The sequence below is a fragment of the Streptomyces hygroscopicus subsp. hygroscopicus genome, from assembly GCF_001553455.1.
Classification (GTDB): domain Bacteria; phylum Actinomycetota; class Actinomycetes; order Streptomycetales; family Streptomycetaceae; genus Streptomyces; species Streptomyces hygroscopicus.
Window position 1 is genome coordinate 1 of record NZ_BBOX01000173.1, and the last position, 57,671, is coordinate 57,671.

The window sequence follows — 57,671 nt, forward strand, 5'->3', positions numbered from 1 at the left end:
CCGCTGCCCCCGCGCCGAGGCGCTGGCCGCCCCCATCACCTGCGGAAAGGTCTCGGTACCGCTCGACTACACCCGCCCCCGCGGCAAGCACATCACCCTCACCGTCAGCCGCGTCCGGGCCACCGGACCCACGGCACGGCATCAGGGCGCGCTGATCTACAACCCCGGCGGGCCGGGCGCTTCCGGTATGGCGTTCCCCGAGCACGCGGCCGAGGACGCCTTCCGGCGCGTGGCCGCCGCCTACGACTTCGTCGGCTACGCCCCGCGGGGCGTGGGCCGCTCCGCCCCGCTGTCCTGTCAGCGGCCGTCCGCCTACGCGAAGGCCCCGACCAGCTCCCCGCCGCACCCCACCGCCGCCTTCAAACGGCGGCTGGTGGCGCGGGCACGCGCCTACGTCCGGGGCTGTCAGCGCCGCTCCGGGAGCGCGCTCGCGCACTACACCACGCTGAACAACGCCCGCGATCTGGAGGTGCTGCGCGCGGCGCTGGGCCAGCGGCGGCTCACCTTCGTCGGCGCCTCGTACGGCACGTACTACGGGGCCGTCTACGCCACGCTCTTCCCGGGGCGGGTGCGCCGGATGGTCTTCGACAGCGTGGTCGACCCCAGCCCCTGGAAGATCTGGTACCGCGACAACCTCGACCAGTCCGTCGCCTTCGAGCGGCGCTGGCGGGACTGGCACCGCTGGGTCGCCCGGCACCACGCCGTCTACCACCTGGGCGCCACCGCGGACCGGGTGCTCGCCTCCTACGAGAAGGCGCGGCGGCGGCTGGGGCGGAAACCGGCGGGCGGGGTCGTCGGCACCGCCCAGCTCAAGAACGCGTTCCTGCGGACCGGCTACAACGACGCCTACTGGGACCCGGCCGCCCGGGCGCTGGCCGCCTATCTGCACGGTGACTCCGAGCCGCTGGTCGCGCTCGCCGCGCCCGATCCGGCGCAGGCCGCCGCCGAGGAGAACGGCAACGCCGTCTACACCGCCGTGGAGTGCAACGACGCGCCCTGGCCGCGCGCCTGGGCCACCTGGGACCGCGACAACACCGCGCTCGCCCGCCGCGCGCCCTTCGAGACCTGGGACAACGTGGCGATGAACCTGCCGTGCGCCTTCTGGCCGCTGAAGCAGGACCGCCCCCTCGACGTGGGGGACATGGAGGCCGTGGGGCCCCGGAAGGGACGCGCGGTGGCGCCGCCGGTGCTGCTGCTGTCAGCGGAGCGGGACGCGGCCACGCCGTACGCGGGGGCGAAGGAGCTGTGGCGCCGGCTGCCCGGCTCCTCGCTGGTGACCGAGCGGAAGGCGGGCACCCACGGGCTGTGGGGCGGCCCCAACGACTGCGTCAACCGCCATGTGGACACCTATCTGCTGACCGGGCGGACCCCGGGCCGGTCCGCCTTCTGCGCCCCGCGCCCGGAGCCCGAACCGCTGCCGGAACCGGCCCCGCTGCCCGAGTCCGGCAAACAGCCGGCCGCGCTCCCGGGTACGCCGTAAGAGGGTGAGGCGGGTTTCCGCACGAGTGCGGGGGACGCCCGCGATCCCCCGCCGGGACGGCCGCCGGGCCCCGGGCGCCGCCGTAAGGGCGCACCGGCACCGGTAAGGCACACCCCTCGGCTGGAGTGACCGGCGTTCCCCTCAGCCCTGCGTGCCCCTCGACCCGCCGTGGAGCGTCGCAACCCGTGCGTGCCCCTCGACCCGTGGAGGGTGTCAGGCCAGGCCGGCGACGAGCTCGGAGACCGCCTTGCGCCGACCGGTGAAGAACGGCACCTCCTCGCGCACGTGCCGACGCGCCTCGGAGCCGCGCAGATGGCGCATCAGGTCGACGATCCGGTGCAGCTCGTCCGCCTCGAAGGCCAGGATCCACTCGTAGTCGCCGAGCGAGAAGGAGGCGACGGTGTTGGCGCGTACGTCGGGGTAGCCGCGCGCCATCTTGCCGTGGTCCGCGAGCATCCGGCGGCGGTCCTCGTCGGGCAGCAGGTACCAGTCGTAGGAGCGGACGAACGGGTACACGCTGACGTACTCGCGCGGGTTCTCGTCCGCGAGGAACGCCGGGATGTGGGACTTGTTGAACTCGGCCGGGCGGTGCAGCGCCATGTTGGACCACACCGGCTCCAGGGCCCGCCCCAGCCGGGTGCGGCGGAAGAGGTTGTACGCCTCCTGGAGGGCGTCGGAGGTCTCCGAGTGCCACCAGATCATGACGTCCGCATCGGCGCGCAGCCCGGACACGTCGTAGGTGCCGCGCACGGTGACGTCCTTGGCGGCGAGCTGGGAGAAGAGCTCCTCGACCTCGTCGGCGTAGCCGGTGCGGTCCTCCGGCAGGAGATCGCGCAGTCGGAAAACCGACCACAGGGTGTAGCGAATGACCTCGTTGAGGTCCTTGGCCTTCTTACCGGCGTTGGGGGTCTTCTCAGGAGCAGCAGTCATGTCCCTATTCTCGCTCTCCGGTTCCGGAGCCCGGCTCCAGGGTGGCCGTCTGGGTGCCCAGCAGCTCGTCGGCCGCCTTACGGGCGCTGCCGACACACGCCGGGATGCCCACACCGTCGTAGAGCGCTCCGCACACCCGCAGCCCCGGCACCTTGGCGACCTCGGCGCGGATGCGGGCCACCCGGTCGAGATGGCCCACGGGGTACTGGGGCAGTCCGCCGTCCCAGCGGTCCACCCGGGACGCGACGGGCCGGGCCGTCAGGCCGACGGCCTCGCCGAGGTCGGCGAGCGACACCCTTACCAGGTCGGCGTCGTCCCGCTTCAGATCCGCCTCGTCCTCAAACCGCCCGATCGAGGTACGCAGCATGAAGAGATCCGGGGCGGCATCGCCCAGCCAGCCCCACTTGCGGCTGGAGAACGTCGACGCCTTGATCGTCCGGCCGTCCACCGGCGGCACCAGGAAGCCGCTGCCCTCGGCGAGCGAGGCCACGTCCGTGCGGCGGAAGGCCATGGTGACCAGCGCCATCGAGACGTAGTCGACGGCGGCCAGCTCGGCGGAGGCGGCCGGGGAGCAAGCGGCCAGCAGCCGGGCGGCGGCGGGCGCGGGGACCGCCAGCACCACGGCGTCGGCCGTCACCACCGGCGGGCCGTCCGTCCCGCTCGCGCCACCCGTCCCGTGCGCGCGGTCCACGGCGACGGTCCAGCCGTCGGCGGTGCGCCGCAGTTCCGTCACCGGCGCCCCGGTACGGATCTCGCCGCCCGCGGCCCGTACGGCGTCGGCGACCGCGAGCGGCAGCCGGCCGATCCCGCCGTCGATGCCCATGAACACCGGGCCGTCCTGCCGTCGCGCCGCGCGCTCGGTCAGCTCCCGGACGCCCTCGGTCAGCGGACGGCCCGAGCGGGCCATGTCGAAGAGGGTGGGGACGGCCGCCCGCATCGAGGTGCGGTACACATCGCCCGCGTACACCCCGCCCAGCAGCGGTTCGACCAGCCGGTCCACGACCTCGCGGCCGAGCCGGGCCGCGATGAACCCGCCGAGGGCCACGTCCTCGCCGACCGGTGTGGGCGGCAGCTCCCGGTCGCGGGCGATCCGGGCCAGCCCCTTCTCGGAGATCACCCCGGACGCGGCCAGCGGTGCCAGATCACCGGGAACGCCCATCACATGTCCCTTGGGCATCGGCCGCAGCCCGCCGCGCGTCCAGATGGCGGCGGTCGCGGTCGCGGGCGGCTGCAGCAGGTCGCCGAGGCCCACATCGCGTGCCAGCTCCACCGCCTCCGGGCGGCGGGCGAGCATCGACTCGGCGCCGAGGTCGACCGGTACGCCCTCGATCTCCCCCGCGCGCAGCTTGCCGCCGAGCCGCTCCGACGCCTCCAGGACCGTCACCCGCACCCCACCGCCGAGCAGCCGGTGAGCCGCCGCGAGGCCCGCGATTCCGCCGCCGATGACCACGACATGGCCGGTGCGTTCCGCCCCCGGGGTGTTCACCGCTCTCATGCCCCCACTCTCTCACTCGCCCCCGGGCCCCCCTCTGACGGGCCCGGTTCACACGCTGCGGAAGGCCCCCGGAGGGAGCTGCGCCGAGGCCGTGGCCAGGGCCGCCGCGATCCTGGGCGCGGTGGCGCGCGGAGCCGGGAGCGGCTCCCGGCGGAGGGTCCCGGCGGTGCCGCGGCCGGCGTGGGGTGCCACGTTGAGCGCGGCCACCTCGCGCCAGTGGGCGTCCCCCGGTCGCGTCGGCTCTGAGCCCGGACAGCGCCGCGGCCACCTCGCGCCCGCGGGCGTCCCGTACCGGCACGGCGAGCGACCCCAGCCCCCTCCCGCCGGCTCCTGCTCGGTCAGGGCGTGCCCGCCTGCCGCCGCGCGCTCCTCGGACCGCGGCGGCCGTGGGCGTGGCGCATGGCACGTGGGACGTGGGACAGGGACTGACGGCGCTCTCCCCGCGCCCGGTCGGGGTGCGCGAGCGGACCGGCGCTCAGCGGCACCCCTCTTCGACCCCTTCGGCAGCCGGACGCACGCGGTGTGCGTCAACGGCGCGCCGAATGCTCCTGAGCGCCGTGCGCGACGTGCTGATCCGGGAGTGCGCCGCACCCGCATAGGTTGGTTCCACTACAGCCGGACATCCAGTGGTGGAGGGGCATTCATGGCGGCGGCACGGCGCATGGTGGTCATCGGGGGCGACGCGGCGGGCATGTCCGCCGCGTCACAGGCGCGCAGGCTCAGGAGCCGGAGCGAGCTGGAGATCCTCGCCTTCGAACGGGGCCAGTTCACCTCGTACTCCGCCTGCGGCATCCCGTACTGGGCCGGCGGTGTGGTGAACGGCCCCGAGGATCTGATCGCCCGTACGCCCGAGACCCACCGGGGACGCGGGATCGACGTACGGACGGGTACCGAGGTCGTCGAGATCGACCTCGCCGGGCAGCGGGTCCTGGCGCGGGATCTCGATGCGCGCGGTGCGGGCGAGCGCTGGCACGGCTTCGACGACCTGGTCATCGCCACCGGCGCCCGGCCGCGCCGCCCCGACATGCCGGGTATCGACGCGCCCGGCGTCCACGGGGTGCAGACCCTGGACCACGGGCAGGCGCTGCTGGAGACCCTGGAATCCACCCGGGTCGAGCGGGCGGTCGTGATCGGCGCCGGATACATCGGGGTGGAGATGGCCGAGGCGCTCATGCGGCGCGGCTGCCAGGTCACCGTCCTGGAACGCGGTGATCAGCCCATGTCCACGCTCGACCCCGACATGGGGCGGCTGGTGCGCGACGCGATGTCGGGGCTCGGCATCGACACCGTGACCGGCGCCGAGGTCACCGAGGTGATCACGGGCGAGGACGGCCGGGTGCGGGCGGTGGCCACCAAGGTCAGCGAATACCCGGCCGATCTGGTGATCCTGGGCCTCGGAGTGGCCCCCGAGACCGCGCTCGCCCAGGAGGCGGGGCTGCCGGTGGGCGATTACGGCGGGCTGCTGACCGATCTGGCCATGCGGGTGCGCGGTCACGACAACATCTGGGCGGGCGGCGACTGTGTCGAGGTCCTCGATCTGGTGTCCGGCCGCACCCGGCACATTCCGCTGGGCACCCACGCCAATAAGCACGGCCAGGTCATCGGCTCCAACGTGGGCGGCGACTACGCGACCTTCCCCGGTGTCGTCGGCACGGCGGTCAGCAAGGTCTGCGATCTGGAGATCGCCCGCACCGGGCTGCTGGAGGCCGAAGCGGCCGCCGGGGGGCTGAAGTTCGAGGCGGTCACGGTCGAGTCCACCAGCCGGGCCGGGTACTACCCGGACGCCCGGCCGATGACGGTGAAAATGCTCGCCGAGCGGCGCACGGGACGGCTGCTCGGCACACAGATCGTCGGCCGGGAGGGCGCGGGCAAACGGGTCGACATCGCGGCGGTCGCGCTGACCGCCGGGATGACGGTGGAGCAGATGACGGCACTGGACCTGGGCTACGCCCCGCCGTTCTCCCCGGTGTGGGACCCGGTGCTGGTGGCGGCACGCAAGGCGGCGGCGACGGTACGGGCGGCCGAACGCCACTGAGCCCACCACGCGAACGCCCCCGAGCCGCGCCCGGGTCCGCGCCGGGTCCGGGCGCGGACCCGGGCGCGGACCGTCGGCAAGAGCAGCGCGAACGGCACGGCGGACGGCCCGGCGAGGCGGGCCGCCCCGGGCCAGTCGGCGGGGGCACGTGCGGCTTGGGCAGCTCGGCGGGGCGCACCGACACGGGCCGGGCGGCGGGGCGGATAGCTCGGACACCACGAACCGCACGACGAGGCGCACCCACACCGGCCAGGCGGCGGAGGCGGACAGCTCGAACGCCGCGAACGGCACAGCGAGGGCCGCCGGGCCGCCGCAAACGGCTCGGCGCGGGCCATCGGCGCGGGCGGCTTGGGCAGCTCGGCGAGGCGGACCGACACGGGCCAGGCGGCAGGGGGCGGGCCGCTCGGACGCCGAACGGCACGGCGCGGGCCATCGGCCCGGGCGGCTTGGGCAGCTCGGCGGGGCGCACGAACACGGGCCAGGCGACGGACGGGGGCACGGGCCGCTCGGCACCGCAAACAGCACGACGAGGCGCACCGACACGAGCCAGTCGGCGCGGGCGGACAGCTCGGCGCCGCGAACGGCACAGCGAGGCCGACCCACGCGGGCAAGGCGGCAGGGGCGCGGGCCGCTCGGACGCCGCAAACAGCACGGTGCCGCAAACAGCACGACGAGGCGCGGCACGGTGCCGCGAACGGCACGGTGCCGCGCGGCACGGGCACCCACGGCTCGTGCGAGGGCGCCGATCAGTTCACGCTCTCGATGACCCGGAGCGCGAGCCGGATCCGCTCGGCCAGGTGGCGGGGGCAGCTCCACGCCTCGGGGTCGAAGGGCCGCTCGGGCGTGGCGTACTCCTGGGGCGCGTAGAGGTGGTTGAGATGGGCGCCGTAAGGGTCCTCGTGGAAGCCGAAGTGACGGCCCCTCATCAGCTCGGTCAGCACCTCCCAGGGGTGCGCGTCCCCGTGCGGGCAGGGCCGCGCCGCCGCGGCGGTCTCCACCGCGCCGAGGATCGCCCGCAGGTCCCGGTGGACGGCCTCGGGCGGGGGCTCCTCGTCCGAGGTCACCGACCAGCAGGCGACCAGCAGCAGCACCAGCCGCTCGCGCGGATCGGCCGGGCCCGCCGCGAACCGCCGCGCGGCCCACAGCCCGGCGTCCTCCGCGGCCTGCCCGTCCCGGCAGCGGAAGCGCACGGCGTGGGTGAGCCGTGCGATGTCGAGCCGCCCGTCGGGGCGCAGCAGCACCTCGTCCAGGTGGGCGGTGTCCCGGACGCCGAAGAGCCGCTCCCGCCCGGCCCGCAGGTGGTCCAGCGCCTCGCGGGCGATCGCGGCGAGGAAGGCCGGGCACAGCCACGCCTCCAGCGGCGCGGTCTCCACCTCCTCCCGGTGCCAGTGGCGGTAGACGCCCCGGCCGCCGGGGCTGAGCAGATGGATGCCCACGGTGGCCTGCTCCGCGGTGTCCCGGCCGACCTCGGGGTGGTCCCCCGTGTGGTCCCCCGCTCCGTGGGCGCAGGGCGCGTCGCCGAGGCCGGGCAGCACCGCCTCCAGGGCGTCCACCATGGTGTCCAGGACCCGCCTGTCGCGGATCCGGCCGCCGGCGGCGTAGAAGCAGGCGGCGTGCAGGACGACCACGAGCCCGGCGCGGTGCCGGCCCAGGGGGTCGGCGAGCAGGTCCCTGGCGTAGCCGGACAGCTCCTGGCCGGGGTCGACGCCCGCGCCCGGGTAGTCCCAGACGATCGAGCGCAGGTCCGCGGCGCGGCGCGCGTCGCGGGCCGGGAGCCGGGGCGGGACGCCGCCCACGCTGCCGGGGGCGATGATGTCCACGGCGACCCGCGCGTACCCGGCGACGTCGCGCGGGCACAGCCACTGCGCCTTGGTCGCGTCGTCCTCCCAGTCGGGGTCCTCGTCCTCGGTCAACCCGTTGGTGAGCAGCGGCAGATCGTCCACGAAGTGGTCGATCCGGTCGTCCAGATCGCTCTCGTACGGATGCGTCCGGTGCGCGCAGGGCGCCTCGCGCAGCCGCCGGTCGGTGGTGTGGAGGGCCTCCAGGGCCGCCGCCGTGACGTCCTTGCGGGAGAAGCGGCCGATGTGGGCGGCCATCATGACCAGCCCGAGCGTCCAGGCGTACGCCCCCTGGCCCGCGGGGTCGGCCGCCAGCCGCCCGGCACAGTCCAGGACGGCCCGGTCCGCGTCACCGCCGTAGGTCTCGTGGAGGATGCCGTCCCAGTCGTCGACGAAGTGGACACAGTCCGGCAGCTCCGACGAGTCTGACAGCGCGGTGGCGGGCATGTCGGTCATGCCCCTCACGACGACACGGGAGCCACCCGGGTTCCCGCTTGGTTCAGACCTTCACAGAAGGTGCGCGCGTCGCGCTCCTCGCGTGCACGTACTCGACGAGACGGGTCAGCGCGTCCGGATCGGTGCTGGGCAGGACGCCGTGACCGAGGTTGAAGATGTGTCCCTCCAGCCCCCGGGCCGCCTCCAGCACCTCGTCCGCCTTGGCCTCGACGGCCGTCCGGGGGGCGAAGAGCACGGCGGGGTCGAGATTGCCCTGGAGCGCCTTGCCGGGGCCGACCCGCCGGGCGGCCTCGTCCAGCGGCACCCGCCAGTCGACGCCGACGACGTCCGCGCCCGCCTCGCCGAGCAGCCCGAGCAGTTCACCGGTGCCCACCCCGAAGTGGATGCGCGGCACCCCGTATCCGGCGACGGACGCGAAGACCTTCGCGGAGGCGGGCAGCACGCTGCGGCGGTAGTCGGCGGGGGCCAGGGCGCCCACCCAGGAGTCGAAGAGCTGGACGGCCGAGGCGCCCGCCTCGATCTGCACCTTCAGGAAGGCGGAGGTGATGTCCGCGAGCCGGTCGAGCAGGGCGGCCCACAGCTCGGGGTCGCCGTACATGAGCGCCTTGGTGTGCTCGTGGTTGCGCGAGGGTCCGCCCTCGACCAGATAGCTGGCGAGGGTGAAGGGGGCGCCCGCGAAGCCGATGAGCGGGGTCGCACCGAGCTCGCCGACGAGCGCCCCGACGGCCTCGGTGACGTACTTCACATCGTCCGGGTCGAGCGGGCGCAGCCGCTCCAGATCGGCGCGGCTGCGGATCGGCCGCTCGACGACGGGCCCGACCCCGGGCTTGATGTCGAGGTCGATGCCGATGGCCTTGAGGGGGACGACGATGTCGCTGAAGTAGATGGCCGCGTCCACCCGGTGCCGGCGCACCGGCTGCAGCGTGATCTCGGTGACCAGGTCGGGCCGCATGCAGGACTCGAGCATCGCGGTGCCCTCACGGAGCTTGCGGTACTCCGGGAGCGAGCGCCCCGCCTGCCGCATGAACCACACCGGCGTATGGGGCACCGGCTCCCGGCGACAGGCCCGCAGAAAAGCCGAATCGGCTGTGGCACGGGCCGCGGCGCGGCCGGTCTGCTGCTGGCCCGAGGGCCGCTCGTTGGCGCTCATGTCCCAAATCTTCGCACGGGCCGAACGAGTGACCCGCCAACCCGGGTGTTCCTCCCCGGTTGGGGCCCTCACTGCGCCTAGTCTTCCGGGCATGGCAGCGGTCCAAGGACACCTCTCGAACGGCGCTGACGGCCCTGGCGGCACGGACGCGGGCGGTGCGGACAGCCCTCCCGCCTTCCGGCGCGCCGTCGCCGCGCTGCGCGGTGTGCGGGTGCGGCCCGAGGTGGAGCTCGACCCGACCCCACCTCCGCGTCGGCTGGCACCCTACTCGTACGCGCTGGAGGCGGTGGTCACCGGCGCGTCCGGCGACGACGAGGAACTGGCCGAGGGCCGGCTGATCCTGCTGCACGACCCGGCCGGGCACGACGCCTGGTGCGGCACCTTCCGCCTGGTCACGCTGGTCCACGCCGATCTGGAGCCGGAGATCGCGGCGGATCCGCTGCTGCCCGAGGTGTGCTGGTCCTGGCTCACCGGCGCCCTGGAGGGGCGCGGCCTGTCCTACGGGGAGCCCAGTGGCACGGTCACCCGGGCGAGCTCGCACTACTTCGGCGCGATGGGCGAGCGGGAGCCCTCGACCCGGATCGAGATCCGGGCCTCCTGGACCCCGTCCGACCATCCGGCCCCCGAACCGGCCCACCCCGGCCCGCGCCGCCCGGAGCCGACGGGAGAGGAGGCCGCCGAATCGCCGGGCGCGCCGGACACCGCGGCGCATCTGGCCGCCTGGTGCGACCTGTTGTGCCAGATCGCCGGGCTGCCCCCGGCAGGGGCCACCGAGGCGGGGGTCGTCTCCCTGCCCCAGCGCCGGGGTCCGCAGGCTCGCTGAGATCCCGGCCGCCCGGGTCGCCCGGCCGCGGGCGCCTCCTTACGGCGCCCAGGCGAGCCGCGGGGCGCCTCGTTACGGCGCCCCGGTGAGCGGTGGGACGCCTCGTTACGGCGACCCGGTGAGCCGCGAGCGCTTCTTTACGGCGACCCGGCGACCCGGCGACCCGGTGAGCCGCGGGGTGCCCCGGTGAGCCGCGGGGTCTCCGGTGAGCCGCGGGGTCTCCGGACGCTCGGCCCCACCGGCCCTCCGCGATAACTCGCGCACGCCACGGGCGCCGTGGGGCCTTCGGGCGCGCGGGGCATCCGCCCGGGGCGCCTCCCCGCGGTGGCCGGGGCGGGCCGAGGGGGCGCGCCGCTGCCGTAAGGGAGGGCGCGCGGAGGGCCTTGAGGGCCGCGTTCGATAGGCGGCTGCCGCCGTACGGGGCCCGAGCACGGGAGGGGCGCCTCCCCGCGGCGGCCGGGAAACCGAAGCGCCCCGGCGGCGAACCGAGCCCTAAAAAGATCAGGAAAAAGATCGGGCCCGATCGATCAGTCGTCCTAATTGCCCGAATTGTTACTCACCAAATCGTGATCATTCCCTAAAGCCGGACCGTATCGGTGCCGAAGGACGTGGTGACCCGTCCCACCAATTCCCCAGGAGGCCTGGTGTCTGTTCTCCTCGAGCAACCGTCCAGCCTGGTCGCCTATCGCCCGAACAAGCCGACGGCCATGGTCGTCGTCGCCGACCCCCGCGTTCGTTCCACCGTCACCCGCCACCTCTGGGCCCTCGGGGTGCGCGACGTCATCGAGGCGTCGTCCATCGCGGAGGCCCGTCCCCGCATCAGCAACCCGCGCGACATCTGCGTCGCCGACGTCCACCTCCCCGACGGCTCCGGCCTCACCCTGCTGTCCGAAACCCGTGCCGCGGGCTGGCCCAACGGGCTGGCCCTGTCCGCCGCCGATGACATCGGCGCCGTGCGGAACGCGCTGGCCGGCGGGGTGAAGGGCTACGTCGTCACCGGCACCCGCACCAACCTCGGCATCCCGGGCCGCCCCGGCGCCGCCCCGCTCGGCGCCGCCGCCCGGATGCACCGCCGCCCGCCGGGCGCCCCCGGCCACCCGGGCGGCTACCGGGAGCTGTCGGGCCGCGAGGTCGAGGTGCTGAGGCTGGTTGCGGAGGGCCAGTCCAACAAGGCCATCGGCGTCTCGATGGGCCTGTCCGCGCTCACCGTCAAGAGTCACCTCGCCCGGATCGCCCGCAAGCTCGGCACCGGCGACCGGGCCGGAATGGTCGCGGTCGCGCTGCGCACCGGGATCATTCACTGAGCCGTACCGCCTGGGAGGGGCGGTCCCCGCGCCCGTCGACGGAACGTTCCGTCGACGGGCGCCCTGCGTTGTCGCCGCACACAGCTACCCTTGACAGGTGACCGACGCCCAAGAGACCGCAGCAGAGACGACACTGCGAACCACCGGGGGCGCTCCTCCGGACGACCTCCCCCCGGCGCCGGTCCCCTTGCTGGAGCCGCGTGAGGGCATCCCGCCCGTCACCGCCGACGCGGACGCCCTCGCCGGGGTCATCGCGGCCTTCGCCGCCGGCCACGGCCCGGTGGCCGTCGACGCCGAGCGCGCCTCCGGCTACCGCTACGGGCAGCGGGCCTATCTGGTCCAGCTGCGCCGGGCCGGAGCGGGGACCGCACTGATCGATCCCGTCGGCTGCCCCGACCTGTCGGGTCTGGGCGCCGCGATCGCCGACGCCGAATGGGTGCTGCACGCCGCGACCCAGGACCTGCCCTGTCTGCGGGACATAGGCATGGTCCCGGCCCGGATCTTCGACACCGAACTCGCGGGCCGGCTGGCCGGATTCGCCCGGGTGGGGCTCGGCGCCATGGTCGAGAACATCCTCGGATACGCCCTGGAGAAGGGCCACTCCGCCGTCGACTGGTCCACCCGGCCGCTGCCCGAACCCTGGCTGCACTACGCCGCGCTGGACGTCGAACTGCTGGTCGACCTGCGCGACGCGCTGGAGGAGGAGCTGGAGCGGCAGGGCAAGCTCGATTGGGCGCACCAGGAGTTCGCGGCCATCGCCGCGGCCCCGCCCGCCCCGCCGCGCAAGGACCCCTGGCGGCGGACGTCGGGGATGCACAAGGTCCGGCGGCGCCGGCAGATGGCCGTGGTGCGCGAGCTGTGGACGGCCCGGGACCGGATCGCGCAGCGCCGCGACGTCTCACCGGGCAAGGTGCTGGGCGACGCGGCGATCATCGAGGCCGCGCTGGCCCTGCCCGGGGACGTCCGGGCGCTGGCCGCGCTGAGCGGTTTCGGCCATCGGATGAACCGGCGCCAGCTGGAGCAGTGGCAGGCCGCGGTGGACCGGGCGCGGGCCCTGCCGGAGTCCGAGCTTCCGCAGCCGGGCCAGCCGGTGGCCGGTCCGCCCCCGCCGCGGGCGTGGGCCGACAAGGACCCGGCCGCTGCGGCGCGGCTGGCCGCGGCGCGTGCGGCCGTCACCCAACTGGCCGAACAGCTGAATCTCCCGCAGGAGAACCTGATCGCCCCGGACACCGTCCGGCGGCTGTGCTGGGAGCCCCCGGCGGAGCCGACCACGGAGGTGGTCGCCTCCGTTCTCGCAGGTCACGGCGCCCGTCCCTGGCAGATCGACCAGGTGACCCCGGTGCTCACGGCCGCCTTGCTGACGCCTCCGGCGTGATGTGACGCGCGTGGACCGGCGGCGGAGGCCGCCGGCCCGCGGCTGTGACCTTCGACCCTCCGGGCGCGAGGACTGGGCAGCCTGGTTACTCATAAGTAGCATGATGGTGTGACGGCGCGCCCCGGGCGTGCCCGCAGCAGTGCCATCCCGCACCTGGAGGAGAGCCAACGTGCCTCGTACCGCTAGGGACGTCGTCTTCGTCGACGGCGTCCGGACCCCATTCGGCAAGGCGGGCCCGAAGGGCATCTACCACGAGACCCGCGCCGACGACCTGGTCGTCAAGTGCATCCGGGAGCTGCTGCGCCGCAACCCGGATCTGCCGCCGGAGCGCATCGACGAGGTGGCCATCGCCGCGACGACGCAGATCGGCGACCAGGGCCTGACCATCGGCCGCACCGCGGGCATCCTGGCCGGACTGCCCCAGTCGGTCCCCGGCTACGCCATCGACCGGATGTGTGCCGGTGCGATGACGGCCGTGACCACCACCGCCGGATCCATCGCCTTCGGCGCGTACGACGCCGTGGTCGCGGGCGGTGTGGAACACATGGGCCGCCACCCCATGGGCGAGGCCGTCGACCCCAACCCCCGCTTCGTCTCCGAGAAGCTGGTCGACGAGTCGGCCCTGTTCATGGGCATGACGGCGGAGAACCTCCACGACCGGCTGCCGCACCTCACCAAGGAGCGCGCCGACGAGTTCGCGGTGCGCAGCCAGGAGAAGGCCGCCAAGGCGTACGCCAACGGCAAGATCCAGCAGGACCTGGTGCCGATCTCGGTGCGCCGCACCACCCCCGAGGGCGGGGAGCTGGGCTGGGGCCTGGCGACCGCCGACGAGCCGATGCGCCCGGGGACCACGCTGGAGGGCCTGGCCTCGCTGAAGACCCCGTTCCGCCCGCACGGCCGGGTCACCGCCGGCAACTCCGCGGGGCTCAACGACGGCGCCACCGCCTCGCTGATCGCCGCCGAGGACTTCGCCCGGGAGCTGGAGCTGCCGGTGCGGATGCGCCTGGTCTCCTACGCCTTCGCGGGCGTCGAGCCGGAGGTGATGGGGTACGGCCCGGTCCCGGCCACCAAGAAGGCCCTCGCCAAGGCCGGTCTGTCGATCGAGGACATCGGCCTGTTCGAGATCAACGAGGCGTTCGCCGTCCAGGTCCTGGCGTTCCTGGACCACTACGGCATCGCGGACGACGATCCGCGCGTCAACCAGTACGGCGGCGCGATCGCCTTCGGTCATCCGCTGGCCTCCTCCGGTGTCCGTCTGATGACCCAGCTGGCCCGGCAGTTCGAGGAGCAGCCGCAGGTCCGCTACGGCATCACGACCATGTGCATCGGCTTCGGCATGGGTGGCACCGTGATCTGGGAGAACCCGCACTTCGAGGGGAACAAGTGACCAACACCGCAGAGCTTCTCAAGGGGGCCGCAGAGCTGTTCCCGGGCGAGGTCGTGACGCAGGCGCACGTCCGCCACCTCGATCTCCCCCAGGGGGCGGGCCGGTTCGCGCTCATCACGCTGGACAACGGCCTGGACCACACCAAGCCCACCACCTTCGGCCCGGCCTCGCTCGCCAACCTCAACACCGCGATCGACCAGGTCGAGAAGGAGGCGGCGGACGGCGAGATCACCGGCGTCGGCATCACCGGCAAGCCGTTCATCTTCGCCGTGGGCGCCGACCTCAAGGGCGTGGAACTGCTGAAGCGCCACGAGGACGCGCTGGCCATCGGCAAGGGCGGGCACGACGTCTTCAAGCGCCTGGCCACCCTCGCCGTGCCCACCTTCGCGTACTACAACGGCGCGGCGATGGGCGGCGGCGTCGAGGTCGGGCTGCACTGCTCCTACCGCACCGTCTCCGCGGCGCTGCCCGCCTTCTCGCTGCCCGAGGTGTTCCTGGGCCTGGTGCCCGGCTGGGGCGGCTGCACCCTGCTGCCGAACCTGATCGGTGCCGACCGCGCGGTCTCGGTCATCATCGAGAACTCCCTCAACCAGAACAAGCAGCTCAAGGGCGAGCAGGTCTACGAGCTCGGGATCGCGGACGCGATCTTCGAGGGCGCGGACTTCCTGGAGCAGTCGCTGATCTGGACCGCCTCCGTCCTCAAGGGCGAGATCGAGGTCGTACGGCCCGAGATCGACCGCGGGGATGCCTGGCACGAGGCCATCGTGCGCGGCCGGGCCATCGCCGACGGCAAGGTGCACGGGGCGGCCCCGGCCGCGTACCGCGCGCTGGAGATCATCGACGCCGCCCGCAACGGCGACCTCGCCCGCGGCTACGAGGCCGAGGAGAAGGCGCTCGCCGACCTGATCATGGGTGGTGAGCTGCGCAGCGGCATCTACGCCTTCAACCTGGTGCAGAAGCGCGGGAAGCGCCCGGCCGGCGCCCCGGACAAGTCGCTGGCGCGCCCGGTGTCCAAGGTGGGCGTGGTCGGCGCGGGTCTGATGGCCTCGCAGCTGGCACTGCTGTTCGCGCGGCGGCTGGAGGTGCCGGTCGTGCTGACCGACATCGACCAGGAGCGCGTCGACAAGGGCGTGGGCTACGTCCACGGCGAGATCGACAAGCTGCTGCTCAAGGGCCGCATCAACCAGGACAAGGCCAACCGCCTGAAGGCCGCGGTCACCGGGTCGCTGGACAAGGCCGCCGCCTTCGGTGACGCCGACTTCGTCATCGAGGCCGTCTTCGAGGAGATGGGCGTCAAGCAGCAGGTGTTCGCCGAGGTCGAGGCGGTCGTGCCGGAGCACGCCATCCTCGCCACCAACACCTCCTCGCTGTCGGTGTCCGAGATGGCGTCCCAGCTCAAGCACCCCGAGCGGGTCGTGGGCTTCCACTTCTTCAACCCGGTCGCGGTCCTCCCGCTGCTGGAGATCGTCCGCGGCGAGAAGACCGACGACGCGGCGCTCGCCACCGCCTTCGGCGTGGCCAAGAAGCTGAAGAAGACCGCCGTCCTGGTCAAGGACGCCCCGGCGTTCGTGGTCAACCGGATCCTGACCCGCTTCATGGGCGAGATCCAGAACGTCATCGACGAGGGCACCCCGGTCGAGGTCGCCGAGCGCGCGGTGGAGCCGCTGGGCCTGCCGATGTCCCCGCTGGTGCTGCTGGAACTGGTCGGCCCGGCGATCGGTCTGCACGTCTCGGAGACCCTGCACGGCGCGTTCCCGGACCGCTTCACGGTCTCGGAGAACCTCAAGCGCGTCGTCGAGGCGGGCAAGCGCGGCTTCTACGTCCACGACTCCGGGGAACCGAAGCTGGACCCGGAGGTCGCCGCGCTGCTCCAGCAGGGCGACACCGTCCTGACCGAGGAGCAGGTGCGCGCCCGGGTGCTGGACGCCGTGGCGCAGGAGATCGGCCTGATGCTCGAGGAGGGCGTCGTCGCCGAGGCCCAGGACATCGACCTGTGCCTGATCACCGGTGCGGGCTGGCCCTTCCACCTGGGCGGCATCACGCCGTACCTGGACCGCGAGGGCGTCTCGGAGCGGGTGAACGGCAAGACCTTCCTGGCCCCGGGCGTGGCGAGCGTTCCGGCGTAACCGGGCGGTGGTCCGGATGGGGCGCCGGGCGGGACCGAGCGATCGGCCCCGCCCGGCGCCCCTGCGTTCCGCGCTCGCACCGTACGCACCCGACGCACCGCTCGGGCGGCCCTCCCTCCAGCGGACCGCCCCCGTACGAGGGCGTTGATGCCGGGTGCCGGGCCGGGCGCTCGCCGCCGGGAGCTGGGCCGGTGGGAGCGAGCGCCGGTGGCGGCTTCCATGTCCGGGGGCCGAGGCCACTGCCGGACAGCAGGGGGTAGGGCACCCCTCTGGAAACTGATTGACAAATTAGTTGCGTCAGATCAAGCGTTATTTAGGGGGGGTACCCGGAAGAGGGCGGCCTGCCCGCAGTCCGGCGGAGCCCCGGCCACCGAGCACGGAAGCCGCCCCCGGCGCCCACCCCAACGAGCCCGGCACCCGGCGGCGCCGCGCCCCCACCCCCGCCGCCGCTGCTCAATTGCGCCGAAGGCGCGAGACGGCGCCGCAGACGAACGAGCCGAGCAGCTCCTTCCGGCATGGCGCACTGCTAGCTGGCGAAACGCGCCGCCTCGGACGGCATCCACGAACGCCTGCCAGGCGGAGAGCTCGAAGAGCAGGGCGCCGCGCGAACGGACCACGCAGTATGCCCCGTCAGACCGACATGCCGGGGGCGCACAGACGAACGGGCAGAAGCTCAAGAGCCTCGGTCGTGATCGCGTTCACCGAGCGCTCGATGTCGCCACCGAGTGGGCACCGCCGCGTGATCTGCCTGCGGAGCGCCAGAGCGGGTTCTACATCGAGGTGGCTCGGGCCCAACTGTGGTCGGGCCTACCGCGCGATACGTTCGAGTCGCTGAAGGTCGCCCGTCACATCGCACCTCAGCACACACGCGATCACCCGTGGGTGCGCGAGGACGCCGCCACCCTCCGGCGACTGCGGCGCGCCGATGCGGAGAGCCTCAGCAACTTCGCGGAGTGGTGCCACGCGGGCGAATGACCCTGGCTGACCCTCGCTGGGTCACTTGTGGCCCCACCGCAACCCGGAGGGTTCCGCGTTGGTACCGCCCGCCGCCCGTACGGAGTTCCCAGCCGGGGCCTCTGCCGCTCGTGCGACGCGCCGCCGCGCCCGCTCAGCCGCTTCCCACGCGGGTCCAGGCCCGGAGTGCCAAACCGGCCTCGTCGGTCTTCTGCCGGGCCACCAGGAGCCGCCCGTCCAGCCCGAGCGCGGCCACCACCACCTGGCCCCGTCCGTCGAGCGCCAGTGCCGGGGTGTGGGCCCCCTGCTCGCCCGAGGGGGTCCACCACACCCCCGCCGCCTCGTCCTCCGACGGATGCGCGGCGACCGCCACCCGGCCGCTCGCGGTGTCCCGGTGGGCCAGGACGGCGCAGTCGTGGCCGTCCACCACGGCGCGCACCACGGCGACCGGGCCCGAGCCCGTCGCCCCGCCCAGCGGCGCGGCGGCCGGGGCGTCGGGCCGCCAGGCCAGGACCTCACCGCTGCCGGCGTCGCGCCAGTAGTGGGTGAGGGTGCCGGGGCTGCTCTCCACCGCGGACGCCGACCCCGGCCGGACGTCGGCGGGGACGTCCTCGCCCCGCTGCGGGGCGGCGCCGGGCTCGGGCTGGTACCAGCGCAGCGCGGCGCCCTTCCCGGCCGGTGCGAACAGTTCGAGACGGCCGTCGGCGGTCGCCGCCGCCGACAGGCCGTCCTGCACATGTGTGCCCTTCCAGTCGGTCCAGCGGTCCCACGTGCCCTTGGGGTCCTGCCGCCGCGCGCTCACCCCGCCCCCGGCGTTGCGGACGAAGACGCGCAGGGCGCCGGTGGAGTCCACGGCCGCGGCCGGCGCGCCGATCCGCTGGGCCTTGGCGCGGTCCTTGGGGTGCGGACTGCCCAGGGAATGCCATGCGGTCAGGGGACGGCCGGTCTGGAACTGGGTGGCGTGGACGATGTCGATCCGCGGCCCGTCCTTGCCCTCCGTGCGCCGCTTCCCCACCAAGTGGGCGTAACCGTCGGCCCCCTGAGCGACGGTCAGCTGTGACAGCCCGGGAGCCTCGATCAGCCACGGGCCGGTCCAGGACGAGCCACCCGGACGGTCCTCGGTCCAGCGGGCGACACCGCCCGTCGCCGATGCGTAGGCCGTGAGCCTGCCGTCCTTGCCGCGGAGCAACCGCAACGCCATGGCTCGCTGCCAACCTTCCCCGAGCCGGTCCACCCGATTGAACGATCCCCATAGTAATTTGCCTGCACTATGGATGGTCTTGTGGTCGTCGACGCCGCCAATGTGATCGGCTCGGTCCCCGACGGCTGGTGGCGCGACCGCCGCGGCGCCGCCGAGCGGCTCCGTGACCGGCTGACCGTCCTCACCGGGACCGGTCTCCCGGACCGTCCGGGCGTGCCCGGCTGGGCCACCCGCCCTCCACTGGACCTCGTGATGGTCGTCGAGGGCGCGGCACGCGGTGTCGAACCGGTGGCGGGCGTAGCGGTGGAGGACGCGCCGGGCAGCGGCGACGACCACATCGTGGCGGTGGCGGCGGCCGCCCGCGAAGAGGGGCGTCCCTGCCTGGTGGTGACGGCGGACCGGGGGTTGCGGGCGCGGGTCGAGGCACTGGGCGCGCAGACGACGGGCCCCCGGACGGTCCGCCCCAACGGGCCCTCTGCGGACGACTCCTGGACAGACGACTCCTCGGCAAGCGGCTGATCCCCGGATGACACCTGGGGAGACGGCTCCTCGGCAGACGGCTGATCCCCGGACGACTCCTGAGCAGACGGCTCCTCGGCAGACGGCTGATCTGCGGGCGGTCGGTCCCCAACGGCCCCTCCGCGGACGGCTGATCCCCGGATGACACCTGGGCAGACGGCCCCTCGGCAGACGGCTGATCCCCGGACGACTCCTGAGCAGACGGCTCCTCGGCAGACGGCTGATCTGCGGGCGGTCGGTCCCCAACGGCCCCTCCGCGGACGGCTGATCCCCGGATGACACCTGGGCAGACGGCCCCTCCGCGGACGGCCCCTTCCCGGACGCCCCCGGGGAACAGCCGCTCCCCCAACGGACTCCGCCGCGGATCGCCGGTCCCAGGGCCCGGCCGACCTCTCGCGCGGGCCCTACTCCGTACGCGTTCCCGCCCCGGTCACCCTGCTGTGGCGGCGCCCGTACAGGAAGTAGACGAACAGGCCGATGGCCAGCCACACCCCGAACCGCAGCCAGGTCTCGGCGGGCAGGTTGAGCATCAGCCACACCGAGGCGGCCACCGACACGATCGGCAGCACCGGCACCCAGGGCGCGCGGAAGGCGCGGGGCAGATCGGGACGGGTGCGGCGGAGGATCAGCACGCCGAGCGCGACCACGACGAAGGCGAAGAGCGTGCCGATGTTCACCAGGGCGGCCAGCTGGGAGATGCTGGTGAACCCCGCGACGACCGCGATGACCGTGCCGAGCAGGATCGTCGAGCGGTACGGCGTGCCGAAGCGCGGATGCACCCGGGAGAAGACCCTGGGCAGCAGCCCGTCCCGGCTCATCGCGAAGAACACCCGGCTCTGGCCGAGCAGCAGGATCATGCACACCGTGGTGAGCCCGATCGCCGCGCCGAAGCTGATGAGACCCGCGTAGAAGGGGTGCCCGGTGGCCTTGAAGGCGTCGGCGAGCGGGGCGTCCACCGACAGCCGGGTGTACTTCTCCATCCCGGTGACCACGATGGACACGGCGACGTAGAGCGCGGTGCAGATGAAGAGCGAGCCGAGGATGCCCCGGGGCACGTCCCGCTGGGGGTTCCTGGTCTCCTCGGCCGCGGTCGCCACGACGTCGAAACCGATGAAGGCGAAGAAGACCACGGCGGCGGCGGTGAAGATGCCCTCGACGCCGAAGGTCGTCGGCCGGTAGCCGGACATCAGCTGGATCAGCGGCGCGCTCAGTCCCGAACCCGAGAGGGTGCCCTTGGCCTCGGGGATGAAGGGGTGGTAGTTCCCCGGATCGACGAAGAAGGCCCCCGCGATGATGACGAGCAGCACCACGGCCACCTTCACCGCGACCACCACCGAGGTGACGCGTGCCGAGAGCTTCATCCCGAGGACCAGGATCACGGTGAGCAGCATCACCAGCGCGGCGGCGAGCACGTCGAAGGAGAAGCCGTGTGCCACGTCGGGGCCGGACAGGGCGCGGGGCAACGCCCAGTCGGCGTTGGCCAGCAGCGCGCGGATGTAGCCGGCCCAGCCGACCGCGACCACGGCGGTGCCGAGCGCGAACTCCAGCACCAGGTCCCAGCCGATGATCCAGGCGGGCAGCTCGCCCAGTGAGGCGTACGAGAAGGTGTAGGCGGACCCGGCCACCGGCAGGGTCGAGGCGAACTCGGCGTAACAGAGGGCGGCCAGCGCGCAGACGACGCCCGCGACGACGAAGGCGAGGGCGGTCGCGGGGCCCGCCTGCTCCTTGGCCACGGCCCCGGTGAGGACGAAGATGCCGGTGCCGATGATCACGCCGACCCCGAAGACCGTGAGGTCCAGGGCGGACAGGGAGCGGGTCAGGGCGTGCTCGGGCTCCTCGGTGTCCCTGATGGACTGTTCGATCGACTTCGTCCGCAGGTAGTCCCGCCGGACCGTACGGCCCGAGCCGCCGCCAGAGCCGCCGCCAGAGCCGCCGCCGGAGCGGCCGTCGGGTCTCTGCTCGCTCACCGGTGCCACCTCCACGCCTGCCCGTGCCCCGTGGGCGCCCATGGTTCTGCCAACCGGGCGGGAGCGGGGTGCGCACACCCGGGGCCCGCGCCGATTCACCCGATGGGGGCGGGCCCGCGGGACGCACGCTGGGCCGGTCGGAGCAGGAGGAGCTCCGGCCGGCCCAGTGGGGAAGGCGGTGAGACGGCGGCGGCCGGATCTCCGGCCGCCCGGTGCGGGTCCTGTGGCTGTCAGGTGCTCCGGTCGTTCGGGCCAGGTCTTCCGGCCGCCGGACCTCACGGTCGTTCGGGTCAGGCCAGCCCGCCGCCAGACCTCACGGTTTCGGGCCAGGCCCGCCCGCCGCGCGACGCGGCGAGACACGACGTGACCACGCGACGCGGCGAGACACGACCTGGCCGCGCGACGCGGCGTGACCGCGCGACACGACCTGGTCACACGACACGACCTGGCCGCGCGCCGCCCGGTCACCCAGTCACCCGGTCACCCAGTCGCTCAGTCGCTCAGTCGCGCACCGGCTCGGCCGTCGTCGACCGGGTCACATCGGTACCCCGGGAGCCCCCGTCCGCGGACTCGTTCCCGTAGCGCCCGCCGATCCTGGAAACCAGCCCGGTGACCTGCCGGGCGATATCCGGCGCGGTCAGCCCGATCTCCGCCATGACCTCCTTACGGGAGGCGTGGTCGAGGAAGCGCGGCGGGATGCCGAAGTCGCGCACCGGCATGTCGACGCCCGAGTCGCGCAGCGCCTGGGCGATGGCGGAGCCCACACCGCCGACCCGGCTGTTGTCCTCGACGGTGACGACGACGCGGTGGCGCTCGGCGAGGGCGGGCAGTTCCTCGTCGACCGGCTTGACCCAGCGCGGGTCGACCACCGTAGTGGAAATGCCCTGTTTGTCGAGAAGGTCGGCGATCTCCAGACACATCGGGGCCAGCGCGCCCACAGAGACCAGCAGCACATCGGGCCGGTCGCGGTCGGCCGCCGCGGGCTCCCGCAGCACGTCCATGCCGCCGATCCTGCCGACGGCCGCGACCGCCGGGCCCACCGCACCCTTGGAGTAGCGCACCACGGTCGGCGCGTCCTCCACCTCCACGGCCTCGCGCAGCTGGGCGCGGACCTGGTCGGCGTCGCGCGGGGCGGCGATCCGCAGGCCCGGGACGACCTGCAGGATCGACATGTCCCACATGCCGTTGTGCGAGGCCCCGTCGGTACCGGTGATTCCGGCCCGGTCCAGGACGAAGGTCACCCCGCACTTGTGCAGGGCCACATCCATCAGGACCTGGTCGAAAGCGCGGTTGAGGAAGGTGGCGTAGACGGCGAAGACCGGGTGCAGACCGCCGGTGGCGAGCCCGGCCGCCGAGACGGCCCCGTGCTGCTCGGCGATGCCCACGTCGTAGACCCGGTCCGGGAAGCGCTTGGCGAACTCGGTGAGCCCCACCGGGTGCAGCATGGCCGCCGTGATCGCGACGATGTCCTCGCGCTCCTCGCCGAGCTTGACCATCTCGTCGCCGAAGACCGAGGTCCAGTCGGCGCCGCCGGCCGAGATCGGCAGTCCGGTGTCCGGGTGGATCTTGCCGACGGCGTGGAAGCGGTCCGCCTCGTCCTGCAGGGCGGGCTGGTAGCCGCGGCCCTTCTCGGTGAGGCAGTGCACGATGACCGGGCCGCCGAAACGCTTCGCGCGGTGCAGCGCCGACTCCAGCGCCTCGATGTCGTGGCCGTCGATCGGTCCGACGTACTTCAGCCCGAGGTCCTCGAACATGCCCTGGGGGGTGATGAAGTCCTTCAGCCCCTTCTTGGCGCCGTGCAGGGTCTCGTACAGCGGCCTGCCGACCACCGGGGTGCGCTCCAGCAGGTCCTTGCCGCGGGCCAGGAAGCGCTCGTAGCCGTCGGTGGTGCGGAGGGTGGCGAGGTGGTTGGCGAGGCCGCCGATGGTCGGGCCGTAGGAGCGCTCGTTGTCGTTGACGACGATGACCAGCGGACGGTTCTTGGCGGCGGCGATGTTGTTGAGCGCCTCCCAGGCCATACCGCCGGTCAGCGCGCCGTCACCGATCACCGCGACCACATGGTCCTGCTTGCCCAGCAGCTCATTGGCCTTGGCGATGCCCTCGGCCCAGCCGAGGACGGTCGAGGCGTGGCTGTTCTCGATGATGTCGTGCTCGGACTCGGCCCGCGAGGGATAACCGGACAGACCGCCCTTGCTCTTGAGCTTGGAGAAGTCCTGGCGGCCGGTGAGCAGCTTGTGCACATAGCTCTGGTGCCCGGTGTCCAGCAGCACCTTGTCCCGGGGGGAGTCGAAGACCCGGTGCAGGGCGATGGTCAGTTCCACCACGCCGAGATTGGGGCCGAGATGGCCACCGGTCTTGGAGACGGCGTCGACGAGGAAGGAGCGGATCTCCGCGGCCAGCTGGTTCAGCTCCTCCGGAGCGAGCCGGTCCAGATCGCGCGGTCCCGTGATGCGGGTCAGCAGCACCCGTGCCTCCTTGCTTCGAGCGTCTCCATGGAACCTTGCCGTCCGCCCGAGTCTAATGTTCCGCTCCCCCGCCCAGACCTCCGCCCATGCGATCCCGGTCACCCCTTTTGGCGGCGCGGTGCGCCACCACGGCATTTCCGGCCGTAAAGGCGACTGCCCGGTGCCTCCATGGCGGCACCGGGCAGTCGGGACACGGCGTACGGGCTAGCCGCGGCCCGCGGAACGCTGTGTTCTGCGCGACACCGAGTCGATGACGACGGCGGCCAGCAGCACACCACCGGTGATCATGTACTGGACGGAGTTCGCGACGCCGAGCAGGTTCATCCCGGACGAGATCGAACCGATGACCAGCATGCCGAGCAGCGCCGACCAGACCGAGCCCCGGCCGCCGAAGAGGCTGGTGCCGCCGATGACCGCGGCTGCGATGGCCTCCATCAGCAGGTTTCCGGTGCCGGCCTGCTGGCTGGCGGAGCCGACCCGGGAGGCGATCATGAGTCCGCCGAACGCGGCCATCAGCCCGGCCAGCGAGTACACCGAGATCCGGATGGCGACCACGTTGATGCCCGCCCGGCGGGCGGCCTCGACGCTGCCGCCCAGGGCGATCACCTTGCGCCCGTAGGAGGTGCGGCGGACCACGAAGTCCAGGATCACCAGGACCGCCACGAAGATCACCAGGCCGAGGGGCAGCCCCTTGTACTCGTTGAGCCGCCACGCCGCGGCGAAGACGATCACGGCGAGCACGGCCGTCCGCACCAGGATCTCGCTCAGCGGCCGCGCGGGGACGCCGACCGCCTTACGGCGCCTGGCGTCCAGGAACTGGGCGAGGAAGAAGCCCGCCGTCGCCACCGTGGCCGCCCCGTACGCGGCGATGAGCTGGCTGAAGTAGTGGGCGGTGAGCGTGCGCACGAAGCTGTCGTCGTCGATGCTGATGGTGCCGGTGGTGCCGAGCACTTGGAGCATCAGACCGTTCCAGGCCAGCAGACCGGCCAGGGTCACCACGAAGGCCGGAACGCCGATCTTGGCGAAGAAGAAGCCGTGCACCGCTCCGAGGACCGCGCCGCTGGCGAGCGCGGCGACCACCGCGATCCCCTCGGGCACCCCGTGGTTGACGTTGAGCACCGCGAGGGTGGCCGCGGCCAGACCGCTGAGCGAGCCGACGGACAGGTCGATCTCGCCGAGCAGCAGCACGAAGACGATCCCGACCGAGATCATGCCGGTGCCACCGAGCAGGATGGAGAGGTCGGAGAGGTTCTTGGGCGAGAGGAAGGCGCTGTCCTTCCACTGGAAGACCGCCCAGATGATGGCGATGCCGACGATGACCGGGACCGCGCCCAGGTCGCCGCTGCGCATCTTGCGGCCGAACTCCGTCAGATAGCCCTTGAACCCCTCCTGGCGGACCAGCAGCCGGGGATCGACGACGGTGACCGCGTCCTTGGCCACGGGATTGGCGTCGGCCGGGGCGCTCGCCTTGTTGCCGCCCTCGCCGCCGCCGTTCGACGGACCGCCGTTGGCCTTGTCGACGTTCGTGGTCACTTGGCGACCTCCCCGGTACGCGCCTTGCGGCGGGTCACGGCGTTGTCCGTGGCGCCGGTGATGGCGGAAATGATCTCTTCCTGAGAGGTGGTCTTCACATCGAAGGTGCCGTTGTTCCGGCCGAGCCGCAGCACCGCCACCCGGTCCGCGACGGCCTTGACGTCGGCCATGTTGTGGCTGATGAGGACGACGGCCAGGCCGCGGTCGCGCAGCCGCTCGACCAGGTCGAGGACCTGCGCGGTCTGCTCGACGCCGAGGGCGGCGGTCGGCTCGTCCAGGATCACCAGCTTGGGCTCGCCGAGCATCGAACGGGCGATGGCGACGGTCTGCCGCTGGCCGCCCGAGAGCGAGGCGATCGGGATCCGCACGCTGGGGATGCGGATCGACAGGGTCTGCAGCAACTCACGGGAGCGCCGTTCCATTTCGACCTCGTCGAGCACCCCGGCGCGCAGGATCTCGCGGCCGAGGAAGAGGTTGCCGACGACGTCGATGTTGTCGCAGAGGGCGAGGTCCTGGTACACGGTCGCGATGCCCAGCTCCTGGGCGTCGTGTGGCCGGTTGACCTGGACGGGTTTGCCCTGCCACTCGAGGACGCCCTCGTCGGCGGGGCCGACTCCGGCGATGGTCTTGACGAGGGTCGACTTGCCGGCGCCGTTGTCGCCCACCAGGGCGACGACTTCACCGGCGTGGACCTCCAGATGGATGTCGGTGAGCGCCTGAACGGCGCCGAACCGCTTGGAGATCCCGCGCAACGCCAACACGGGTCCGTTCGGCACGATGGCCATCTCCGTTCCGGGCAGGGAGATCCCTGCTGTGTGACGGAGGGGAGAGCGCGCTCTCCCCTCGGATGGGGGGTGTCGGGGGACGGCGGGCCGTCCGCGGGGTACGGACGGCCCCGCGCCGTTACTTCAGGAGACCGGCCTCTTCGCACGCCGCCTTGTACTTGGCGGTGCAGATCTGGTCGACCTTGTAGATCCCGTCCTTGATGACGGTGTCCTTGACGTTCTCCTTGGTCAGCGAGACCGGGCTGATCAGCGTCGCCGGAATGTGCTTGGTGGTCGGGCTGTCGACCGTGTTGGACTCGTTGACCTTCTCCCCGCGGCCGAGCGCGACGGCCATCTCCGCGGCGGCGGTGGCCTCGTCCAGGTAGGACTTGTAGACGCTCATGTACTGCTCACCGGCCACCACCCGGCGCACACCCTCGAGTTCGGCGTCCTGCCCGGTCACCGGGGGCAGCGGGTCGATGCCGCCGCTCTTGAGCGCGGTGATCGCGCCGCCCGCCATGCTGTCGTTGGCCGAGTAGACGCCGATGATGTTGTCCTTGCCGAGCGAGGAAATGGCGCCCGTCATGGCCTCGTTGGCCTTGTCCGCCAGCCAGCGGTCGATGTCGTAGGACTTGCCGATGTTCACCTTGCCCTTGAGGACGGACAGCGCGCCCTTCTTGAACATGGCGGCGTTGGGGTCGGCCTCCCAGCCGTTGAGCATGACGATCTTGCCGCTCTTGGCCTTGTCGCCCAGCGCCTTCAGCAGCGCCTGGCCCTGGACCTTGCCGACCGTCTCGTTGTCGAACGAGGTGTAGGCGGAGACCGGGCCCTCGGCGAGCCGGTCATAGGCGACCACCGGGATACCGGCCTCGTCGGCCTTCCTGACCGAGCTGGCGATGGACTTGGAGTCCACCGAGTCGAGGATGATCGCGTCGACCTTCTTGGTGATCATCGAGTCGACCTGCTGCTGCTGAACGGAGGGGTCCGACTTGGCGTTGACGTAAAGGACCTTGCAGTCCGCGCAGAGAGCCTTGATCTTCTTTGTGACGAACGGCCTGTCGAAGTTCTCGTATCTCGCCGTCTGATCCTCGGGCAGCAGCAGCCCGATGGTGAGCGGACCGGTCTTCTTCTTCTCATCGGACTTGTTGCTGTCGGCCTCCTTCGCCGAACCGCATGCGGCGAGGGCAACAGTCATCGACACGACAGAAGCGGCGAGGGCGACGCGACGCATCGTTGCGTTCATTTGGGGGTGACCTCCCTGACGAGGCCGCGTCATTGCGGCCGAGGTGGCTGGAAGTCAACTCGGCCGCCCGCATGGCGTCAAGAAGTAAATACTTAACGAGATGGCAACGGTGCCATTCGTTATCTGAATGAACGCAGCCGGACAGGCGGGAAGAGACGGAGCGTGACCGGACAAAGGCGCTCGGGCAAGGCCGGTGGCCAAAAACCGCGCCCCGGCGGTCAGGTGAGCGCCGGACTTCCCGCCGAGAGCGCCCCGTCCAGCAGCGTCGAATCGCCCATCTCGCTGAGCACCAGCGCCAGCGCGCCCAGCACTTCGGCCCGGCCGCCCAGCGCCCCGGGCATCACCGACAGCTGATGGGCCGCGCTGGGGATCGCGTACCGCGCGACCGACTCCCGGATCGGGCCCAGCACCAGCTCGCCCGCCTCGGCGAGCTGACCGCCCAGCACCATCCGGCTCGGATTGAGCAGATTGCACAGATTGGCCACCCCGCTGCCGATGTGCCGGCCGACGTCCGCGATCACCCGCCGGCAGCCGGGGTCGCCCTCCCGGGCGAGTTGCACCATCCGCTCCACGGTGAGGTCCGCGCCATGGCTGGAACGCAGCAGCGGCAGCACATAGCGGGCCGCGGTGAAGGTCTCCAGACAGCCGCGGTTGCCGCAGCGGCACACCGGGCCCGACTCGTCGAGGGTGATGTGGCCGATCTCGCCCGCCGTACCGCCGGGGCCGCGGTAGATCTTCCCGCTGATCACCAGCCCCGCGCCGACACCGTCGGCGACCTTGATGTACGCGAGGTCCCCGACCCCGCGCCCGGAGCCCCAGACCAGCTCGCCGAGCGCGCCGAGGTTGGCGTCGTTGTCCACGTGGACCGGCACTCCGAGCCGCTGGGCCAGGTCGTCGCGCGGATTGGTGCCCGCCCAGCCCGGCAGGATCGCGGTCGAGCCCAGCGTGCCGGTCTCCACATCGATCGGGGCGGGCACGCCCAGACCGACGCCGACCACCTTGTCCTGGCTGAGGCCGCTGGCCGTGATCAGCCTGCTCACCAGCTGCTCCGCCCGGTCCAGCCCCTGTGCGGAGGAGGCGTCCACATCCAGCGGCTCGGCCTCCTCGGCCAGCACCTGATGGGCGAGGTTGCCGATGGCGACGCGCAGGTGCGTATGGCCGAAGTCCACGCCGACGACGATGCCCGCGTCCCCGCTGAGCGAGACGCTGCGCGCCCGGCGGCCGCCCGCCGAGGTGGGGGTGACCTCGACCGTTCCGCCGTCCTTGAGCTCACGCACGATGTTGGAGACGGTGGCGGCGGACAGCCCGGTGGACCGGGCGATCTCCGCCTGGGTCAGCGAGCCCGCCATGCGCACCGCGCGGACCACCCGCTCGAGATTGGCCCGGTGCAGCGACGACTGCGATCCCGGAGTCTCCACGCCCATCCACTCCCGCCTTCGCGGGCGGCACGACGGCCGCTCCGCAGGCCGGGCCGCAGCAGTGAGGCCCGGCTGTGTCTCCAACATGTGAACTCTAAGCTGAGCCGCCACGGTTGTTCCACGTCAAGTCCCCGAACGCCGCGGAACGGCTCGCACGACCTCCTGATATCCGCGCCCGCTGGTATCACCGGACCGGCCGGTGGTTTCCCCGCCGGCGTACGGCCGGCCCGGCGCGGCGGAATCCCCGGGGAGCCGGCAAGCGGAACGGCCCGGCCCTTTCCCGTCGCACGGAACGGCCCGGTCCTTTCCCGTCGCACGGAAAGGGCCGGGCCGCGGGAATGTACGGTGCGCTATTTGAGCGCGCCCGCGGTCAGACCCGCCTGGACCTGCCGCTGGAAGAGGATGTAGACGGCGAGCACCGGAAGCATCGCCAGTACCAGACCGGCGAAAAGCGCCGACCAGTCGCCCTTGTACTGCTGGCTGGCCGCGAGCTGTACCAGCCCCTGGGTGAGCACACGCTTGTCCTCATCCGTATTGAGGACCGTGGGCAGCATGTACTGATTCCACTGGCCGAGGAAGTTGAAGATCCCGACGCTGATCAGTCCGGGCTTCGCCATCGGCAGCATGACCTGGAAGAACGTACGGGTGTGGGACGCCCCGTCGATCAGGGCCGCCTCCGCCACCGAGGACGGCAGGGTCTTGAAGAAGGAGGTGAGGAAGAAGACCGTGAACGGCAGCGAATAAGCGATATAGACCAGAATGAGCCCATGGAAGGTGTTGAGCAGGCTCATGTTCTTCATCACGAAGAACAGCGGCACCAGCGCCAGGATGATCGGAAAACTCATCCCGCCGACGAACATGAAATAGATGAATCGCTTTCCCGGGAATTCGAACCGGGCCAGGACGTATGCCGCCATCGAGCCCAGCAGCATCGTGCCGAGCAGGGAGCAGCCGACCACCAGGATCGTATTGAGGAAGAAGTCGCCGATGTTCGACTTGCTCCAGGCCCGCGACCAGTTGTCGAAGTGCAGGGCGGAGGGCAGCCCCCAGGGCGAGGTGAAGATCTGCTTGTCGGTCTTGAGGGAGCTCATCACCGCCCACAGCAGCGGCAGCGTGACGAGCAGCCCCCAGATCACCAGGATGCCGTGCGAGAAGACGTTGAGGACCCTGCCCTCACTGCCGATCCGGCCCTCGGGGGTGAAGCCCGGCGGCAGCTTGCGGACCGGCCCGGTGGGCGGCGCCGCGTCCTCCGTGGTGACGCCCGGGAGCTCCGAGGGCTGCGCATGCGAGGTCACTGTGATACCCCCAGGTCGGCGGACGGGTGGCGGTGGGCGGGTGCGGTCGGTGTGAGCGGCATCAGTACTCCAGCCGTTCGCGCCGGCCGAGCCTGGTCACCACGACCGCGAAGATCAGGGTGACGATGAGCATCGCGACGCCGATCGTGGTGGCCCGTCCGGCCTGTCCGTCGTGGAAGGTCTTGGTGTAGACGTAGTAGCCCATGACCTGGGTGGAGTCGGCGGGACCGCCCGGCCCCACGGTCATGATCTGCACCACGGCGAACGCGTCGAGCGCGATGATGCCCATGTAGATCCAGCCGGTCTGGACCGTGTCCCACAGCAGCGGCAGGGTGATCTGGAAGAAGGTCTTGATCCGGTTGGCCCCGTCGAGCAGCGCCGCCTCGTAGAAGTCCTTGGGGATCGAGCTCATCCCGGCGGAGAAGAGCACGACGTAGAAGCCGACGTTGCTCCAGACCATGACCGCCATCAGGCACCACAGCGCGAGCTTGGGATCGGCCAGCCACTCCTGCTGGAGCGAATCCAGGCCGACTCCGTCGAGGAAAGAGTTGATCGCGCCGTTGCGCGGGTTGTAGGTGAACTGGAACAGCAGCGCGACGATCGCGATCGACAGCACCTGCGGAAAGAAATAGATCACCTTGTACAGGCCCGACCCGCGCACTCCGGAGATCGCCGCGTTCTTCCTGCCCCGGCCGCCCACATTCAGCATGAAGGCGAAGAAGAGCCCGAGGCCGAGCGTCACCAGCGGCACGACCAGCAGCAGCAGGACATTGTGTCCGACCGCTTTCCAGAAGAGGTCGTCATGCAGCAGCCAGTCGTAGTTCTTGAACCCGACCATCGAGAAGTCGGAGCTCAGACCGGTCCAGTCCGTGAAGGAGTAGTAGATGGCCTGGACGAACGGTGAGATCACGAAGACCGCGTAAAGGATCACCGGCAGGGCCAGGAACCCCGCGATGAACCGGTACTTCCCATGCTGCATTGCTACCGACCTCGGCCTTCCCCTGCGGATACTGCCGCCGGCGACGCGTGGCGCCTCATCAGACGTGCTTGTACTTCTTGACGGCGTCGTCCTTGGCCGTGTCATCGGCGAACTTCTGACACTTCTTGACCGTCTCGGCAGGGGTCATCCGGCCCGCCATCATCTCGCCGAGCGCGCCGACGCCGATCTGCTGCTTCTGCAGCGTCACGTACCAGTCCTGGAGCCTGGGGTTGACCACGTTCTTGCCCGCCTTGGTCAGCGCCTGCTGCGCGGACGCCAGGCCCGGCGGCAGGTCGAGGCCGTCGGTGCCGCCGTTGAGGGAGGAGAGCGAGGAGACCTGCTTGATGAAGTTCTTGGTGGACTTCTCCCCGAGCATGATCCGCAGCAGCTCCATGCCGCCCTCGGGGTTCTTGGCCGCCTTCGGGACGATGAAGGGCTCACCGCCGGAGGCCCACAGGGTGCCGAACGGCATCTTGTCGCTCTTGTCAAGGCCGGAGGGGGCGCTCACCGCCATCTGGAAGTCGTCCGGCGTGGTCTTCTTCGCCTCGTTCTCCACCCAGGAGCCGTTGGGGATGAACAGCGCCTTGCCCTGGTTCCACGCGGTCTGGGACTCGATGTGGGTGAGGCCCGGGGTGCCCTTGAGGATGTAGCCCTTCCTGTAGAGCTCGTAGTACGCCTCGAAGGCGGCCTTGACGGCCGGGTGCTTCCAGGCGTTCGGCTCCAGGTTGTCGATCGCGTCCAGGACCTCCCGGCCACCGATCTTGGCGATGAAGGGGTAGAGGCTGAACGGCAGGTAGTACGGGAACTTGCCGGGGTAGGTCCAGCCCGCGATCCCCTTCTTCTTCGCCTTCTCGCAGACCTTGAGCATGTCGTCCCAGGTCTCGGGGTACTCCACGTCCAGCTTGGCGAGGTTGGTCTTGGAGTACCAGACGCCGTAGACGGTGTAGGCGTAGTAGAGGATCCACACCGGCTTGCCGTCGAACTGGCCCATCTCCACGACGCCGGGGCGCAGGGTCTCGCGCACCGTCTTGTTCGGGTCGTCGAGGGAGGGGGCGTCCAGCAGCGGGGTGAGGTCGGTCAGCTGGTTCTTGCCGACCAGGGTGCCCATGTCCATCTGCTCGGCGCCGGAGTTGTCGACGAGGTCGGGCGGGGTGCCGCCGTTGAAGCGCGGCTGGAGCACGGTCTGGATCTTCTGGGTGGCGGCGTGCTTGACCTTGCCCTTGGTCTTCGGGAAGGCCGCGGCGTACTCCGCCTCGGCGTCCTTGGCGTACTGCTGACCGAAGCCGCCGTCGAAGATGACGACGTCGAGCGCGGCGCTCTCATTGACGGCGAGGGGGTTCTTGGCGCTCTTCTTGCCCTTGTCGACCTTCTTGGTGTCGTCGTCACCGCCACTGGCGCAGGCGGACAGCACACTCATCGCCGGCACGGTGATCAGTCCGAGCGCCGCCGAGCGCTTGATCAGGTCGCGGCGCCCGACATCTGAAGTGAATCCCATGCTCAAGTCCTCGCCTTCGTCAGGACTCAGGCGGTGTAACGGTCTCCCGTACATACTCGCCTCCGGCGAGGGGCCCCGACACCGCGGGTCAGTTGAAGCGTCAAGCGGAGTATTGCTGGGTGTGCGCCGGGGAGTCGGGAGGACCCGCCGAGGCCCTCCGATATGGGCCGCAGTGCGGCCTTCCCCCTGGGGCGACAGGTATAGTCCACTCGGCCTCATATGGGCAAGATCGAAAGGTCTTCGGGTTTCAGTCTTTCCCGAGTTGAGACCTGTCCGACATACCGTGGGGGAGACAGTCCGTGCGGCACGCCGCCGTGCGCGCTCCCCGAAAGGCGGTCCCCGTGTCCCGGAAGCAGCTCACCCTTGCCACCAGCGTTGTCGTGACCGCGACACTCGCGCTCACCGCGGGGTGCGGCTCCGGCTCGGGGGGCTCGTCCGCCGGGGACGGCAAGGGCGGCGCGGCGATAGGGAAGGGCATGGCCCAACTGCCCGTGGAGCCCACCCAGGCGCCGACCGAGGACCCCACCGACAATCCGTATGACGACCCGTCGGACTCCCCCAGCGGCGGCTCCGGACTGGTCACCCCGGACGCCAAGATGGGCACCTGCGGATGGGGTTCGGACGGCAAGCCCTACGCCAACGTGAAGATCAGCAACTCCGGCTCCGACACCGCCTACTACTCGCTGCTGGTCGGCTTCGTCGACAGCTCGGAGGGGGTCGTGACCACCGGCGTGGAGTCCGACGCGCCCGTGGCGGGCGGCGCCGACAAGACCATCAAGGTCACCGGGCTGAAGGCGGACAGCTCGCACACCGCCAAGAAGTGCCGGCTGTCGCTCGCCACCAAATCCGACAACGCGGGCTGACGGCCTCCCTGACACCCCCTCAAGGGCGCGGTGCGGACGCCCCTGTGGAGCCGGGCCGTACCACCGGGCGTGGTACGGCCCGCGTCCTGCCGTCCGGCGGACGGACCCGTACCGGCGTGCGTCCGCATCCTTGACACCACCCTCCCCCTGCCGCCCTACTTATCTCTGCCCGACCCAGTGGACAACGTTGTCAGCTCGTCTGAGAGGCTGCGTATGCGACAGAGACGACCCCAGAGACGATGGCGTGGGATCGGACGGCCGGCCGCCCTGGTGGCGGCCGTCGTGCTGGCGGTGACGGCCCAGGGCGGCGCGGTCGCCGCCCCCGCCCGGCCGTCCGCGCCCCACGCCGACCGCACGTTCGCCTCCTCCTTCGAACCGGGCGATCCCCAGCCCGACTGGCGCAACACCGTCGAGACCGGGCCCGACGGCGAGAAGAAGGCGTCCGGGGTGGACGGGGGCTACTCGGCCGGCATCCCCGGCAATGTCACCGACAAGGTCACCGAGGTCCGGGCCAGCGGGGAGAACGCCTCGGCCGGGGAGATCAAGGAGAACCTGGTCGACGGCGAGGTCACCAGCAAGTGGCTGACCTTCGACACCACCGCCTGGCTCGAGTTCGACCTGAGCGAGCCGGTCGAGGCCGTCCGCTACGCCCTCACCTCCGCCAATGACGCCCCCGGCCGGGACCCGAAGGACTGGACCCTCAAGGGCTCCGCGAACGGCTCCGACTGGACGACGCTGGATTCCCGTGCGGACCAGAAGTTCTCCTCGCGCCAGCAGACGCGGGAGTTCACCTTCGACAACGGCACGGCCTACCGGCACTTCCGGCTGGAGATCACCCGCAACGCCGGGGACGACCTCCTCCAGCTCGCCGAGGTGCAGTTCGCGGACGGCGACACCAGTCCGCCCGCCCCCTCCGACATGCGCACCCAGATAGACCGCGGCCCGGCCGGCTCCCCCACCGCCAAGGCAGGCGCGGGCTTCACCGGCACCCACGCCCTGGCGTACGCGGGCACCCACAAGGCGGACGCCCGGGCGTACTCGTACAACAAGGTCTTCGACGTCAACACGGCCGTCACCCGGGACACCGTGCTGTCCTACCGGATCTTCCCGTCGATGCCCGAGACCGATCTGGACTACCCGGCCACCCACGTCTCCGTGGATCTGGCCTTCACCGACGGCACCTACCTCAGCGAGCTGCCGGGCGCGGTCGACCAGCAGGGCGCCCGGATGACCCCGCAGGGCCAGGCCGCCGCCAAGACGCTCTACGTCAACCAGTGGAACGACAAGGCGTCGCGGATCGGGGCGGTCGCCGCGGGCAAGACGGTCGACCGGATACTCGTGGCCTACGACTCCCCCAAGGGCCCGGCGCAGTTCCGCGGCTGGGTGGACGACGTCTCGATCGCTCCCAAGGCCCCCGAGAAGCCGCTGGGGCACCTGTCGGACTACGCCCTGACCACCCGCGGCACCAACTCCAGCGGCAGCTTCTCGCGCGGCAACACCTTCCCGGCCACCGCCGTCCCGGGCGGCTTCAACTTCTGGACGCCGGTGACCAACGCGGGCTCCACCGACTGGCTCTACCAGTACGCCCGCGCCAACAACGCCGACAACCTCCCCACCATCCAGGCGTTCAGCGCCAGCCACGAGCCCAGCCCCTGGATGGGCGACCGGCAGACCTTCCAGGTGATGCCGTCCGCCGCGGCCGGTACCCCGGACGCCTCGCGGACCGCCCGCGCCCTCCCCTTCCGCCATGAGAAGGAGACCGCCCGGCCCTACTACTACGGGGTGACCTTCGAGAACGGCCTCACGGCTGAGATGGCGCCCACCGATCACGCCGCGGCCATGCGGTTCACCTATCCGGGCAAGGACGCGAGCGTCCTCTTCGACAACGTGAACGGCGACGGCGGGCTGACCCTCGACGCCGAGCACGGTGTGGTCTCCGGCTACTCCGACGTCAAGAGCGGACTGTCCATCGGCGCCACCCGGATGTTCGTCTACGGGGTCTTCGACGCCCCGGTGAGCGCGAGCGGCAGGCTGGAGGGCGGCGGCGGCAAGGACGTCACCGGCTACTTCCGCTTCGCGCCGGGCAAGGACCGCACGGTCACCCTGCGACTGGCCACCTCCCTCATCGGGGTCGACCAGGCGAAGGCCAACCTCGACCGGGAGCTGCCCGCGTCGAGGTCGTTCGGGCAGGTGAAGCGGGCCGCACAGGCCGAGTGGGACGACATCCTGGGCCGCGTCGAGGTCGAGGGCGCGGACCACGACCAGCTCACCACGCTGTACTCCAGCCTCTACCGGCTGTACCTCTATCCCAACTCCGCCTACGAGAACACCGGGACGGCGTCGAAGCCGCGGTACCAGTACGCGAGCGCCTTCTCGCCGGCCGCCGGGAAGAACACCCCGACCCGCACCGGCGCAAAGATCGTCGACGGGAAGGTGTACGTCAACAACGGCTTCTGGGACACCTACCGCACCACCTGGCCGGCCTACTCCCTGCTGACCCCCAAGCGGGCCGGCGCGATGGTCGACGGCTTCGTCCAGCAGTACAAGGACGGCGGCTGGATCTCCCGCTGGTCCTCACCGGGCTACGCCGATCTGATGACCGGCACCAGCTCGGACGTGGCGTTCGCCGACGCGTATGTGAAGGGCGTGCGGTTCGACGCCGAGGCCGCGTACGAGGCGGCGCTGAAGAACGCCACCGCCGTGCCGCCCTCGTCGGGCGTCGGCCGCAAGGGCATGTCCACCTCACCCTTCCTCGGCTACACCAGCACCGAGACCCATGAGGGGCTGTCCTGGGCGCTGGAGGGCTACCTCAACGACTTCGGCATCGCGAAGATGGGCGAGGCGCTCTACGCGAAGACGAAGAAGGCCCGCTACAAGGAGGAGTCCGAGTACTTCCTGCACCGCGCCCAGGGCTACGTCTCGCTCTTCGACGACAAGGCGGGCTTCTTCCAGGGCAAGGACGCGGCAGGAAAGTGGCGCGTCGACTCCGACACGTACGACCCCCGGATCTGGGGCTACGACTACACCGAGACCAACGGCTGGGGCTACGCCTTCACCGCGCCCCAGGACAGCCGGGGCCTGGCCAACCTCTACGGCGGCCGGGCGGGTCTGGCCAAGAAGCTGGACACCTACTTCTCCACCCCGGAGACCGCCTCCCCCGAGTTCGTCGGATCCTACGGCGGCGTCATCCACGAGATGACCGAGGCGCGGGACGTCCGCATGGGCATGTACGGACACAGCAACCAGGTCGCCCACCACGTGGCGTACATGTACGACGCGGCGGGCCAGCCGTGGAAGACCCAGGAGAAGGTGCGCGAGGTGCTCTCCCGCCTCTACACCGGCAGCGAGATCGGCCAGGGCTACCACGGCGACGAGGACAACGGCGAGCAGTCCGCCTGGTACCTCTTCAGCTCGCTCGGCTTCTACCCGCTGGTGATGGGCGGTTCGGAGTACGCGGTCGGCTCGCCGCAGTTCACCAAGGCCACGGTGCACCTGGAGAACGGCCGCGACCTCGTCATCAAGGCGCCCCGCAACAGCCGGACCAACGTCTACGTCCAGGGCCTGAAGGTGAACGGCAAGGCGTGGAACTCCACCGCCCTGCCGCACAAGCTCCTCGCCCGGGGCGGCACGCTGGAGTTCGCGATGGGTGCCAAGCCGTCGAAGTGGGGCACGGGGAAGAACGCCGCGCCGTCCTCCATCACCCGGGACGACAAGGTGCCGGCGCCGCGCCACGATCTGACGGTGCCGAGCGGCGGCACGGCGCTGCTGGACAACACCTCCGGGACCGAGGCGACGTTCGAGTCGGTGGACCTGCCGGTCACCAAGGCGGGCCGCGCGGTCCAGTACACCCTGACCTCGTCGGACCGGAGCAAGGCGCCGACCGGGTGGGTGCTCCAGGGCTCGCGGGACGGCGAGAGCTGGAAGGACCTGGACCGGAGGTCGGGCGAGTCCTTCACATGGGACAGACAGACCCGGGTCTTCTCGGTGCACACGCCCGGTACGTACGAGCACTACCGGCTGGTGGCGGACGGCAAGGCGACGCTGGCGGAGGTGGAGCTGCTGAGCTGAGCCATGCGGTAAGGGTGCGGGCCGTGGTCGCCAGTTCTGGCGACCACGGCCCGCGTGCTGTACGGGCGACTACGGCCCATGTGTTGTACGGGCGGCTGCGGCCCGCGTGCTGCCCATACGGCACGTGCCGCGCGCCGTACGGGCAGCCGCGGACGGCAGAGCTAACCGTCAGCGAACAGATCCGCCGTACGGGAGGCGGTCGCGGCCCGGTCCAGCCAGGTGCCGAGGACATCCATGTCCTTGCACGACTCGATACGCTCACGCGTCTCAGCAGTAACCTCGAGCCCGCGCGCCTTGAGGATCCGCAGGAGAGCTTCGGCGTGGGCCTCAATCCGGGTTTCGGCTCGTGCCTCAGCTCGGGCCTCGGCCCGGACCTCGGCGAAGGCCCGCTGCGCATGGTCAGAACGGAAGAAATCCAGCAACGCGGACATCAGTCGAAAAAATCCGATGGAGGGCTTCGTGTGAGGAACTGACCATGCGTTGAACGCTAGGGACATGTCGGCAATTGCCGATGGCAATTGTGCTCGCTTCACCCGAACGTATGCAGCAGCCATTCAGGTTGACTCGGTCAAGATTTCGCCGGGCCGCCCTCGGAAGGGCGGCCCGGCGAGCGGACCGTGCGGGGCGATCCCGAAAATCAGCCGCGGGCCACCGCGAAGACGTGGAGATCCGCGTTGTCCGGCAGGGTGACGCTCTTGATGGTCTTGCCCTCGGGCGCCTGGAACGCCTTCGTGGCGAAGATGTAGGCGTCCACCACGTCCTTGTCGCCGCCGCTGATGTTGCGGTACGGGGTCTTGGCCACGGTCACGTTGCCGTACTGGACCGTTCCGCCGCCGCCTCCCACCGTCCAGTCGGTGAAGGACAGGTCTGCGGTGTCCGTACTGCCGTCCGTGTAGGTGACCTTGGCCGTGGCCTTCTGGTTGCCGTTGACGGCGCTGCCGATGAAGGACAGGGCGGTGGAGGCCGGGAGGCCGATGGTCTGGCCGGTGGCCGAGGCGTTGTCGGGGCGGCCGGCCGGGGAGGCGGGCCAGGTGAAGTCCAGGCCCTGGACGGTGGCCTCGGCGCCCGGCTCGAGACCGGCCGCGGCGAGGGCCTGCCGGGAGTAGCTCCAGCCGCCGCCGTCGTAGTCGCCCTCGTCGTGGTCGCCCTCGTCCTCGGTCGCGCCGACGTTGTTGTACGCGGCGAGCAGGGTGCCGGGCGCGGCGACGGTCAGTGTGATCGGCTGGACGACCTCGGTGTCCTCGCTGGTCACCGTCACCTTCGCGTCGTAGAAGCCCTCGGCCGTGCCCTTCCCCGCGCGCAGCGAGATCTCCGCCGTGCCGTCCGGCCCGACCGTCCCGGAGGCGGGTGAGGCGGTGAGCCCGTCGGGGGCGTCGGTGGTGAAGCGCACCTCGGGGCGGTCGCCCTCGCTGACCGGGACGGCGGCCACCTTCACGGTCAGGGCCTCGCCCGGGGCGAGCGTACCCGCGGTCGGCCCGACCCCGATCTGGTACGGCTGCTCGCCCTCGCGGAAGGAGGGCGGCGCGTCGGACGGCGCCGAGCCCCAGCCGCGGTCGGGGGCGTCGGAGAGGGTGTAGTCCAGCGTTCCGCCGTGCCGTACGAAGGTCTCCGGCAGCCAGGGGCGGTCACTCGCCCGCCCGTTCACCTTCAGCGCGTGGACGTACGGCGCGCCGGGCGCGGCCTGCGGGGCGCGGATGGAGATGTCCCTGCCGCCGCGCTCGATCTCGATCCGCGGGAAGAGGGGCGAGGCCAGGACCAGTTCGGCGCGGGAGGGCACCTGCGGGTACATGCCGAGGGCGGAGAAGACGTACCACGAGGACATCTCGCCGAGGTCGTCGTTGCCGGGGATGCCGCCGGGCTTGGTGGTCCACAGCCGGCGCATCGCGGCGCGCACGGTCTCCTGGGTCTTGTACGGCTGGCCGGCGTACGCGTACAGATAGGGGACGTTGATCGACGGCTCGTTGTCCAGTGCGGACTTCTCGCCGCCCGCCCCCGTCAGCGCCCAGTCCCCGTCGGCGTCGTGGAAGAAGGCGTCCAGCCGCTTGACCGCGGCGTCCTTGCCGCCCATGGCGGCGAAGAGACCGGCGGGGTTGTGCGGGACCATCCAGGTGTACTGGGCGCTGGTGCCCTCCACGAAGCCGTTGCCGGTGGCCGGGGTGAAGCCGGTGACCCAGCTGCCGTCGGCCTTGCGGTTGGCGATGTAGCCGCCGGTCTCCGGGTCGGCGGCGGCGTTGAAGTTGTTCTGCCACCACTGGGCGCGGCGGGCGAAGGTGTCGGCGGTGGACTTCCGCCCCGCCGCCCGCGCCAGCTGGGAGAGGGCGAAGTCCGCGCCGGACATCTCCAGGGTCTCGGCCGCGCCGCCCCAGGCGTTGGAGACGGACGGCATGTAGTGCAGCTTCAGGTACTGGTCGAGCGAGGGCCGCTGGCCGACCGACATGATGGGCTTGCCCGCCGGGCTGAGGTCCTTGTCGGTCGGCACGGTGGCCGCCTTGAGGAGCGAGTCGAGGGCGGCGTCGAGGTCGAAGCGGCTGCCGCCGAAGGCCCGGATCCCGGCGAGGGCGGCGGCCGACGGATCGCCGTTCATCACATGCGTCCCGGAGGCGCCCTGGAGCCAGCGGTCCCAGATGCCGCCGTTCTGCCGGGCGAGGTTGAGCAGGGACTGGGCGATGTCGGAGCCCTTGTCCGGCTCCAGCAGGGTGAGCAGCTGGACCTGGGAGCGGTAGACGTCCCAGCCGGAGAAGGTGCCGTACTGGGCCCGGTGGCCCCGGCTCACCCGGTGCACCTCACCGTCGCCGCCCCGGTAGCGGCCGTCGGTGTCGCTGATGACGTTGGGGTGCAGCAGCGAGTGGTAGAGCGCGGTGTAGAAGGTGGTGCGGTCCGCGTCCGCGCCGCCGCCGACCCGGATCGCGGACAGCTGACGCCGCCAGGCGTCGTACGCGGCCGTCCGCACCTGGTCGAAGCCGCGGCGCGGCGGATTCTCGGCGGCGAGGTTGGCGCGGGCGCCCTTGCCGTCGACGTAGCTGATGCCGACCTTGACGCCCACCCGGCGGGTGCCCGGGGCGAACTGGAGGTAGCCGCCGGAGCCCTTGCCGGCGACCGGACGGCCGTCGCCGCCGTAGCCGGTGCCGCCCTCGGCGGCGGTCGCGCCGGGCCGCAGGGTGCCGTCCTGCCAGGTGCCCTGGGCGGTGAACGGGGTGTCGAAGACGGCGGTGAAGTGCAGCGTGTAGTAGCTGCGGCGGCCCTCGGGGTCGAGGTAGCCGCAGAAGTTGCCGCTGGTGACGGAGCCGGAGACGGTGCGGTGCGCCGGGTCGATGGTGAGGTCGGCGGCGGAGCTGCCGACCTCGGAGGAGGAGGTGCGGATCAGCAGGGAGGCGGTCTTGTCCGCGGGGTAGGTGAAGCGGGCCGATCCGGTGTGGGCGGTGGCGGTCAGCTCGGCGCCGGCACCGGAGGCGAGGCCGACCCGGTAGCGGCCGGGTTCCGCGGTCTCGTCGGAGTGGCTGAAGCCGGAGGCGTAGACCTGGTCCTTGGTGTCGGCGGCGGGTGAGGAGGTGACCTCGCCCACGTGCGGGAAGAAGGGGATGTCGCCCGCGCCGCCCGCACAGCCGGTGCCGGACATATGGGTCAGGCTGAAGCCGCGGACGCGGGTGGCGTCGTAGTGGTAACCGCCGGGCGCGGCGGTGCGGGTGGCGTCTCCGCGGGTGTTCTCCGGGCTCCACGAGAGCATGCCGAAGGGGACGACGGCGCCGGGGAATGTGTCGCCGCCGGCCGCGCTGCCGATCAGCGGATCGACGTACGCCGCCGGGTCCTTGACCAGCGGCGGCGGCGCGGCGGCCGACGCGGGCGCGGTGGCCGCGGTGGCGAGGAGCCCCGCGGTCAGGGCCGCGGCCGCCAGGGCGGCCAGGGGTCTTGAGGGCATTGCGGTCCCATCGTGTCGGAAGGGCCGCGATCGCCGGGTCGAACAAGCCGTGGGGACCGTACCGCACGGGGGCCGTCGGCCGTAAGGGTGCCGAATGGTCTTGACAGGGACACCCGGTTGGCGGCGTACTGATCATTACAGCCATGTTGACATCGTTGTCGCGTTCGCCGGTCGAGCAAGCCGCCTCCGCGTACCGACAACCCCTCACCGAACGCGCCATCATGGGCGCATGATCCTCCGCCAGCTACGTGACACCGACGAGGACGCCGAGGCGGCATGGGAGGTGGTGGCCGCCGCCTTCGGGGACACCGCCGCCCTCGCGGGCGAGGACGCGTGGCCGCCGGGTTACGTCGCCGAGGTCCGCACCCGGACCCGGCACCTGGCCCGCACCGACCCGGGCGGCTGCTGGCTCGCCCTGGACGGCGCCGGTATGCCGCTCGGCCTGGCGCTGTCCGCGCGGCGCGAGGGCACCTGGGGGCTGTCGATGTTCGCGGTGCTGCCGCGTGCCCAGCGGCAGGGCGTCGGCCGGGAACTGCTGGCCGCGGCGCTGATGTACGGACGCGGGTGCCTGCGCGGCATCATCTGCGGATCGGAGGATCCGCGGGCGGCGAGCACCTACCGGCGGGCGGGGTTCGCGCTGCACCCGGCGATGCGGCTGCGCGGCACCGTCGGGCCGGAGACCAAGGAGCGGCTGTCCCCGCCCGACGGCGCCGTCCACGAGGGGGTGGCCCGCCACCGCGACCTGCTGGACTCGGTGGACCGCCGCACCCGGGGCGGCGCGCACGGCGCCGACCACGAACTGCTGCTGACCCAGCGGCGGTTGCTGGTCGTGGACGACCTGGCGGGCAGCGGCTACTGCTACGTCGCGGAGGACGGCAAGGTCGAGATGCTGGCCGCGACCTCGCGGCGGCTGGCGAAGCGGCTGCTGACGGCGGCCCTGCTGTGTCTGCCGGAGGGTGCCGACGCCCGGGTCCCGGCGCTGACGGCCGAACAGCAGTGGGCGGTGGACGTGGGCCTGGAGGCCGGTCTGGAGCTGTCGACATGCGGCTATGTGTGTCTGCGCGGTATGCCGCCGCCGACGCCGTACATCCCCTCCGGGACATTCCTCTGACGACGCCCCGGCCCCGGGCCGGGCCTTGGGACCTCGGGCCGGGTCCCCGGCCTCCGGGCCCTGTCGCCGGGTGGGCAGAGCGCGGCGGCAGCGGCGAACGGCAGGCGTCCGCCGCCGAGAGCGGCGGACGGCGAGGGCGGCGGGCCCGGCGACAGGGCCCGGGGGGCGCGGCAGGCGCGGTGTGGGCGGAGCATGCGGGATCGGCTGCCGCACATGCGGACGGGCCGCACCCCCGTCGGGGGTGCGGCCCGTCGCCGCTGCTTCAGGCCGCGTGCTTACTTGCGGATCAGCGAGCGCAGCACGTACTGCATGATGCCGCCGTTGCGGTAGTAGTCCGCCTCGCCGGGGGTGTCGATGCGCACCGTGGCGTCGAACTCCACGTCAGCGGCTCCGTCGCGGACGGCCTTGACCTTCACCGTCTCCGGGATGCCGCCCTCGTTGAGCGCGGTGACGCCGGTGATGTGATACGTCTCCTCGCCCGTCAGACCCAGCGCATCCGCCGAAGCACCCTCGGGGAACTGGAGCGGCAGGACGCCCATGCCGATGAGGTTCGAGCGGTGGATGCGCTCGTAGGACTCGGCGATGACGGCCTTGACGCCGAGCAGCGCGGTGCCCTTCGCGGCCCAGTCGCGGGACGAGCCGGAGCCGTACTCCTTGCCCGCCAGGATGACCAGCGGGATGCCGGCCGCCTGGTAGTTCTGCGAGGCGTCGTAGATGAAGGAGACCGGGCCGCCGTCCTGCGTGAAGTCGCGGGTGTAGCCGCCCTCGGTGCCGGGCGCGATCTGGTTGCGCAGCCGGATGTTGGCGAAGGTGCCGCGGATCATGACCTCGTGGTTGCCCCGGCGGGAGCCGTAGGAGTTGAAGTCACGCCGCTCGACACCGTGCTCGGTGAGGTACTTGCCGGCCGGGGTGTCGGCCTTGATCGCACCGGCCGGGGAGATGTGGTCGGTGGTGACCGAGTCGCCCAGCTTGGCCAGCACCCGGGCGCCGGTGACGTCCTCGACCGGGGCCGGGTCCATCGTCAGGCCCTCGAAGTACGGGGGCTTGCGGACGTAGGTGGACTCCGGGTCCCACTCGAAGGTGTTGCCGGTCGGCACCGGGAGCGACTGCCACTGCGCGTCACCGGCGAAGACGTCGGCGTAGCTGGTGTTGAACATCTCCTGGCCGATCGCGGAGGCGACGACCTCCTCGACCTCCTTCTCGGAGGGCCAGATGTCCTTCAGGTGGACCGGGTTGCCGTCCTGGTCGATGCCGAGGGCGTCCTTGGTGATGTCCACCTTCATGGAGCCCGCGATGGCGTAGGCGACGACCAGCGGCGGGGACGCCAGGTAGTTCATCTTGACGTCGGGGTTGATCCGGCCCTCGAAGTTGCGGTTGCCGGAGAGTACGGAGGTGACGGCCAGGTCGGCCTCGTTGACCGCCTTGGAGACCTCCTCCGGCAGCGGGCCGGAGTTGCCGATGCAGGTGGTGCAGCCGTAGCCGACGAGGTTGAAGCCCAGCTTGTCGAGGTACGGGGTGAGCCCGGCGCGGTCGTAGTAGTCCATGACGACCTTGGACCCGGGGGCCAGCGTGGTCTTGACCCACGGCTTGCGGGTCAGGCCCTTCTCGACGGCCTTCTTGGCCACGAGGGCGGCGGCGACCATCACGTACGGGTTGGAGGTGTTGGTGCACGAGGTGATCGCGGCGACGGTGACGGCGCCGTGGTCGATCTCGTACTGGCTGCCGTCGGGGGCGATCACCGGGGTCGGCTTGGTCGGCACGCCGTTGGTGACGGCAGGGGCGTCGGAGGCGGGGAAGGACTCCACGCCCGCCTCGTCGAGGTCGGCGACCGGGACGTAGTTGCGGACGTCCTGGGCGAACTTCTCGGCGGCCTCGGACAGGATGATCCGGTCCTGCGGGCGCTTGGGGCCGGCGATCGACGGGACCACCGTCGACAGGTCCAGCTCCAGCTTCTCGGAGAAGTCCGGCTCGGCGGCCGGGTCCAGCCACAGACCCTGCTCCTTGGCGTACGCCTCGACCAGCGCGAGCTGCTGCTCGGCGCGGCCGGTGAGCTTCAGGTAGCTGATGGTCTCGCTGTCGATCGGGAAGATCGCGGCGGTGGAGCCGAACTCCGGCGACATGTTGCCGATGGTGGCGCGGTTGGCCAGCGGGATGGAGGCCACGCCCTCGCCGTAGAACTCGACGAACTTGCCGACGACGCCGTGCTTGCGCAGCATCTCGGTGATGGTCAGCACCAGGTCGGTGGCGGTGGTGCCGGTGGGCAGCGAGCCGGTGAGCTTGAAGCCGACGACGCGCGGGATGAGCATGGAGACGGGCTGGCCGAGCATCGCGGCCTCGGCCTCGATACCGCCGACGCCCCAGCCGAGCACGCCGAGGCCGTTGACCATGGTGGTGTGGGAGTCGGTGCCGACCAGGGTGTCCGGGTACGCCTGGCCGCCGCGGACCATGACGGTGCGGGCCAGGTGCTCGATGTTGACCTGGTGGACGATGCCGGTGCCGGGCGGGACGACCTTGAACTCGTCGAAGGCGGTCTGGCCCCAGCGCAGGAACTGGTAGCGCTCCTTGTTGCGGCCGTACTCCAGCTCCACGTTCTGGGTGAAGGCCTCCGGGGTGCCGAAGCGGTCCGCGATCACCGAGTGGTCGATGACCAGCTCGGCCGGGGCCAGCGGGTTGATCTTCGCCGGGTCGCCGCCGAGCTCCTTGACGGCCTCACGCATGGTGGCGAGGTCCACGACACAGGGCACACCGGTGAAGTCCTGCATGATCACACGGGCCGGCGTGAACTGGATCTCCTGGCTGGGCTGGGCCTGCGCGTCCCAGTTGCCCAGCGCGCGGATGTGGTCGGCGGTGATGTTCGCGCCGTCCTCGGTGCGGAGCAGGTTCTCCAGCAGCACCTTCAGGCTGTACGGGAGCCGGGCCGACCCCTCGACCTTGTCCAGCCTGAAGATCTCGTACGATTCGTCGCCCACCTGCAGGGTGCTGCGGGCGTCGAAGCTGTTCGCCGACACGACAGTCTCCTTCATGCATGATTTCGCGCGTACCACCGCAATGCTGCCGCCACATGCCCGCGCCGGTCCGCTAAGGTATGGCTAAGTTAGGTAAGCCTTACCAGCACGGGGGCGGCGTTGCGCCTGCCAGCAGATATCTCGATGTCGAGATAACTCTAATACATCGGCCCCTCGCGGTCATGCCCTGCCCGGACACGGCCGTGTTCCGCGCCGGTTCACCGGTAAGGGTGATCGCCGGGCGGAAGGGCCCCGGGCGGCGGCGTTCCGCCGTGCGAGCCCGGGGCCGTGAGCACGCACGCGGACGCGACCGCCGGCCCCGGCACGGACCACCACCGGTCCCGAACCGGCCCCGGCCTGCTCCGAGTTGCGCACTGAGCCACCCTCCACCACCGCGATACTGCTGCCATGGACCCGCATCTGCTCCGCACGTTCGTCTCCGTGGCCCGCTGCGGATCCTTCTCCGACGCCGCACATGAGCTGGGCTTCACCCCGGCGGCCGTATCCGAGCACATCGCGTCCCTGGAAGCGGACCTGCGCACGGCGCTGCTGACCCGCCGGCCGCTCATGCTCACCAGCGCGGGCGCCCGGCTGCTGGAGCACGTCGGCCCGCTGCTGCTCCGGCTGGACGCGGCGCGGGCCGACGTCGAGCGGCTGTCGGGCTCCGGCACCGCGCGGCTGGTGGTGGGGGCCGCACCGCTGGCGATGAGCCCGAGGATCGCCGCGGCGCTGGACCGGGTGCGCCAGGCACACCCGGCCATCCGGGCCTCGCTGCGGATCCTCGGCCGCCGGGAGATCCCGGCGGCGGTGGCGTCCGGGGCGCTGGACCTGGGGCTGATCGACGGTCCGGCCACCCCCGCCGACGCCCCGCCACCGCCCGAGGCGGGTCCGCTCATCAGGGTCACGGTCGCGGAGTCCCCGCTGGTGGTGGCCCTGCCCACCGGCCATCCGCTGGCCCGCCGGCTCGGCCTGCGGCTGGCCGACCTGGCCGACGCCCCCTGGCTGGACGCCCCGGACGCCGCCATACCGCTCGGACAGCTGCGCGCGGTGAGCCGGACCGGCGGCTTCCGTCCCTCGCTGACGTACGAGGGCACCGATGTGCGCGGGCTCCTCGCCCTGACCGCCGCCGGACACGGCCTCGCGCTCCTCCCCCACCAGGCGGCCAAGGACACCCCCGGCGTCGTCACGGTCCCCCTGATCACCCCCCGGCTGGTCCACCGCACCGAACTCCTCCACGGCGCCGCCCTCGACGGCCCGGCGCGGACGCTGGCGGCGGTGGTGACCGGAGATCGTCACCGGTACGGGTGATCGCTGGGCGCATGTGCCCAGGCCCGTGGAGGATTGCGATGCCTGACGCAGTCGTGACTTCGGCTACACCCGGGTGAACGGCCCCCACCCCTTCGGCACCCCGCTCCCGCTCCCGGCCCCCTTCGACCTGGAGCTGGACACCTCCGAGTTCTGACCGCGCCGGCCCCGTCAGCCGCCCGCGAGGCGGGCCCTGACCAGGGCCAGGACCTCCTCGTCCGTGAGGCCGAGGGCGCGGGCCTCCTCGACCAGACCCTGGACGCCCTGGAGGAGCCGGGCTCGGCCGGTGGACTGGCCGCCGGTGACGACGGCGCCACGGCCGCGGCGCAGCTCGATCAGCCCCTCCTCGCGGAGCCGCTGATAGCCGCGCAGGACCGTGTGGACGTTGACGCCGAGGGATGCGGCGAGCGCGCGGGCGGCGGGGAGACGTTCGCCGGGGTGCACGGTGCCGTCGGCGATCGCACCGCGCACCGAGGCGGCGATCTGGTCGGCCAGCGGCACCACGGAACTGGGGTCGACGCGGAAGAGCATCTCAGCCGCGCTGTTCCGAGGTGCCGCGTTCGCGCTCGATCAGCGTATTGAGCAGGGCGGCGGCGGTGGCGGCGTCGTCCACCGTGACCGCGAACTCCCGGCCCGTGGCCAGCCGCAGGAACAGCGCGTCGCCCGAGCGGAACACCAGCGCGCTGCCCCGGCCGCTGATCCGGTAGCCCCATCCGCCCAGGCTCAGCGCGCTGGCCGCGCCGCTGGTGGCCCGCTCGATCCGCGCCAGCGGTATCCGCATCCGGGGCCACGGGGCGAACCACGGGGCGACGGTGAGGCCGCGGCGGTCGACCGTCACCCGGCAGCGGGCCGGCGCGGCGGAGATCAGTCCGATGACGATCAGCCAGGCCTGCACCCCCGGGCCCACGGCGGCCGGCACCGCGCCCAGCAGTACGGCCCCCACCCCGCCGAAGAGCAGCACGGGCGAGCCGACGGTGCGCGTCCAGGTGGCGACCTCGCCGTCGGCCAGCGGGAGCCGGGCAGGGGCGGCCGAGCCCTCCGGGCCGTCCTCGGGCGCCGTGTCCCGGCCCGCGATCAGCCACCCCAGCGCGCCCGTGGCGCAGGCGACGACGAAGACGACGCCCAGCTGCCACACCGGCTCGGACACCCGGGAGGCGCGGACGGCGTCGGCGTTGGCGAAGAGCAGGGAGGCGAAGGCGTAGCCGAGCAGCCCGGCGGTCCCGTAGCCGATGGCGACCACGGGCCGCTGGGCGCGGAGCGCCGCGCGGGTACGCAGGACGCCCAGGGCGATGAGGAGACCGGAGCCGATCAGAACGGCGCTCACCACCGAGAGGAACGCACCCGGACCGGTGAATCCGTCGGCCTCCCCGCCGGGGCCGAAATGCGTCGCGAGCGGATCGGGCAGCCGGTCCCGCAGCCCGGTGAAGACGGCCAGGACAACGGCCCAGGCCAGCGCAAAGGGCAGAGTCACGACGAGCGCGCGCCGCCGGACAGGACTCATACAGGTCTCCCTCATCCCCGATTTGTTTGCATACTAATAGAACAATCCCCGACTGGACAGCCGTCACCCCTTCCACCTCCCCGATCGCATGCACATCTCATATCTGAGATAGCCTCTTCCGTATGACTGACGACTACCTCTCTCGTATCGGCAAGCTCATCCGTGACGCCCGGCAGCACCGAGGCTGGACCCAGTCCCAGCTCGCGGAGGCCCTCGGCACAAGCCAGAGCGCGGTCAATCGCATTGAGCGGGGCAACCAGAACATCAGCCTTGAGATGATCGCCAGGATTGGCGAGGCCCTGGACAGCGAAATCGTCTCCCTCGGCTACGCGGGCCCGATGCATCTGAGGGTGGTCGGCGGCCGCCGCCTGTCCGGTGCCATCGACGTGAAGACGAGCAAGAACGCGTGCGTGGCACTGCTGTGCGCCACGCTGCTCAACGCGGGGCGCACCACACTGCGGAGGGTGGCCAGGATCGAGGAGGTCTACCGGATTCTCGAGGTGCTGGGCAGCATCGGCGTCCGCACCCGCTGGATCAACGACGGCGCCGATCTGGAGATCGTGCCGCCCGCCGAACTGGACCTCGACGCCATGGACACCGAGGCCGCGCGCCGGACGCGCAGCGTCATCATGTTCCTCGGCCCGCTGCTGCACCGGATGGACCGCTTCAAGATCCCGTACGCGGGCGGTTGCGACCTGGGCACCCGCACCGTGCAGCCGCATATGACCGCGCTGCGCCACTTCGGCCTCGAAGTGACCGCCACCGACGGGATGTACCACTCCCGCGTCGACCGCTCGGTCTCCCCCACCCGCGCCATCGTGCTGACCGAACGGGGCGACACCGTCACCGAGAACGCGCTGCTGGCGGCCGCCCGGCACGACGGTGTCACGGTGATCCGCAACGCCTCCTCCAACTACATGGTCCAGGACCTCTGCTTCTTCCTGGAGGAGCTGGGCGTCAAGGTCGAGGGGGTGGGCACCACGACGCTGACCGTCCACGGCGTCAGCCACATCGACCGCGATGTCGACTACTCGCCCTCCGAGGACCCGGTCGAGGCGATGAGCCTGCTGGCCGCCGCCGTCATCACCGAGTCGGAGCTGACGATCCGCCGGGTGCCGGTGGAGTTCCTGGAGATCGAGCTGGCCGTCCTGGAGGAGATGGGACTGGACCACGAGCGCGGCCGGGAGTACGCGGCGGACAACGGCCGCACCCGGCTGGTCGACCTGACCGTGCGGCCGTCCAAGCTCCAGGCCCCCATCGACAAGATCCACCCGATGCCGTTCCCCGGCGTCAACATCGACAACGTGCCCTTCTTCGCGGCCATCGCGGCCGTCGCCCAGGGCTCGACGCTGATCCACGACTGGGTCTACGACAACCGCGCGATCTACCTCACCGAACTCAACCGGCTCGGCGCCCACGTCAAGCTCCTCGACCCGCACCGCGTCCTGGTCGAGGGCCCGACCCGCTGGCGTTCCGCCGAGATGATGTGCCCGCCCGCGCTGCGCCCCGCGGTGGTCGTCCTGCTGGCGATGATGGCGGCGCCGGGCACCTCGGTACTGCGGAACGTGTACGTCATCAACCGCGGCTATGAGGACCTGGCGGAGCGGCTCAACTCGATCGGCGCCCAGATCGAGACCTTCCGCGACATTTGATGGGCGAGTGCCGCCGCACCCCGCCTGAGCTGCTGTTTGGCGGGCCAGGGAGGGGTGCGGCGGCATCTCTGGGACTTCGCGGGGGCTGTCGGCCCGCGGCGGGCCGCGGGCCGCGGGCCGCGGGCCGCGCTCCAGGGTCTCTGCCCCACCGGGACCGACCTCCCGGCAATGCCGTTGTAGATGCCGGGCGAGGAAGCGCAGGGAGGGGCTGGACACGTCGACGCCGGACGGGCAGACAAGCATGCGTCGGGGCCGCGGGGCCGTCGTGCCCTGATCACTCGTCAAACGTGCTGTTCAGCCCTCCTCGACCGGATCGTCCTCCGGCGTGAGCAGCCGACCGATCTCGACCATCTTCGTTATCCGGCCATCGTCGCCCAGTCGACCGATGAGATGCGATTCGCCCTGCACAACGGATCCGTCCTTCATGGCCATCCGCACCGTGACCCGTGCCGCCACGGTGCCTGTCGCCCCGTCGCTGACCTCATCGAGCACAGTGATCGTCCCCTCGTCCATAGCGGAACGCAACTCCGACACGTGCCGGAGATAACCCGCCACGTCAGACTCCTTTCCGTTGAGACGCAGCGTGGCAGCCGGATCGACAAGAGCGCGCACTTCCAGGGCGAGCGTCTCGTCGTCGGCCTGGAAGGTCAGCTCACCGAGCCTGGTGAGCGGCTGGGCATGAGGTGAAGCCATAACAGAGTCCTCTGGCCTGAGATACGAGTTCCGGACAATGGACATCTCCGCGCAGTCCCGCGGTCGTCACTACACGAAGCCCTGCTGGGAGCGTATGCGTGTTTCCCTCCAGCCCCAGGCAACAGGCCAACCCTTCCCGGTTCTGCTCAGAGCAGTTCGAGCAGAGCGGCCGCGATGTCCTCGGGATGGTTGAGGAGGGCCATGTGTCCGCCGGGCGCCATGCGCGGCTCGACGCCGAGGCGGGCGGCGAACTCGGTTCCCGGGCGGGCCAGTGAGGTGTCGTCGGTGCCCAGGATGTAGAAGGCGTCGAGTCCGGCTGCGGTGACCGGGGGCACGTCCAGGGCGTCGGTCATGTAGCCACCCGGCTGCGGCAGGGTCAGACCGAAGACGAAGTCCTACAGCTGTGTCGGCTCACCCCGCATCAGTCCATAGCGGACCGCTTCAAGGGGCAGCGGGACGGTGCCGTCCGGTGTGGCGGCGACAGATTGGCGTATGAGAGCGCCCTGCGCCTCGTTTTCCTCGGCCATCGAGACACCGCGTTCGGGTACGACCGCGTTGTAGTAGACGACGTGCCGAACCCGGTCGGCCAGTGCGTGCGCGGCGCCGGTGACCGGGTAGCCGCCCCAGCGCCGTGGGCCGGCCGGTCACCGGGTCGCGGAGCGCGGCGGCCCGCACCCGCACGGACCTGGGCGGGTGCGGCTGTGCCGAAAGTGACGCAGGCTCATCACCTCGACGCGCGCCGCGACCAGATCCTCCAAGCGGCCATCAAGGTCTTCGCCGAGCGCGGTTTCGCCAAGACGTTGATGGCCGACATCGTCCGGGCCACGGGGCTGTCCACCGGGGCGGTGTACCGGTACTTCCCCAGCAAGGAGGACCTCGTGCTGGCCGCCGTCGTGGGCCGCGACGGTGAGCGGGAGACCGGTGGCTTTCCCCCGGAGAGCGCGGCGGAACTCCTGCGCCGGCTCATCGGATACGTCACCCCGCCCGACGGCACGGCGCACGCCCGATTCGTCTCCATGATCTGGGGAGACGCGGCGGTGACACCCTCGCTGGCCGCCGTTGCCCGCGAACGCCACGAGGCGCTCCAACAGCATCTCACCTCCCTGCTGGAGGCCCAGCGGGCGCCGGAGGCACAGGACCGCCCGGAGCCGGAAGACGCTGTCGCCCAGGTCGCCCTCGCAGCCCTCGTCGGCTACGCGGCCCTCGTCGCGACGGACACTCCCGTCGACACTGACGGCTTCCTGCGCGTCCTCGAACGCATGGTCTCCGAGCGACACGAGCCGACCGCGGGTCCGGTGCCCGGCCCCGCACCCGCAAGCGCGCCTCCTCCACCGTCACAGTAGGGGCGCGGCCTCCCGGAGCCGGCCCGGGTCCGCGTACTGACGCTCGGCGCCTTCCCGTAGGAGATCCAGGAGGTCGCTCACTCGAACCATCCAGGTTAGAGTGACAGTTGTGAGCAAGCAGGGACGGCGGCGGATTGACGAGATCGGTGACGAGAGCCGTCGGCGTATTCTCGACGCAGCAGAAGAGCTTTTCTCTGAGTTCGGGTTCGACAGCACCTCGATCGCCGGAATTGCCGAGCGGTCGGGAATCAGCCGGGGCTCCATCCCGTGGCATTTCAAGAACAAACACGGGCTCTTCATCGCCGTGGTCGAACGTGCTCTGGAGCGGGGGATGGCGTCGGAACCTCACAAGACCCCGCTGACGCTCAACGAATTGGTAGCGGACTACGCTTCGTGGGTCCGTAAGGGCAATACGAAGCTGGTGTTCATGGCGCTGACCGAAGCCATGACCAGTACCGGTGCCGTCCAAAACCAGTACCGGGAGCTTTTCGCCCGGCACCGTCGCAACTTGGAAGACTGGGTGCGCGCACAGCGCCCCGAGGGCATCGATCCCGAGACCGCGTCGAAGCGCGAGCACGCGTTCGCAGCGGCGTTCACCGGCACGCTCTTCGGTATCCACATCCAGACGCTCGTGGATCGCGACTGCGTGGACTTCGACGAGGCATTGCAACTGGTCGCCACTGCATTTGGCCGAAATTTTCGCAACATCTGGGACGACGCGCAGTGCGCCGACCCCGCGCGCCCTGGCGAGGATGAGCTCGCGGGACCGTGATCGCCGGTCCCGAAGCAGCTCCCTCGTCGTCCTGGTCGAAGATGTCGGGGGCGGCGAAGACGCACTGGCCGGAGGCGACGCACCTGGGCTGATCGACTGTCACACGCATGGGTTCTCGTTCCTTCGCTCGGGCGGTGGCGCCACGGGGGTCACCAGGTGACGGGGAGTGCGTAGAGGCCGTAGACGAGGCCGTCGTGCTTGAACTCCAGCTGGTCCTCCCCGATGGCCACGGCCAGGCCGGGGAGCCTGCGGTAGAGGGTGCCGTAGACGGCCTGGAGTTCGATGCGGGCCAGTTGCTGGCCGAGGCACTGGTGGACGCCGTAGCCGAAGGCGAGGTGGTGCCGGGCGTTACGGGTGAGGTCGAGCCGGTCGGGGTCGGGGAACGCCTCGGGGTCGCGGTTGGCGGCATCGTTGGCCAGGATGAGGCCGTCGCCGGCCTTGATGACCTGCCCGCCGATGGTGATGTCCGCGGTCGCCACGCGGCGCCGTCCGGAGTGGGTGATGGTCAGGTAGCGCAGCATCTCCTCCACCGCGGTGACCACGACGGACGGGTCGTCGGTGTCCCGCAGGAGGGCGAGCTGGCCGGGGTTCCGCAGCAGGGCGAGGGTGCCCAGGATGATCATGTTGGCCGTGGTCTCGTGGCCGCCGATGAGCAGGAGGACCCCCATCGCGGCGGCCTCCCGCTGCGTCAGGGCGCCGGACTCCACCTGCTGCGTGGCGAGGGCGGAGAGCAGGTCGTCGCCGGGGTCGGCGCGCTTGGCGGCGACGAGCTCCTCCAGGTAGTCCGCCAGCGCCTGCGAAGCGGCCCGCATGTCGTCCGGTGACGAGGTCCGGCGTACCAGGACCCGGGTATTGCGCTCGAAGAAGTCGTGCCGCTCGTACGGGACGCCGAGAAGCTCGCAGATGACCAGGCTGGGCAGGGGCAGTGCGAACGCCTCGACCAGGTCGACCGGGTTCGGCCCGGCGAGCATGTCGTCGATGAGGCCGTCGACGATCCGCTGGACGCGGGGCCGCATGGCCTCGATCCGCCGGACCGCGAAGGGCGGCGTCACCATGCGGCGCAGCCGTGCGTGCTCCGGGTCGTCCATGGCGATGAACGACTGCGGGGACCGGCTGCTCTCCTTGCCGCCGGCGTTGCGGTGCGGGTACCCCGCGCGTGACGGGTCGGCGCTCAGCCGGGAATCGCGCAACAGGGTGCGCAGGTGGTCGTGCCGGGTGACCAGCCACGGCGTGGCGCCGTCCCATGTACGCACCCGGGACAGGGGTGCGGTGGTCCGCAGGGCGCTCAGTTCCGGCGGCGGGTCGAACGGGCACCCGGCCGCCCTGGGCATGGGGTGCTCCGGCAACTCCGTTCGAGTCTCCGTCATGCTCGCCGGTGTCTCACTCATCGTGCCTCCTTCGCATCGCCGGCTCCGTCGTCTCCTTCGGGGTCGGAACCGTGGCGGTCTTTCGTGACAATGCACCTGGCACAGCAGGGTTTCGGTCTCCGTCACCTCGCACGGCTGCGCGCTGATCCGTCTCAGGCATACGGGCCGGGCGTGTGGGTGTGCGTCAAGGGCTGGAGAGTTGAGAGGCGGAGCGGGTGGGGACCGACTCGGCGCGCTTCTTGCGGCGGACAAGGAACCACCGCAGCACCGCACCGACCGCGTGGGACACGCCGGAGTACATAGCGGCTTCGAACATGTAGGACGGCGCGAAGCTCATGACGTTCGCGCCGGGCATCGCGTCGAGGATGAAGAGGACGACGCCGATGGCGATGAACCCGGCAACGGCCCCGCGCGCCGCGGCAGACCACCAGCGCTTGTGCTCAAGCCCAGCCAGGGTCGCACCGATGAGGCCGAGAAACTGCATCGTCGACCATGCCGTCTCCGACCACTTCAAGGTGAGGCCCGCGACGACGCCGAACACGACCGGACCGACCACCAGGCCGAACACCTGCCGCCGACAGGAACTGTCGGCGAACGACCGCTCGAAGCGGGAGTCATGAGAGCCCTCCGGGGACTCCCGCACGTTCTCTTCAGACATGATCCGAATCTCCTCCATATCGGACGCGGCACCCCTCGTACGTTGACCGACTCTATGTCATCAACATAGAAATAGTACCGATCACAGGGTCAACCGAGCCCTGTGGTGCGGTCGCACCGCGTCGGATGACCGCCGGAACCGATACGAAGGGGAAGTTCTCATGCCAGTCCCGCCGATCGGAGACCACACGGTCCGCCGGGCCGTGGCCGCCCTGCAGGCGGGAGCGCCGATCGCCATCCCCCTGCCGTCGCCGATGCCCTACACGATCACCGGCACGGAGGCAGCGGCCGTCAACAGCGCGAAGGGGCGGGCGGCGGACCAGCCGGTCGGCCTCACCGTCAGGGACATCGACGTGGTAGCCCCGTATCTCGACGTCGCCGAGGAGATGCTGCCGATGGTTCGATGGCTGGGCGAATCCGAGATGGTCAGCCTGCTGGCGCCGGTGCGACCCGGCGGGCCCCGCTGGCTGCGTCCGGCCACCCATGACGGCATGCTGTTCTTCGCATCCATCCCATGGATTCCCGAATTCGCCGGCATTCTGGCCGAGTTCGGACACCTGTATATGAGCAGTGCGAACCTGACGGGCAGCCGGCCCACCACGACGGCCGCCGAGACCCGGGCGGCTTTCGGCGACCGGCTACTGGTAGTCGACGGAGACCGGCTGCGAGACGGGACACGGCCGCACGGCTCCACCACCATGGTGCGGATGAACAGCTGCGGAGAACTGGCAGTCGCCCGGTCCGGCATCAACAACGCGGCCTTTGGCAGCGACTCGGCGGCCTACGCCACCGACCTTGCGAAGCGCTGGAGCTCACCCGCGGACACGTCCCGGTAGGGCCTGGCCGGTACCGCCGCACCCCGACCTGCCGTCCAGCTCCGAGATGTGTCCAGGGTGGCGGGCGTGCGAGAAACCCGGAGTGAACAGTCACAGCAGTCCACCGTCGAGGACCGCCACGCGTCGTGGTTGGAACTCTTCTTCGACCTCATCGTCGTGGCTGGCACAGCACAGCTGGCGCACCTCTTGCATGGCGGGCCGCCCCTGGCCGACGTCGGGTTGTTCATCCTCCTCCGCCAGCAAACGTCGGGCGGACGCCGAGGCCCACCGCAGCAACCGGGCCGGCCGCTCGCTCAACCTCACCCTCGCCCAGGTCGATCCGGTGCACCTGGGCGAGCGGCTCGGCCTGTTCACCCTCATCGTGCTCGGCGAGAGCGTCGTCCAGCTGGTGGACGTGGCTTCCGACGCGGACTGGGACCGCACACTCGAACTCTCGGGTCTCGCGGGCTTCTTGCTCCTGGTGGCCATTTGGCAGCTGTCGCTCGTCCACGGATACGGCGGCGTCCCGAACCTGCGCGAGTCCGTCCTCCCCCCGCGCCTGGTGCTCTTCCTGCACTGCGTCACCAACGGGACCCTCACCGCCCTGGCCGCCGGCCTCGGCGCAGCCATGGAGCACCGGCACGGGCAGCTGCCGGCCGGCGGCCGCTGAGTCCTGTGCGCGAGCCTCTCGGTGTACTTCGTCATCGCCGTGGCCGCCGCGATCGTTCCGGGGGCCGGCGGCGCAGGCCCCGGTCGCCTGGGGCAGGCTGCTCGGCCGTCTGCTGCCGCCGCTGGCGCTGTCCTTGGCGATCGGCCTCTTCGGGGGCGGGCTGCCCATGGCCGTAGTGGTGTGGTTGCTGGTCGCCGCCGCGGGGTGGAGTCTGCTGGGGCACATCGCACGACCCATGCGGGCGGGGCTCCCGGACGACGTCTGAGGGGCGTCGGACGCAGCGATCAGCCGGGCTGCCGCACCAGCGCACCCACTTTCCTGGAACTTCCCCGCGGAGGCTTTGAGCGACCGGGCGGACCTGCCACGGGCTGTCAGGCGGAGGCGTGAGGCTGGGCCGAGTCGAGGTAGTGCACGGTGGTCCGGTCGGCGTGCGGGGCGAGGAGGCCGGCCAGTTCGTCGGCCGCGGCCTTGAGGAGGCCGCCGTCGCGGGTGGCGTGGAGGGTTTCCAGGACGAAGGCGACGTGGGTGGAGTCCTCGGTGACGCGGGTGCGGTGGGCGTCACGGTGGTTCCAGTGGCGGGTCAGGACGTCGGTGGTGTCCGCGTAGATGATCTCTCCGGCCTTGGGGTGCTCGACGGTGTCGGGCTCACCGAGCGGGGTGAAGGACTCGGTGCCGTCCGCGTACCGGATGTCGACGTCACCTGTGACGCGGTCGAGGTCGAAGGCGCCGGCGGGCAGGCCGTGGCGGACGGAGACGGCGTTGTAGGAGTCGACGGCCGGGTTGATGCGCGGCAGGGTGCCCTTCTTGGCGAGGCGCCGGCCGAGGGCATCGACGCTGGGACGGACGCGGCGGGGGTTGGTGCCGAAGGAGCGGTAGGCGGTATGCCACGCCTCGATGCGGGGGTCGGTCTCGTCGGCGGGCCGCCAGGTGCCGTCGGCGAGTTGCCGCTCCAGCTCGGTCAGGGCGGTGGCGGTGTGCGGCCAGGGCTCGTGGCCGCGGATGCCGGTGGCGGTGACCAGGGCGATGAGGGTGTCGGGGAAGGCGTCGGCGACGGCGGGAGCGATGCGGAAGGAGGTCATGGATCGAGGGTCCGTTCTCGGTGGGCGGGTCAGGGCTTGAAGGGGCCGATGCGGTCCAGGCGGCGGAGCTGCTGGCGTGCGGTGGGTTCGTCGAGGCCCTGGCCGCGTGCGGCGAGATTCCCGGCGACGGCGGTGCGGTGCTCGACGGGCTTGTGGTCGTCGTACTTGAACTTGGCGCGTACGTCGGTCACTTCGAGGCGCAGACCGCGGATGCCGGACAGCATGCGCCCATAGGGCGCCTGGTCGACCGCGATGGCCGCGTGGTCTCCGTCGGGCTGGAAGTGCGCCATCTGGCGGCGCAGCAGCTCCGCCTTGGCCTCGGGGCCGTCGACGATGTGAGCCTGGCCGATGAACTGGACGGCCGCGTAGTAGCTGGTGGGGACGCCGTCGGTGGGCGGTGTGCCGGGCTTGGCGCGCCAGGGGCCGGGGATGAAGGCGTAGTCACCGATGACGGTGAAGGTGACGTTCGGGTCGTGCTCGAGGGCCTGCCAGACCGGGTTGGGGCGGGCGAGGTGGATCAGGAGGTCGTTGCCGTCGCGGGTGAAGTGGGTGGGAACCGTCGCGGGGGCGTGGCCGGCCAGACCGTTGACGCTCAGGATGCCGAAGTCGTGGCCTTCGGTGA

43 protein-coding genes and 2 pseudogenes (1 of these 45 running past the window's edge) are annotated in these 57,671 nt (G+C 71.4%); 20 read left to right on the forward strand and 25 right to left on the reverse strand.

Going from position 1 to position 57,671, the window contains the following annotated elements:
- The coding region (locus AXW62_RS19080) for an alpha/beta hydrolase (RefSeq protein ID WP_060945591.1) at positions 1–1,480 on the forward strand (1,480 nt) is incomplete at its 5' end.
- 213 nt (positions 1,481–1,693) lie between these two features.
- Here AXW62_RS19080 and hemQ read toward each other — a convergent pair.
- A complete protein-coding gene (hemQ, locus tag AXW62_RS19085) occupies positions 1,694–2,410 on the reverse strand; it encodes a hydrogen peroxide-dependent heme synthase (RefSeq protein ID WP_030834485.1) in 717 nt (238 codons plus the stop codon).
- Between the two features lie 4 nt (positions 2,411–2,414).
- Positions 2,415–3,905, reverse strand: coding sequence for a protoporphyrinogen oxidase (gene hemG, locus AXW62_RS19090; RefSeq protein WP_060945592.1), 1,491 nt, complete (start codon positions 3,903–3,905; stop codon positions 2,415–2,417).
- A 643-nt stretch (positions 3,906–4,548) separates the two neighbouring features.
- Here hemG and AXW62_RS19095 point away from each other — a divergent pair.
- Positions 4,549–5,940 carry an FAD-dependent oxidoreductase gene (locus tag AXW62_RS19095; protein WP_060945593.1) on the forward strand — a complete coding sequence of 464 codons (1,392 nt, stop codon included), beginning with the start codon at positions 4,549–4,551 and terminating at the stop codon, positions 5,938–5,940.
- A gap of 746 nt (positions 5,941–6,686) precedes the next feature.
- Here the strand turns inward: AXW62_RS19095 and AXW62_RS19100 are convergent.
- Both AXW62_RS19100 and hemE read right to left on the reverse strand, forming a co-directional pair.
- The gene (locus AXW62_RS19100) at positions 6,687–8,234 is read right to left on the reverse strand and encodes a hypothetical protein (protein ID WP_244503075.1); all 1,548 of its coding nucleotides are present in this window, start codon (positions 8,232–8,234) and stop codon (positions 6,687–6,689) included.
- A 43-nt stretch (positions 8,235–8,277) separates the two neighbouring features.
- Positions 8,278–9,384, reverse strand: coding sequence for a uroporphyrinogen decarboxylase (hemE, locus tag AXW62_RS19105; RefSeq protein ID WP_030834475.1), 1,107 nt, complete (start codon positions 9,382–9,384; stop codon positions 8,278–8,280).
- Between the two features lie 91 nt (positions 9,385–9,475).
- Here hemE and AXW62_RS19110 point away from each other — a divergent pair, with 91 nt between their 5' ends.
- The 6 genes and pseudogenes from AXW62_RS19110 to AXW62_RS45885 all read left to right on the forward strand — a co-directional run.
- The gene (locus AXW62_RS19110) at positions 9,476–10,207 is read left to right on the forward strand and encodes a DUF3000 domain-containing protein (RefSeq protein ID WP_060945594.1); all 732 of its coding nucleotides are present in this window, start codon (positions 9,476–9,478) and stop codon (positions 10,205–10,207) included.
- A gap of 644 nt (positions 10,208–10,851) precedes the next feature.
- Entirely contained in the window at positions 10,852–11,511 is a 660-nt protein-coding gene (locus AXW62_RS19115) for a response regulator transcription factor (RefSeq protein WP_060945595.1), read from the forward strand.
- Between the two features lie 97 nt (positions 11,512–11,608).
- Positions 11,609–12,886, forward strand: coding sequence for a ribonuclease D (locus tag AXW62_RS19120; protein WP_060945596.1), 1,278 nt, complete (start codon positions 11,609–11,611; stop codon positions 12,884–12,886).
- Between the two features lie 169 nt (positions 12,887–13,055).
- Complete coding sequence (locus AXW62_RS19125; RefSeq protein WP_060945597.1) at positions 13,056–14,273, forward strand: thiolase family protein; 1,218 nt, start codon at positions 13,056–13,058, stop codon at positions 14,271–14,273.
- Positions 14,270–16,399: a 3-hydroxyacyl-CoA dehydrogenase NAD-binding domain-containing protein gene (locus AXW62_RS19130; RefSeq protein ID WP_060945598.1), complete on the forward strand. Its 2,130-nt coding sequence runs from the start codon at positions 14,270–14,272 to the stop codon at positions 16,397–16,399. The genes AXW62_RS19125 and AXW62_RS19130 overlap by 4 nt, the downstream gene beginning before the upstream one ends.
- 678 nt (positions 16,400–17,077) lie before the next feature.
- Positions 17,078–17,374, forward strand: a pseudogene (locus AXW62_RS45885) (transcriptional regulator); the annotation flags it as partial.
- A gap of 133 nt (positions 17,375–17,507) precedes the next feature.
- Here the strand turns inward: AXW62_RS45885 and AXW62_RS19135 are convergent.
- Entirely contained in the window at positions 17,508–18,554 is a 1,047-nt protein-coding gene (locus tag AXW62_RS19135) for a PLL family lectin (protein ID WP_060945599.1), read from the reverse strand.
- Between the two features lie 69 nt (positions 18,555–18,623).
- Here AXW62_RS19135 and AXW62_RS19140 point away from each other — a divergent pair, with 69 nt between their 5' ends.
- Positions 18,624–19,073: a hypothetical protein gene (locus AXW62_RS19140; protein WP_060945600.1), complete on the forward strand. Its 450-nt coding sequence runs from the start codon at positions 18,624–18,626 to the stop codon at positions 19,071–19,073.
- Positions 19,074–19,477: 404 nt separating this feature from the next.
- On the opposite strand, the gene AXW62_RS19145 is transcribed toward AXW62_RS19140, so the two are convergent.
- The 9 genes from AXW62_RS19145 to ngcE form a co-directional block, all read right to left on the reverse strand.
- Entirely contained in the window at positions 19,478–21,040 is a 1,563-nt protein-coding gene (locus tag AXW62_RS19145) for an amino acid permease (protein WP_252368652.1), read from the reverse strand.
- Between the two features lie 500 nt (positions 21,041–21,540).
- Complete coding sequence (gene dxs / locus AXW62_RS19150) at positions 21,541–23,505, reverse strand: 1-deoxy-D-xylulose-5-phosphate synthase (RefSeq protein ID WP_060945601.1); 1,965 nt, start codon at positions 23,503–23,505, stop codon at positions 21,541–21,543.
- Positions 23,506–23,709: 204 nt separating this feature from the next.
- Positions 23,710–25,038 (reverse strand): sugar ABC transporter permease, encoded by a 1,329-nt coding sequence (locus tag AXW62_RS19155; protein ID WP_060945602.1) that lies wholly within the window; start codon positions 25,036–25,038, stop codon positions 23,710–23,712.
- A complete protein-coding gene (locus tag AXW62_RS19160; RefSeq protein WP_060945603.1) occupies positions 25,035–25,823 on the reverse strand; it encodes an ATP-binding cassette domain-containing protein in 789 nt (262 codons plus the stop codon). Before AXW62_RS19160 ends, AXW62_RS19155 begins: the two co-directional genes overlap by 4 nt.
- 118 nt (positions 25,824–25,941) lie before the next feature.
- Positions 25,942–27,045, reverse strand: coding sequence for a substrate-binding domain-containing protein (locus tag AXW62_RS19165; RefSeq protein ID WP_079105740.1), 1,104 nt, complete (start codon positions 27,043–27,045; stop codon positions 25,942–25,944).
- A gap of 218 nt (positions 27,046–27,263) precedes the next feature.
- Complete coding sequence (locus AXW62_RS19170) at positions 27,264–28,463, reverse strand: ROK family transcriptional regulator (RefSeq protein WP_030834450.1); 1,200 nt, start codon at positions 28,461–28,463, stop codon at positions 27,264–27,266.
- Between the two features lie 350 nt (positions 28,464–28,813).
- Positions 28,814–29,677 (reverse strand): carbohydrate ABC transporter permease, encoded by an 864-nt coding sequence (locus AXW62_RS19175; protein ID WP_051886378.1) that lies wholly within the window; start codon positions 29,675–29,677, stop codon positions 28,814–28,816.
- Positions 29,678–29,819: 142 nt separating this feature from the next.
- Positions 29,820–30,737 (reverse strand): carbohydrate ABC transporter permease, encoded by a 918-nt coding sequence (locus AXW62_RS19180; RefSeq protein ID WP_030834446.1) that lies wholly within the window; start codon positions 30,735–30,737, stop codon positions 29,820–29,822.
- 58 nt (positions 30,738–30,795) lie between these two features.
- Positions 30,796–32,232, reverse strand: coding sequence for an N-acetylglucosamine/diacetylchitobiose ABC transporter substrate-binding protein (gene ngcE / locus AXW62_RS19185; protein ID WP_060945605.1), 1,437 nt, complete (start codon positions 32,230–32,232; stop codon positions 30,796–30,798).
- Positions 32,233–32,573: 341 nt separating this feature from the next.
- Between ngcE and AXW62_RS19190 the strand changes: the two genes are divergently transcribed.
- The gene (locus AXW62_RS19190; RefSeq protein WP_252368653.1) at positions 32,574–33,095 is read left to right on the forward strand and encodes a PT domain-containing protein; all 522 of its coding nucleotides are present in this window, start codon (positions 32,574–32,576) and stop codon (positions 33,093–33,095) included.
- A 213-nt stretch (positions 33,096–33,308) separates the two neighbouring features.
- A complete protein-coding gene (locus AXW62_RS19195; RefSeq protein WP_060945607.1) occupies positions 33,309–37,163 on the forward strand; it encodes a GH92 family glycosyl hydrolase in 3,855 nt (1,284 codons plus the stop codon).
- A gap of 161 nt (positions 37,164–37,324) precedes the next feature.
- Here the strand turns inward: AXW62_RS19195 and AXW62_RS19200 are convergent, their stop codons facing one another.
- Both AXW62_RS19200 and AXW62_RS19205 read right to left on the reverse strand, forming a co-directional pair.
- Positions 37,325–37,594, reverse strand: a complete 270-nt coding sequence (locus tag AXW62_RS19200) for a hypothetical protein (protein ID WP_060945608.1) — start codon at positions 37,592–37,594, stop codon at positions 37,325–37,327.
- Positions 37,595–37,800: 206 nt separating this feature from the next.
- On the reverse strand, positions 37,801–41,079 hold the full coding sequence (locus AXW62_RS19205; protein WP_060945609.1) for a GH92 family glycosyl hydrolase: 3,279 nt from the start codon (positions 41,077–41,079) through the stop codon (positions 37,801–37,803).
- A 229-nt stretch (positions 41,080–41,308) separates the two neighbouring features.
- Here AXW62_RS19205 and AXW62_RS19210 point away from each other — a divergent pair, with 229 nt between their 5' ends.
- Entirely contained in the window at positions 41,309–42,190 is an 882-nt protein-coding gene (locus AXW62_RS19210; RefSeq protein WP_060945610.1) for a GNAT family N-acetyltransferase, read from the forward strand.
- Positions 42,191–42,465: 275 nt separating this feature from the next.
- Here AXW62_RS19210 and acnA read toward each other — a convergent pair whose 3' ends face one another.
- Entirely contained in the window at positions 42,466–45,198 is a 2,733-nt protein-coding gene (acnA, locus tag AXW62_RS19215; protein ID WP_060945611.1) for an aconitate hydratase AcnA, read from the reverse strand.
- Between the two features lie 405 nt (positions 45,199–45,603).
- Here acnA and AXW62_RS19220 point away from each other — a divergent pair, with 405 nt between their 5' ends.
- Positions 45,604–46,503, forward strand: coding sequence for a LysR family transcriptional regulator (locus AXW62_RS19220; RefSeq protein ID WP_060945612.1), 900 nt, complete (start codon positions 45,604–45,606; stop codon positions 46,501–46,503).
- A 61-nt stretch (positions 46,504–46,564) separates the two neighbouring features.
- A pseudogene (locus AXW62_RS45890) lies at positions 46,565–46,657 on the forward strand (Uma2 family endonuclease); the annotation flags it as partial.
- 14 nt (positions 46,658–46,671) lie between these two features.
- Here the strand turns inward: AXW62_RS45890 and AXW62_RS19225 are convergent.
- A complete protein-coding gene (locus AXW62_RS19225) occupies positions 46,672–47,031 on the reverse strand; it encodes a GntR family transcriptional regulator (protein WP_030834422.1) in 360 nt (119 codons plus the stop codon).
- A 1-nt stretch (position 47,032) separates the two neighbouring features.
- Positions 47,033–48,001 (reverse strand): DUF1648 domain-containing protein, encoded by a 969-nt coding sequence (locus AXW62_RS19230; protein WP_060945613.1) that lies wholly within the window; start codon positions 47,999–48,001, stop codon positions 47,033–47,035.
- A gap of 122 nt (positions 48,002–48,123) precedes the next feature.
- Between AXW62_RS19230 and AXW62_RS19235 the strand changes: the two genes are divergently transcribed.
- On the forward strand, positions 48,124–49,653 hold the full coding sequence (locus AXW62_RS19235; RefSeq protein ID WP_030834419.1) for a helix-turn-helix domain-containing protein: 1,530 nt from the start codon (positions 48,124–48,126) through the stop codon (positions 49,651–49,653).
- Positions 49,654–49,947: 294 nt separating this feature from the next.
- On the opposite strand, the gene AXW62_RS19240 is transcribed toward AXW62_RS19235, so the two are convergent.
- Together AXW62_RS19240 and AXW62_RS19245 are read right to left on the reverse strand one after the other, a co-directional pair.
- The gene (locus AXW62_RS19240) at positions 49,948–50,346 is read right to left on the reverse strand and encodes a hypothetical protein (protein ID WP_060945614.1); all 399 of its coding nucleotides are present in this window, start codon (positions 50,344–50,346) and stop codon (positions 49,948–49,950) included.
- 146 nt (positions 50,347–50,492) lie between these two features.
- Entirely contained in the window at positions 50,493–50,699 is a 207-nt protein-coding gene (locus AXW62_RS19245; protein ID WP_060945615.1) for a hypothetical protein, read from the reverse strand.
- A gap of 357 nt (positions 50,700–51,056) precedes the next feature.
- On the opposite strand from AXW62_RS19245, the gene AXW62_RS41125 reads away from it, so the two are divergent.
- Positions 51,057–51,689: a TetR/AcrR family transcriptional regulator gene (locus AXW62_RS41125; protein ID WP_060945616.1), complete on the forward strand. Its 633-nt coding sequence runs from the start codon at positions 51,057–51,059 to the stop codon at positions 51,687–51,689.
- Between the two features lie 109 nt (positions 51,690–51,798).
- Positions 51,799–52,461: a TetR/AcrR family transcriptional regulator gene (locus AXW62_RS19255; protein WP_159060914.1), complete on the forward strand. Its 663-nt coding sequence runs from the start codon at positions 51,799–51,801 to the stop codon at positions 52,459–52,461.
- 149 nt (positions 52,462–52,610) lie between these two features.
- On the opposite strand, the gene AXW62_RS19260 is transcribed toward AXW62_RS19255, so the two are convergent.
- Both AXW62_RS19260 and AXW62_RS19265 read right to left on the reverse strand, forming a co-directional pair.
- Positions 52,611–53,849 (reverse strand): cytochrome P450, encoded by a 1,239-nt coding sequence (locus AXW62_RS19260; protein ID WP_107406316.1) that lies wholly within the window; start codon positions 53,847–53,849, stop codon positions 52,611–52,613.
- 163 nt (positions 53,850–54,012) lie between these two features.
- Positions 54,013–54,504, reverse strand: coding sequence for a hypothetical protein (locus AXW62_RS19265; RefSeq protein WP_060945619.1), 492 nt, complete (start codon positions 54,502–54,504; stop codon positions 54,013–54,015).
- Positions 54,505–54,688: 184 nt separating this feature from the next.
- Here AXW62_RS19265 and AXW62_RS19270 point away from each other — a divergent pair, with 184 nt between their 5' ends.
- The 3 genes from AXW62_RS19270 (at position 54,689) to AXW62_RS46680 (ending at position 56,235) form a co-directional block, all read left to right on the forward strand.
- A complete protein-coding gene (locus AXW62_RS19270) occupies positions 54,689–55,321 on the forward strand; it encodes a Sua5/YciO/YrdC/YwlC family protein (protein ID WP_159060915.1) in 633 nt (210 codons plus the stop codon).
- A 190-nt stretch (positions 55,322–55,511) separates the two neighbouring features.
- Positions 55,512–55,970 carry a low temperature requirement protein A gene (locus tag AXW62_RS19275; RefSeq protein ID WP_060945621.1) on the forward strand — a complete coding sequence of 153 codons (459 nt, stop codon included), beginning with the start codon at positions 55,512–55,514 and terminating at the stop codon, positions 55,968–55,970.
- A gap of 133 nt (positions 55,971–56,103) precedes the next feature.
- On the forward strand, positions 56,104–56,235 hold the full coding sequence (locus AXW62_RS46680) for a hypothetical protein (protein WP_289306010.1): 132 nt from the start codon (positions 56,104–56,106) through the stop codon (positions 56,233–56,235).
- A 106-nt stretch (positions 56,236–56,341) separates the two neighbouring features.
- On the opposite strand, the gene AXW62_RS19280 is transcribed toward AXW62_RS46680, so the two are convergent.
- The gene (locus tag AXW62_RS19280; protein ID WP_060945622.1) at positions 56,342–57,049 is read right to left on the reverse strand and encodes a B3/B4 domain-containing protein; all 708 of its coding nucleotides are present in this window, start codon (positions 57,047–57,049) and stop codon (positions 56,342–56,344) included.
- 29 nt (positions 57,050–57,078) lie between these two features.
- Positions 57,079–57,671: the 3' portion of an FMN-binding negative transcriptional regulator gene (locus AXW62_RS19285; RefSeq protein WP_060945623.1), read on the reverse strand. 55 nt of this gene lie beyond the right edge of the window; 593 of the gene's 648 nt are visible here — the last part of the coding sequence; its start codon lies beyond the right edge, outside the window — the gene reads right to left on this strand; it ends in the stop codon at positions 57,079–57,081.

Coding starts and splice junctions, on each gene's coding strand:
- hemQ (WP_030834485.1), bottom strand. CDS start 2,410: ATGACTGCTGCTCCTGAGAAGACCCCCAACGCCGGTAAGAAGGCCAAG.
- hemG (WP_060945592.1), bottom strand. CDS start 3,905: ATGAGAGCGGTGAACACCCCGGGGGCGGAACGCACCGGCCATGTCGTG.
- AXW62_RS19095 (WP_060945593.1), top strand. CDS start 4,549: ATGGCGGCGGCACGGCGCATGGTGGTCATCGGGGGCGACGCGGCGGGC.
- AXW62_RS19100 (WP_244503075.1), bottom strand. CDS start 8,234: ATGACCGACATGCCCGCCACCGCGCTGTCAGACTCGTCGGAGCTGCCG.
- hemE (WP_030834475.1), bottom strand. CDS start 9,384: ATGAGCGCCAACGAGCGGCCCTCGGGCCAGCAGCAGACCGGCCGCGCC.
- AXW62_RS19110 (WP_060945594.1), top strand. CDS start 9,476: ATGGCAGCGGTCCAAGGACACCTCTCGAACGGCGCTGACGGCCCTGGC.
- AXW62_RS19135 (WP_060945599.1), bottom strand. CDS start 18,554: ATGGCGTTGCGGTTGCTCCGCGGCAAGGACGGCAGGCTCACGGCCTAC.
- AXW62_RS19140 (WP_060945600.1), top strand. CDS start 18,624: ATGGATGGTCTTGTGGTCGTCGACGCCGCCAATGTGATCGGCTCGGTC.
- AXW62_RS19160 (WP_060945603.1), bottom strand. CDS start 25,823: ATGGCCATCGTGCCGAACGGACCCGTGTTGGCGTTGCGCGGGATCTCC.
- AXW62_RS19165 (WP_079105740.1), bottom strand. CDS start 27,045: ATGAACGCAACGATGCGTCGCGTCGCCCTCGCCGCTTCTGTCGTGTCG.
- AXW62_RS19180 (WP_030834446.1), bottom strand. CDS start 30,737: ATGCAGCATGGGAAGTACCGGTTCATCGCGGGGTTCCTGGCCCTGCCG.
- ngcE (WP_060945605.1), bottom strand. CDS start 32,232: ATGGGATTCACTTCAGATGTCGGGCGCCGCGACCTGATCAAGCGCTCG.
- AXW62_RS19195 (WP_060945607.1), top strand. CDS start 33,309: ATGCGACAGAGACGACCCCAGAGACGATGGCGTGGGATCGGACGGCCG.
- AXW62_RS19200 (WP_060945608.1), bottom strand. CDS start 37,594: ATGTCCGCGTTGCTGGATTTCTTCCGTTCTGACCATGCGCAGCGGGCC.
- AXW62_RS19205 (WP_060945609.1), bottom strand. CDS start 41,079: ATGCCCTCAAGACCCCTGGCCGCCCTGGCGGCCGCGGCCCTGACCGCG.
- AXW62_RS19210 (WP_060945610.1), top strand. CDS start 41,309: ATGATCCTCCGCCAGCTACGTGACACCGACGAGGACGCCGAGGCGGCA.
- AXW62_RS19220 (WP_060945612.1), top strand. CDS start 45,604: ATGGACCCGCATCTGCTCCGCACGTTCGTCTCCGTGGCCCGCTGCGGA.
- AXW62_RS19225 (WP_030834422.1), bottom strand. CDS start 47,031: ATGCTCTTCCGCGTCGACCCCAGTTCCGTGGTGCCGCTGGCCGACCAG.
- AXW62_RS19230 (WP_060945613.1), bottom strand. CDS start 48,001: ATGAGTCCTGTCCGGCGGCGCGCGCTCGTCGTGACTCTGCCCTTTGCG.
- AXW62_RS19235 (WP_030834419.1), top strand. CDS start 48,124: ATGACTGACGACTACCTCTCTCGTATCGGCAAGCTCATCCGTGACGCC.
- AXW62_RS19240 (WP_060945614.1), bottom strand. CDS start 50,346: ATGGCTTCACCTCATGCCCAGCCGCTCACCAGGCTCGGTGAGCTGACC.
- AXW62_RS19245 (WP_060945615.1), bottom strand. CDS start 50,699: ATGACCGACGCCCTGGACGTGCCCCCGGTCACCGCAGCCGGACTCGAC.
- AXW62_RS19260 (WP_107406316.1), bottom strand. CDS start 53,849: ATGAGTGAGACACCGGCGAGCATGACGGAGACTCGAACGGAGTTGCCG.
- AXW62_RS19265 (WP_060945619.1), bottom strand. CDS start 54,504: ATGGAGGAGATTCGGATCATGTCTGAAGAGAACGTGCGGGAGTCCCCG.
- AXW62_RS19275 (WP_060945621.1), top strand. CDS start 55,512: ATGGCGGGCCGCCCCTGGCCGACGTCGGGTTGTTCATCCTCCTCCGCC.
- AXW62_RS19280 (WP_060945622.1), bottom strand. CDS start 57,049: ATGACCTCCTTCCGCATCGCTCCCGCCGTCGCCGACGCCTTCCCCGAC.